Raw genomic sequence first — 48213 nt, 5'->3', positions numbered from 1 at the left:
ATGGTGTAAAATATATTTCACTGCGATAAATAATTTCTTTATCTACAATAGATATTCTTGGTATAGTAAAGTTTGAAGCAGTATTTTCTACTATTAGCTTTGAAAATACTAATTGGGTGGTACTTGTTCCAATATCAATCCCAACACTTAATAGCTCTTCTCTCATACACTCACCTCCTACCATAAAAATTAATATTTTATTGAGCTATACCCCTATGTAATTTATCAATTCATCTATTCCTGTTCCATCTAATGTATTAACTTTAAATATTTTAGATACTCCTGCATTTTTTAGCATTTCTTCAGCTCTTTCTATTTGTTTAACATTATCTATTAAATCAATTTTAGTTATAATTCCTATTACATCTTTCATAAACATACTTGCAAATCCAGGAGGTATGTATGCCTCCTCTACTGTACAGTCATAAACTAAAGCTATAATATCAGCATCTGCTGATGTTACTATAAGAGCCTTATAATAAAATCTATTTTCTATATATTCTCCAGGTGTATCTATAGATTTGTTATATACTTCAACAGATTGTGTCTTTTTGTATTTAATATCCATGTCATTAATCTTTTGACATAAAGTTGTTTTACCGCAACCTGTTTTACCCATGAATATTACTTTTTTCATTATTATCTCCTAAGTTCGTGTAATAGTAGTAAATGAGAATTGAAGTAAATTACCTAAAACAACTAGCACTTCGTTTAATGCTGCTTCTACACCACTTACATCCCCTGTAAAAACTACAGACCCACTAAATCTATCTACAAACCCAAGCTCTATTCCTGCTGATTTTGTTGCAACGTCAGCTGCTATTATAGATGCTTCACTTGGTGTTATAGTTAATATGCCAATAGCACCTTTTCGCTCTACAACTAAACCCATCTTTTTATAAATCTCTTCACTTGGATTTGCAATTATATGTGCAAGTGTAACTTGTTTACCTGGAACATATTCTTGAATTACTCTTTGTTTTTCTTCACTCATCTCATTTCCTCCCAATACATAACAATGTTTTTTCTTATTTTTAAATAAAAATCTTAATCATTATACTTAATTACTATTGTCTTATTCTTTCAACGATCCTAATAATATCGTCCTTTGATGGCTTTCTTGGATTTGTTTTCGTACATGCATCTTCTAATGCTTTTATAGCTATATCATCCCTTTGCTTTGCTAATTCATCTAAATCAACATTACAATCCTTTAAATTAGTTGGTAATTTCATAGCCTTTTGTAAGTTTTTAATTTCAAATATTAAGTTTTTAACACCCATTCTTATGTTATTTGCAGGTATCCCCAATAATTTTGCTATGTTGTAATACTTTTTAGCTGCTAATGAAAAGTTTTTACTATCATATCCAACTATGTCAGCATTATATTCAATAACATGTGGTAATAAAATAGAGTTTGTTCTACCATGAGGAACATGGAACTTTCCACCTAATACATGGGCTATACTATGATTTATTCCTAATGATGCTGAATTAAATGCTATTCCAGCAAGGCAAGAAGCATTATGCATCTTTTCTCGTGATTCCATGTTGCTTCCATCTTTATATGCTTCTAAAAGATATTTAAAAGCCAATACTAAAGCTTTTTCTGCTAATGCATCTGTAAAATCTGTTGCTGCTGTTGAAACATAGGCTTCTAAAGCATGAGTTATAACATCCATTCCAGTATCAGCCGTAATAAAATCTGGAACTGTTTTTACAAGTTCAGGATCTAATATAGCTGTATCAGGTAATAAATCTTCTGATACCAATGGGTACTTTACTCCCTTTTGATTATCTGTAATTACAGAAAATGATGTTACTTCTGACCCTGTTCCACTAGTAGTTGGAATCGCAATAAATTCAATATCTGATAGATTAACTATTTTTTTAGTAAAATCCATTATTGCCTTTGCAGCATCTATTGCTGAACCACCACCTAATGCAATTAAAACATCTGGCTCTATTTTAGAAATTTCTTCAATACCTTTAACTACTAACTCAATGGGTGGGTCTGGAACAATATCACTAAATATTGTAATTTGTGAACTAGTTAAATTTTCAGTTATTTTATTTATTGTTCCTGACTTAACCATAAAAGGATCTGTAACTATAAAAATTTTTTTATTTCCTAATGTCTTTAATCTTTTTAATGAACCCTCGCCAAAAAAAATACTAGTTTTTACATTAAAGCTTTTCATTTCTCCTCTCCTTTCTACTTATATTTTTATAAATCCCTATTTTTCTTTTTATATCTGCATTTTTATTATTCAAATTCCATGGATTAATTATTCACATTAACAGAATTATTTATTAAAACTAAAAAATATTACTAAAATACTATCTTAAAATTAAATAAAAAAAGAAGACTTCTTATTTCTAAAAAGTCTTCTTTTACATATTATTTATTAACTATTCTCTCTTACCTATTACTATTGTTTTACTTCTTTTTTCTTTTAAATAATGTTGCTCCTACACCTGCAAGTGCTAATCCTAACCCTGCAAAGCTTATTGGATTTATTGGTGATCCTGTGTTTGGAAGTTTTCCTGGTTTATTATTACCATTATTTCCGTTGTTTCCACCATTTCCGTTATTTCCGTTATTTCCGTTATTTCCGTTATTTCCGTTGTTTCCGTTGTTTCCGTTATTTCCACCATTTCCGTTGTTTCCACCATCTGGATCTACTGGACCTTCAGTTGAATTTTCAATATAATTTTTCATTGCTGATTCTAATGATTTGTTTGCTTCAAATATTTCTTCTCTTGAAGCTCCATCAATTAGCATATTTTCAACTTTAGTTAATTCAGCTTTTAATGCATCTATAACTTCTTGTGATTTTCCTTCAGTGTTTGCTAATAATTCTTTTGCAGCTACAATATTTGCTTTTGCAATTTCTTTAATAGCTTCTAAACTAAAGTTTTCAGTTACTATTTCATATATTTCTGGTCTTCCCATTCCATCTTCAAATTCAATTGTAATTGATCTTATTTCAGCTGGAGTTTCTATATTAAACGCATTGTATCCTTTTTCTAATCTTCCAAGTTCAATTCTTTCATTTTCAGCAGTTCTTGCAACTACTTTTGCATTTGATATTGTTTGTTCACTTTGGAAAATTTCAACCTTATTTACTAAAGCTCCATCAAATATATTGTAAACTACATTATCACCAGTTTTAACATCTTCTCTTGGTATATAAGAAGTTTGTATATTGCTATCCATTAAATTATTTAATCTATGTTCATCATCTGCTGGCTTAACAGTTGATTGGAATATAACTTCTGCAATTGGATTGTTTACAGATATATCAGAAGTTCTAACCCATGAATCAGTGTAGTTTGTAGCTGTTATTCTTATATATCTAGCATTAAAATCTAAATCATGCATTCTGAATTGATCTGATATTGATCCATTATAGAATTCAGTCCAGTTTTCACCATCTAGTGAGTACTCTACTTTACCTTCACGGATTCTATCTCCACCATAAGTTCTATCTCCAATATATTGGAAGTTTCTAATATTAGTTACTTCACCTAAGTCTACTTTAAAGTAATCTCCTGTTAATAATTGACCTGATGATATAAATGAACTATCTAAATCACCATCAACAACAGCGTTTAAGTCATCATATCCCGCTCTTCCTTTTCTGTTAGTTTCAACAGATTGATTTGCTTTACCTTCTAAAGTAACATCTAAAGCAAAATTCTTTACTTTCTTATCTTCATTTGATACAAATCTTACTTGTTTAACAACTTGAGCTTTATCTAATACAATCGTGTTACCATCATTATTAGTTCCAAGTTCAAACCAATCCATACCATTTATTGTGTATTCTATCTTTCCTTTAGCTTCACTATTAACTTTTACTTCTTTAATGAATCTATAGTCAACTAATTCTACACCTATGCTATCTCCTGCTTTAAATTCAACCTTTTCATTTGACACTGCTGAATTAACTTCTTTTCCATTTACAGAATTCTTAACATACTCAACATTAGCCTCAACAGTTTTATTTACTAAGCTCTTAGTATTTCTATTTACTTGGAATTCTCTAATATAAACTTGATTTTCTCTATCTTCAGTAGCAACGTATCTAATATATCTTGCTGATTCATTTAAGTCTCCAGCAAATACTTCTCTAAATGAATTATTTGAAACTAATGTTTTCCATTCAACTCCATCATTAGAAATTTCTAAATTACCACTCATAACCATGTTATCTTCTGATGTTCTTCCCATTAACATATAAATATTGTTTAGTTCTTCAACCTTACCTAAATCAACTACTATTTCATCTCCAACCTTAACTGTTCCTGATGATCTATATGCAGTATCTACTTTTCCATCGAACATATTTGATACTTCATATGGTGCTTTTCCATTGAACCACTCTTCAAACTTTAATGGTGAAAGGTTTTCTGATACTGAAGCTTCATAGTTATATGATTTTACTTCATCTTTTATTATTGAATTAAAGTACATTTCATCTGTTTTTGAATTTGCTGTTCTTATGAAGTTATCTAAAACTGCATCTGAAATTTGAGCCTTTGATGAATCTAATTCAGCAACCTTTAATGAAAGTTCTGATTTTAAATCCCACCAAGCTTGGCTATCTCCATTAAGCATAGCAACTACCATATTAGCAGCAATTGTTGCAGCATCTGCATACATTGAAAGTTTTTGAACTTGTGGTGCTATTTCTTCTAACATTTCTGGATGTAATCTTGCTAAAACATCTTCTGCTGCTGCTTTAACTACTTCAAAATCAGCTTTTAAAGTTTCTACTTCTACAGCTGGCATTTGATTTTTGTCTACTTTTTCCCAGAATGTATCCATTAAAGCTTTCATTTCTGGAGCATCAGGTCTACCAACATCAACTCTAGTTGAATGGTCTGCTACTACCTTAAAGCTTTCTTTTAGCTCATTTCCTACAATCTTTTCTATAGCATTATCCCAAGCTGTATCTGGGTTATATGCTTCAGTATTCCAAGCATAATCTGCTCCTGTATGAGTAGATATCTTTGATGCTTCTGCAAACTCCATTGGATTTACTATAAATCCTCCAATTTTAGTGTGTAACTCATTCGTTAAGTTGTATATTGGACCTAAAGCCATCTTATTTGGATTGTAGTCATTAACTGGGTAGTTCCACCATAATAACATTTTTCTATCATATATATTATTAACTTTTTCAGCATCTTCAAGTGTTACGTTATCAGTAACTACCATTTCACCTGTCCACATAACTTCGATATCTTTATCTAAGTTTCCAGCAAACTCTTGTGTATATTGCTTAACTTCATTTCCATTAAACATTGAAGCTCCCCAATATTGAGTTGGAACTGTTATTAATGGTTTAACATCACCTTTAGCTTTAACAAATTCCTCGTTAAATCTGTTCATAACTTTAGCTTGTCCTAATCCATCATCTGTGAATATATCATCCCAAAGAATAGAGAAGCTTCTAACTCCCATAGCATATAAAGATTCACATTTTGAAACTAATGCTTGATAGTCATCTTCTGAATTAACATCTATATCCTTACCTGGTGATATAGCAAATACGAAGTCTACTTTATTTTCATGTGCAACATTTATTAATTCTTGCATTCTATCCATTTCTTCTGCTGGATAAGGTTCTCTCCATTGATCTCTATGATATGGATCATCCTTTGGAGCATATATGTACATATTCATTTTATTTTCACCATAGAAATTAAATTGATCTAATCTATCTTGGTGAGTCCATGGGTTACCATAGAATCCTTCTACAACTGCTCTAACATGTTGAGTTGGATAATCTTTTATTGAAACCTCTGGAGCTTGAATAGTTTCTCCATCTATTAATAATTGTTTTAAAGTCATTACTCCATAGAATGTTCCGACTTCATCTTTACCTTCTATAGCTATAGCTGACTTTCCCTCTTCGCCTTTTTTACTTACTAAAACATATCCTTCTTTATTTTCTATTGATTGAACATCTGTGCTTGATAACATCTGATCCATTGCAGGTATATTATCTTCTTGCTCACCTATTATAATAGTTGTATCTGCTTCAGCATATGTTTCATTAACTGATATTCCTAGCTTATTAAGAGCCTCTAATAATTCTCTTTTTGCATCTTGATCTGCTACATCTCCACCAATTAAATTAACTGTTTTAGTTACTACAAATCCATCACCAATTTCTTGTGCATTTTGTGGTGTAGGTGAAACTGTTGGCATACTAACTTTTACCATAGTATTTGCAACTTCTACATTATTAGTTTCAGCAAATGCTGATATTGGCATCATTGTAAATACCATTGAAGCTAATACAAATTTAGCAATTAAACTTTTAACTTTACCTTTTATCATCTTGTTATCCTCCAAATCTTTTTCTACTTTTAAGATGTTGTTGTATATGCAATTATTTAATAGCTTAATTAATTTATGACATAAAAAATAGCTCAAAGAAAATACTAATTTTCTTTGAGCTAATGCCTAAGACTTAACTTAGTTACACGCCTAATTTTAGTTCATTAATTATCCGCTATTAATCTTTGACACCATAATATCATATAATTTTACATCTGTAAACAATATCAAGGAATTTTTTTCATTTAATTTTATAATTTATTTATATTTTTTAATATTTTGTATGTACTAATAAAAAAAATACCTAATAAAAATATTACAACTATTAGGTATTTACACTTCATTTTTAAATTATCTTTTTTGACTTAAAGAACTATTTATTATCATATTTATAAATTCAGTAAAATTTACTCCTCTAGCTTCTGCACTTTGTGGGAATAAACTTGTTGCTGTCATTCCTGGTAAAGTATTTATTTCTAATATATAAGGTATACCATCTTCTGTTATTATCATATCTATTCTTGCATATACAGCACATTTTAATGCCTTATAAGTGCTTAAAGCCATTTTTTCCACTTCTACATGAATTTCTTTAGGTAATTCTACTACAAAATGGTCTGCTCCATTAGCTGAGTATTTTTGTGAATAATCATAGAAGTCTGACTTTGCTTTTATAGCTAATACAGGAAACATTTCTCCTTCAAATACAGGACATGTTATTTCATCACCCTTTATAAATTCTTCTATCATTACTTCACTATCCCATTTTAAACCTTCTACTACAGCGGCTTCTACATCTTCCTTTTTGCTTATCTTAAATGTAGCAACACTTGATCCTCCATTAGTAGGCTTTATAAATACTGGATAACCTATTTTTTCTATTTCATTATAATCTATTTCTTCTACTGATGATACATTTACCCATCTTGCTGTTCTTATATCATGAGCCTTTAATACTCTTTTAGTTAAATCCTTATCCATGCACAATGCACTACTTAATGGACCACATCCTGAGTAAGGTATTTCTAATGTTTGAAGCACAGATTGTACTGTACCATCTTCTCCAAACTTTCCATGTAAAGCTAATAAAGCAAAGTCTAAATCCTTAACCTTATTTATTATATCATCCTTCTTATCTATTACTACTGGAACTACCTCATATTTATTTCTATCTATATGTTCCAATACCGAATTACCACTTTTTAATGAGACTTCTCTTTCTGAAGATATTCCTCCCATTATTACTCCAACTTTCATACTATCTTCCTCCAACTTACCTTTTATTAAAATATAAGCTCTAATATTTTACTTTAAGCTTCTTATAACACTTTCATTTTAATTAGCACTTATCTACTAAATAATACATCTAAGTCTAATCTATCTTATTCTATTATATTAAAAGGAACTTTTTAGTTCCACTACTTTTTTAAAAAAGGTTGCTACTATTTCTTAGTAACAACCTTTTTGATTTGCTTATAATATTTACATTGCTTTGTTAACTTGCATATATCACATTTTGGATTTCTTGCAATGCAGCATCTTCTTCCATGAAATATAATTAAATGATGGGCATCGCTCCACTCTCTTTTAGGTAGTTCCTTTTGAAGCTGCTTTTCAACCTCTAATACATTTTCTGAATCTGCTAATCCTAATCTATTTGAAACTCTAAAGACATGTGTATCAACAGCTATTGATGGAACTCCAAATGCATTTGATAAAACTACATTAGCAGTTTTTCTTCCTGCTCCAGCTAATGATGTTAATTCCTCCATAGTAGCTGGAACTTCTCCATTAAACCTTTCCTTTAATTGATTACACATAATCATTATATTTTTTGCTTTACTTCTATATAAACCTATTTGCTTTATTCTTTGCTCTAATTCTTCAATACTCATAGTTAAAAAAGCATCTACATCAGGATAGTCCTTAAATAAACTTTCTGTTACTTCATTTACTTTTTTATCTGTTGTTTGAGCTGATAAAATAGTTGCTACTAAAAGTTGAAAAGCTGACTGATGGTTTAATTCACATTTTGCATCAGGATATTCTTCCTTTAAAACATCTAATATAACCTTTGTTCTTTGTTTCATAAAATCACCTACTTATATACTCCTCTATATTCCTCTGGAAGTTGATTGGATATAGATTTCATAATGTAATTCATTGTTCTTTCTTCTAATTCTGTCTTACTTTCTCCCTCATTTTTTTGAGGTAAAGTTATAGCTTCTCCAAATCTTACAAATACATCCGCATCATTAAATTTTTCATTGGACATATTACCTGATTCATTTATTGGCAACAGTTTTTCTGTTCCCCACATTGCTATAGGTATAATTGGTGCTTTAGTAAGCCTAGCTATAAGTAAAACCCCTTTTTTTCCTTCTATCATCTTTCCAGTTCTACTTCTCGTTCCCTCAGGAAATAATATTAGATTTTCTCCTGATTTAATTATTTTAACCATATTAGTTAAAGCTTCTTTATCAGCTGTATTTGGCTTTATACAAATATGCCTAACTATTTCTGTTCCTAATCTAGTTACTGGATCATTTGATAGCTTTACACCAGCTACAAATGTTGGATCATACTTTTCTTTTAATATCTTGTCTAATACCAATCCATCAGCATTACTTAAATGATTGCATATAAATATTTTTGCCCCATCCACCTTTTCAATATTCTCCATACCTTTAATATCAAAATTAGCATGCTTGTTTAAAAATCTATTTACAATTTTTTTTGTTACACTTATTAATAATGAATCTGGTAATATATTTATTATACTTACAACAAATGGTGATAGCATAAAAATCCCCCTTAATTTATCCTAATCTATCTATGTATTTTAATTATGTAATATTATATTTTATTACTAGATAATTGTCCATTAATTACATCTTATTGTAGTTATTTAAATACTCAGAATCAAACTTTATATTAGTAGTATCATCGCCCCTACATTTCTTTCTTAATAATGTGTTTCTCTTAAGTACATTTTTTCCTCTCCATCCACATGAAGTTTTCTTTAATGTTTCCTTAAAATCCTTATTATTGATATTAAGTACAAATTCATCAATATCTTTATTCATAATATCTAATGGCTTAAACTCTTCTATATTAGAAAATTCGACTCCTTCATTATATGGACATTTATTTTGACAACTATCGCAACCAAAAACTCTTCCATTTAAAAGCTTTATATTCTTAACATCTAAATCTTTTTTTTGTGTAAAATATGATACACATATATTACTATTTCTTTTAAAAGAATTAATTGCTTTGCTAGGACACTCAGTATAGCATATACTGCAATCTTTACACTCTTTATATTTATTTATTTCATTAAAACTTCTTATATCATTACATTCAATATCTAAATCAGTAATTATTTCACCTAAAAAAACATATGAACCATATTTTTTAGTGATTACCATATTATTCTTTCCTATAAAACCTATACCTGATAAATATGCTATATATCTTTCAGGTAATGAATTGCTATCTACTAGTGAAATTGCATTTCCACCTAAACTCTCTATATATTCACATATATTATTTAAATATTTTTTTACTACTGTATGATAATCATTTCCCCTAGTATATATAGAAAATCCATTATCTATATACTCCATATTATGAAAATATGGAAAAGCTATTGAAATAATAACTTTTCCATTTTCCATATATAAATTAGGATTTATTTTTTTCTCTATATCACATTCTTCAAACTCATTTTCAATTCCTAATTCTTTTCTTTCTTTATAAAAATTCTCTAATTCAGTAAATCTCCTACACTTTATAAATCCAACTGTATCTAACCCTATTGATTTGCAATAGTCATTTATTTTTTCTCTTATATTCATCATTACCTCTATATAGTCATTTCATTATATATGGTTCTTAAATTCCCATTACTATCCACTATTTCTATTATATCACATAGTTCTTTTATTATATTTTTACCTGCACATCCTACTGCTGTTGCTCCTGCTGGTACATCTTTTAAAACAACTGTATTTGCTCCAACCTTAGAATTTTCACCTAATGTTATAGGTCCTAATATTTTAGATCCTGCTCCAATAATTGCGCCATCTTTTACAGTTGGATGTCTCTTTCCTTTATCTTTTCCTGTTCCACCTAATGTAACTCCATGATAAAGTGTTACATTATCTCCAATTTCAGCAGTTTCTCCAATTACAACTCCCATACCATGATCTATAAACAATCCTTTTCCAATTGTAGCTCCTGGATGTATTTCTATACCAGTCATAAATCTTGCTATTTGAGATATTAACCTTGCAATAAAAAATCTTTTGTGCCTATAAAAGTAATGTGATACTCTATGAGCTATCATTACATGAATAGTAGGGTATAAAAGAAATACTTCTATCTTACTTCTAGCTGCTGGATCATTTTTCATTATATTTTCAATATCATAGTTTAATCTACTAAACATAGGTTTCTTACTCCTTTTCATTAGATATAAAATCAAACTTAATCATATATCCCCATTGATATATATTTTTCTCCACCATCAGGTGCTACCGCTAAAACTTTTTTTCCTTTTCCTAGAGCCTTAGCTACATCTATAGCTGCTGCAATTGCTGCTCCTGCTGATATTCCAACTAATATCCCTTCCTTTTGTGCAAATTCCTTTGCAACTTGGAAAGCTCTTTCATCAGTTATTGATAATATTTCATCTACTGAATCAGCACTATATATTCCAGGAATAAATCCTGCTCCAATTCCTTGAATTTTATGTGGCCCTGGTTTTCCACCTGATAATACAGGTGATTTAGAAGGCTCTACAGCAATAACTCTTAATCCTTCTATTTTTTCCTTTAACTTTTTACCTACTCCAGAAATAGTTCCTCCTGTGCCTACTCCTGCAACAAAAACATCTAAATCAGGTATGTCCTTTACTATTTCTTCTGCAGTAGAGTAATAATGTTTTTCTGGATTTGCTCCATTTTCAAATTGCTGTGGAAGGAAATAACCTCTTTCAGTTACTAATTCACTAGCTTTTTCAATTGCTCCCTTCATTCCTTTAGACCCCTCTGTTAAGATTAGCTCTGCTCCATATGCCTTTATTAAATCTCTTCTTTCTTTGCTCATAGTTTCAGGCATTATTATAACAACGTTATATCCTTTTAATTTACCTATCATTGCAAGTGCAATTCCGGTATTTCCACTAGTAGGCTCTACTATAGTATCTCCAACTTTTAGCTTACCTTCTTTTTCTGCTCTTTCTATCATTCCTAACGCTGCTCTATCTTTAACGCTTCCACCTGGATTAAATTTTTCAAGTTTTACATAAACTTCTGCCATGTTTTCATTTATTAAATTATTGACTTTTAATATAGGTGTATTACCTATTAATTCTAAAACTCCATTTACTATCATAAAAATTCCTCCCTTTATCTATTAACTATACTTTATTAAACCTGAGTATTTATTTTATTATTCTATTTATTATTTGTGCACAAAATACTAAAAAAATATAAATAAAAAAACTCCATCTCTATACTATATAGAGACGAAGTTACTTCGCGGTTCCACTCTAATTGATTATAAAAATAATCCAACTCATTTCAGATACACTTATATCTTATCACTATAACGGGTGAACCCGAAAAACCTTACTACTATTTCAGGCATTAACTCCAAAGGGCACTTCATATAAATTATCGGTGAAAAGCTCTCAGCCCACTTTTCTCTCTGTAACCATCCTCTATATTACTTTCCTTTTTCACAGTTTTTAATTCTGAGTATTTTAATATGCTTTATAATTTAATTATATGCTGAGCTATCTAAAAGTCAACCACTTTTAAATAATTATTTTATTTTTTTCTTCCACATAGGATATAATATTTCATCTATTAAATCATGAGTATTTACAGCTCCTATTAGCTTTTCATGCTCATCTATAACAGGTATTGAAAGTAAGTCATACTTTGATGCTAATTCAACAGCCTCATCAATTTGAACATCATGTCTAATTACTCTAATATCATCTTCCATAATATCCTTAACTTTAACTTCTGACTTATTTAATATTAAATCCATTAGTTTTAGTGCACCTAAAACTCTATCTTCCTCATCCGTAATATATATTACATAAAGCTCTTCTTCTTCATACTCTTCCATTTCTCTTAATATTTCTATAATTTCTCCAACTGTTATATCCATATTAAAGGAAATAAAGTCTTTACTCATAATACTTCCTATAGTTTCATCTTCATATTGTAATAATTCCTTAACCTCTTCAGCATCTTCTCTTTCTAGGTTAATAAGAATTTTTTCTCTTTCTTCATCATCTAATTCATCAAGTAAATCTGCAATTTCATCAGTAGGCATATTTTCTAAAAGCTCTGCTGCCTTACTTTCACTTAATTCCTTAATTATACTTCCTTTATATTCTGGTTCAATTTCTTCTAATGTATCAGCTGCTAAATCCTCATCTAAAGATTCGAAAATTTGCTTTCTTGAGCTAGCATCTAAATCCTCTAATATATCTGCTAAGTCAGCTGGATGTAATGTTGATAGTTTTTTATATGGAACAGCTATTTGAAGATTATTATTAACCATTTCTAGTGATTCAACATCATCCCACATTAAAACTTTATCTTCAAAATCCTTGTTCATAACCTTATAAATAAGCTTTCCTATCTTTTGACAATTCAACCTTCTAAACCTTGCTGATGCACCTGTTTCAACTGCTACAACTCTATATTCACCTGCAATTTCTGCAATTCTTAAATCATCAACTCTAACAACTTGCTTTCCATTTATATCTACTATCTTCTTGTCTAATAAGTTTTCTGATAAAAGGTATGAATAAGTTCTTGGAAGTATTTCCTTACTTCCTCTTGTCATTATTTTTACTTTATTATCATTTTGATAGAAATATATACTTCTAAATTCATAGTGGAATGTATGACCATCTCTTCTTACCTTATAACCAATTATTCTAGGATAACCATCTTCTGTAGTTACATAGACATCCCTTAACTCTCCTAAAACATCATCAAACTCATCATACATTTTCTTCCCTAATATATTAGTATATAAAAATACTGATAATTTTTTCATAAAGCTTCCTCCTTAATTTTAGAGGAAACCTTATTTTATATAATATATAAAGCTCTAAAGTCAAAACATAGACTTTCAATGTCTCCTCTAAAATTCCCATTATTTAATTTTAACAACCTACTACTCTGAGGGACACCCTCCATCTAAATTCACCCCTTGTGGCTCAAATTTTTATAAAATAATATTTATTCACAATTCCTTAATATTATATTATATTAAACATCTTATAAAAGGCAATACATTTTTCCATACATAAAGCCCAAAATAAAAAGGACTTATTAAAGTAAGCCCTTTTTTACTTGAAGGTCATTAACGCTTTGAAAGTTACTAGCAATATTGCAATATCTCCTATAATAGGATATGGAAATAATTTAACCCCACCTAAGTGTAATATAAATTCTACAATACATAATATTAAGCTTAATAATATATATCTCATTCCAGCTTTATTATTATAGGGTTTATCTATAAATAATAAAGTTACTACTGCTAATGAAGCTAGTAAAATTAGATAAATTAAAATTGGTGTTATAGTGCCATCTAAAGCTACTATAAATCCAAAAATGTTATTTATATAGATACTTAATTTACATGTAAATATTAGTGCTATGTATCCTACTAGTAATAATCCTAAGAATATAAAATTCATGTCAAACTTTAATTTTTCATCCCTTAAAAATATAAATAATGATACTAATACTAATAAGGGTATACTATAATAATTTAAAAAGACAAAGGCTCTTAATAAATATATAACACTTTGCTTTTCAATTATTACTCCTAATACTAGTACTAAATATCTTAATATTAGTGGTAATAAAGCTAAACTTAAAAGTGTTTTTATCTTTTTGGGAGCTACCTTATTATTTTTTTTAATTAAATATAGTGAAAAAATAATTATAAATAATAATAAACATAAGTAGATGAAACTTATCACTTTACGTTCCTATCCTTTCATAGTGCTATTACTTATAATTATTATTCTAACTGCTTTTTTATTCTCAATTTTTACTTTAATCCAAGAATTTTCAAGCCACCCTTTATACATTTTATATTAAGTGGAAAATCTGGTCCTCTTTCACCATCAATATCTGTAACAATATCTTCTGTACATTCAACATATAAGTTATCAGTTTTAAAATATATAACATTATCTGAATCTAAATGTTCTCCCTTTAAAACCTTAACAAACAGAGGTATTAACTCTCTTATTTGGACAGCCTTAAATATTATTACATCTAGTAAGCCATCACTTGCTTCCGCTCTAGTTGCTAATTTAAAGCTTCCTGCTGTTTGCCCATTAAATACAAGCATAAAGTACATTTGCCCATCAAAATCGCATTCATTTGAATGGATCTTTATATTTAACCTTCTAAAGTTAGGTAATTCTTCTATTCCCTTTAAATAATAAGCTAACTTTCCTATTGTGTTTTTTAAGTTTACATCAGTCTTTTGTGAAACATCAGTAAATAACCCAGTACTTGCTACATTAACAAAATACTTTTCATTTATACTACCTAAATCAACAGTTGTTACATCTGATGCTAATATTCTTTTACATGCCTTAGTTACATCACTAGGCATACCTAAAAATTTCCCAAAATCATTTGCAGTTCCTACTGGAATAATTCCTATTGGCACTGAAACCCCTGATTTAGCCATAGCATTAACCACAGTATCAATTGTTCCATCACCACCTGCTATTAACACATAATGATAATTTCCATCTTTAAAATCTTCAAATGCTTCAATAACACTTTTTTCTCTTTCTATTCTATAAGGAACTATAGTATAGCCTGCTTCTTGATGTATCTTTATTACTTTATCTAGTTGTTCTAATATAGTATTTTCTCCCGAATATGGGTTATAAATAAATTTTACCTTTTTCACAGTACCCCTCCTTATGTAATTGATTGAATTATAGCACTTATACCAATTACTGTCGAGTTTGCTTATATTTATATTTATAAAATTAACCTTAATGTAACAAACTAACCTTGTATAATATACTACTATTTATAAGTTAATAATATCAATAAATCTTACTTTAAATTCTTAAATTTCTTTTAATAAGCATATATATATTATTAAATCCCTTAAATAAATAATATTTTTATGCTATAATGACTACTTGAAAATAAAAAATTACTTAAACTTTAATGGTTTAATCCAGGAGTGATTATATGAAAAAAAGTTTTATTCCGAATTTATTTACATTTATTAATTTATCGTGCGGTATTATCTCTATTTTATGTACATTTGAAAAGAATTATTTATTAGCTTCATTATTTATAATTATAGCAGGTCTTGTAGATAGATATGATGGACGAATTGCTCGTTTCCTAAATGTCTCAAGCGATTTAGGAAAAGAATTAGACTCTCTTGCGGATTTAGTGTCCTTTGGAGTTGCTCCAGCAATATTATCATTTTTAGTTTATAATCTTAAAGAAATTGGACCAGGTAGTATTATAGGATTATCTGTATTGTTACTATTCCCTATATGCGGTTCATACAGACTTGCTAGATATAATGCTACAAACTTTGATGGAAGCTTTAGAGGCGTTCCTATTACAATTACAGGAAGCTTTATTGCACTATTTGTGTTGCTAACGTTAAACTTTTCTGTAAATCCTTGGATTCCTATAGCATTATTGCTTATAGGGGCTTATCTAATGGTTAGTACATTTGAATTGAAAAAATTCTAAAAAAATCCATTTGCTTACGCAAATGGATTTTTTTATTCTTCATCTTCATCTTCTCTTTGTTGAGAATTATTGAAATCTAACTCGTAATCTATTTCTGTTAAAATAACATCTTTGTGTGTTTGTGCTTGAACATACTTATTCATTATTTCACAATATCTTATATAACAGCCATTACAATCATCTATACTTTTTATTAAATCATCTATTATATCCCCCAGTTTTTCTGCCCTTTCTATTGCTTCTTTTACATCACTTTTCTTTGCTAAGGATATATTAAACAATTCACTTGCTCCCCCAATTAAAAGCCTATATGAATTTACCATGCTTGCTAAAAGAGAGCTTTGATTTGTTAGATCCTTGTAATGCTTATCTATTAACTCTCTATACGCCATAAAAATCTCTCTTTACAAATTATTTTGATATATCATTTATATATTCATCATCAATACTACCTAACTGATTCCCCATATATTCAAAGTTATTTTCTACAGCTTTTATACCTATTTCTATTTCTTTTTTATTTGCTAAATTACAATTTACTTCCTTTATATGCTTCATAACAAGCTCTTTAAAGTGTTTAATATGCCAATCTAATATTTTTTGTATCTCATCCTCTGATATTCCTAAGCATGCTATTTTATCTCTATGTTTATTAAATATCTTTATAAATTTGTTTTCATGCATATCTATTAAACCTTGTATTTCTACTGGTGTTAATACATGTTTAAATTCATCAAATATCTTACTATGCATATTATAATTTTTTTTGAATTTACTTAAGTGAAGTTCCCTCAATGTATTTTTTTGTGTTTCTGATAGCTTTAAACAATCTAATTTTTTAAAATGCATATTTATTATTCCAGTGGCTTTTTCTATATGATAATTTAACTTTTCCTCAGAAGACATTTCACTTATATCTTTCTTTTTTATTATCATTTTATTTTCGGGAGCTTTATTCCCCATATTATTTGCTTTATCACCCATATCCATTAATTTCTTTCTTGAATCACTAGGTTCTAAATCTATAACTCTCTTTTGTGTATCATACTCCATATTATTATTTTCTAAATTTAACTCAAATTTATCAGTAAATAATACTGGTACAAAAAAATCCTTTGGTATTGATATAAACATAAATTCATCCTCCTAGTTATTTGTAATATCACACTCTGGCTTAAAATATGCTCTTGGATATTTGCATAGAGGACAAATTAAAGGTGCCTCTTCTCCTTCGTGAATGTATCCACAATTCATACAAACCCATTTAGATTCCTTTGGTCCCTTAAACATAGTTCCATCTTCAATCTTATCATATAATTTTTTATATCTTTCTGCATGACTTTCTTCTACCTCAATTACTTCCTTAAAGAAATCTGCTATTTCTATAAATCCCTCTTCTCTTGCTTCTTTTTCAAACTTCTTGTATATGTTTGTATATTCTTCTGTTTCGCCTAATATACAATCCATTAAATTGTCCTTAGTGGAATTATTAAGCTTTAAATACTTTGAAAAAGCTTCTCTTGCATGAGCTAATTCATTATGTGCAGTTAAATCAAATATTTCTCCAACCCATCTATAGCCTTCTTCTCTAGCCCTTTCTGCAAATATAGTATATTTTGTATTTGCTCTAGACTCTCCTGCAAACGTTCTATAAAGATTTTTTTCAGTTTTACTTCCTTTTAACTCCATCTTATTCTCCTTATTAAAAAGTTCTCATAAGATTAGCTTATTCTTACATTCTTTTAAGTGTTACACTTATAAATTAAACTTAATATTCTTTATAAAAAAGTAGTAGGAATTTTTTCCTACTACTTAAATAATTAATATTTAGAATTTAATTCACAAAGATTTTTCTATCTTCATCACAAATTATCTCAATATCTCTTCCATCCTTAGTTTTTGTTTGAAGTATTACTTTATGTCCCCATAAATCTTGAACATATTTTAATGTTTCCTTTGCATAGGAAACCTCTAGCTCTCTTCCATCAAAGAAATGTTCTAAAGTTAACGAATAGTCTCTTTTATTTAAATTAACTACTCTTATATATGGTATAGATCCTACACCACATCCTGATGCTAAGCTATCTCTTATAGTCTCCCATCCTATTTCATCGGATACCTCATCTACTACAAATTCAAAACTACGTTTTGCATATTGGAATAAATTCAATTCTTCACAAAGCTCTCTAGTTAAATACTTTCTTAAGAATGAATTATCCCTTTCTAATAATCTTACTTCAAACATCTTTTCTCTTCCATATCTTCTTTCTATATCTTCAAATACTTTAAAGCCTACATAATATGGATTAAGACCTCCTATCATAGGGGCTATTACATCGTTATGCCTTTTAATAAATTCAAAATGAAGTCCTTCTGGTAAATTTAATTCTTTTAATATTGTATAATGCCAATAACTTGCCCAACCTTCATTCATTATCTTTGTTTCTATTTGCGGTATAAAATATTGGCTTTCCCTTTTAACAATTTTTAAGACTGTTTTTTCCCACTCTTCTAAATTGCTGTATTTCATAATAAACCCTATCACATCATCACAAGGCTCTAAAGGTATTTTATTTATTTCTGGCATTTCAATTTCATCATTTGATTCTAAAATTCCCCTATTTTCCTTTTTGCTATAATAATCCTTTAATACACTTTCTCTCATTTCTTCTTGACTTAATTCCTTTACTCCAACTACTCTTGGAATTTGGAATCTTATCGCATGAGCAGCATCGATTATCTTTTCTACTCTTTCATAACCTATACTTGGATCATTTATATATCCTCGTACTATTTCAGCATCAAGCTTAAACATTTCTAAAGTAGTTTTTGCGTTAGTTCCCTCTGTAAATAACCTATTATTTGCAAAGAAATCATTATGACCGTATACATGAGCCATAGTTAATATTTGAAGTAATAGAGTATTTTCTCTCATTAAATATGCTAAACAAGGATTAGAGTTTATTACCATTTCATATGGCAAACCAGTCATATTTAAAGAATATAATGTTTTATTTTTATCATATGCCTTACCATAACTCCAATGTGGATATTTTGATGGCATACCCACATAAGCTTCATATCCTAACATTTCATTAAATCCAATGATTTCAAACTCTTGAGGGTAAAAGTTTAAGCCTACTTCTTTAGCCTTATTTTCAATAATCTCATTCCAACCTTCTAAATCATTAAGATTATATTTCATACTTTACTCCTCCTTTAATTCCTTGCTAAGCATTATCTTTAATGCATCCCATAAATCTTTCTTTTCTTTAACAATTACTGAAGCAAAGTTCTTACATGCAATTTCTTTATTAAATCTGTAATACATAGTTGTTGAATACGTTGAAGGTAATAACTCTGCATATCCAAACATATTGCTTATTTCACAAAGCTCTTTAACTGCAGCCATTGCTTTTTCATTATCCTCACTCCAGTTATCTCCATCACTAGCGTAAATCGGATATATATTCCACATTTCTGGTGAATACTGTTCCTTTATTAAATCTAAGGCAACATTTAATCCACTTGAAATATAAGTTCCACCTGACTCTGCTTTATGGAAAAACTCATATTCATTTACCCTTTTAGCAACTGTAGTATGAGATATAAACTCAAAGGCTATATTATTATATTTTCTTCTAATGAACCTTGATAAAACAAAGAAAAATGAACGAGCTAAATATTTTTTAGTTGTATCCATGGAACCTGATACGTCCATAATAAATATCATAACTGCATTACTATCCTTTTTAGGTTTCTTTTTAACTCTATAATATCTAAGATCATCTTCTCTAAAAGGAAATCTTTCTAATTCAGTATCAATGCCAGCTTCTCTTAATGCTCTCTTTTTACCTTGTTTTCTAGCCATCTTTGATACAACAGTTTTCTTTTTAGCTAGCCTTGGATTTATACCATGTCTTTGATATCCTCTTTTCCTACCTGCACTTTCTGTAATAATTTCAGAGTATTTTTTCTTATCTAAATTTGGCAAGTCAAGATCCTCTATAATATAATCCATTAGCTCTTCTAAAGTTATTTCTGTATCATATACATCATCACCTTGAGAATTTCCAGCGCCTTTTCCACCCTTTTTTCCATTAGCACTTCCATCCCCAATTTTATCTCCTCTTTTTTCTTCACCAGTTCCAGTGGCTACTCCTTTGTTATTTTTCCCATAAATAAACTGATATTCTTTAATTCCTCTAATAGGAATCTTAAACTTCTTATTTTTACTTTCACCTATAATACTTTCTTCTGATAGAATATCTCCTAGGTTTTCTTTTATTGATTTTTCAACTAACTGCCTATGCCTTCTTCTATCTTCAATTGATCTATCATGCTCGATTGGATTGTCTGCATTATCTCTAAAGATTGCCATACCTCATCAATCCTTCCATAAATTGTTGGCTGCATACTTAAGAGTTACATCACAACAATGTAGACAGTATCCATTCTTTTGCATTTCTTCAACCATAGTATTATATTTTTCAGTTTGTTCTTCGTTTCTAACTCTAGACTTAGTTATAATTCTAGATAAATCTTTAACTGAAGCCATAAGTTTCTTTTCTATAGCTTCTTTTAATGGCTCATAAGAAGTGTAATCTATTTGACTACCATTTCTAACTAAGTAGAACATATATGATGTTACATCAGCTCTAAATCCTTTAGATGATGCTTCTGAAACTCCTATTTGTTCTTCTATACTTCTCATGAATTCTTCATCTGGATTTAACTCTTCCCCAGTTGAACCATCTTTAATCTTACTCTTATTAACAAATGCTTCTGCATTATCAATATAATTATTAAATAAACTTTCAGCTTGCTCTCTAAATGAATGGATAAATGCCTTTGTAATTTCTTTTTCAAGAATCTTATTATATTCTTTTCTTATTGTATCTTGGATAAATCCTAAATACTTCTTCTTATCCTCTGCTGCAGTATCCATTTCCTTTATTGATTTAATTATACTTTCCATTATGCTTAATGGATTTATACAATCATGCTCTGAGTTTGAAAGAGCATTATCTATTGCTTTAACAATAAATCTTGTACTAATTCCCTTCATTCCTTCATATGGACCTGCTTCTTCTCTTAGTTCCATAATGTCCATTCTCTTAGTTGTTCCCTTTTCTACGATTTCTTCACCATTATAGATCTTAAGCTTTGTAATAGGATCTATTTTTGCTGATGGAGTTAATCTTGAAAGTATTGCAAACATAGCTGCTATTTCAATTGTATGAGGAGCTATATGTGCTTTAAAGTTACTCTTATTTAATATTTTTTCATATATCTTTACTTCTTCATCAAGCTCTAAGCAATAAGGAACTTCTACCTTTACAATTCTATCTAAGATAGCTTCATTAGTATGATCTGATTTAAACTTATTCCACTCAGCTTCATTTGAGTGAGCTATAATTAAACCATCAAAATAAATCATTGATCCCTTACCTGGAGATGGAACAGACTTTTCTTGAGTTGCAGTTATTATAGTATGAAGATATTCAACATCATTTTTAAATACTTCTATAAACTCAACCATTCCTCTGTTACCTACGTTAAATGCACCATTTAATGAGAATATTCTTGGATCATCCTCTGGGTACATATCCATTTTGGAAATATCAATAGAACCTGTTAATATTGAAGTATCTTGATTATTAGGATCTACTGGTGGTACTACCCCAATACCTTTTCTTGATCTTATTGAGAATCCTTTTCTTACTACTGGGAAGTTTTCATATTCACCATTAAATTCATTTAATAATCTATATTTACAAACTGGGCATAAATCCCCTTCTATTTGTACTCCTAGTAATTTTTCAAATTCTGGTCTTAAGTGTCTTGGTATTAAATGAAGTGGCTCTTCATGCATAGGACATCCTTCTAATGCATAAATTGGCTCACATTCAACTAATGCTTTCTTAACAGCTTCTACTAATGAAGATTTACCTGCTCCAACTGGCCCAACTAAATATAGTACTTGTCTTGCTTCTTCCCCCTTCATTGATGCAGAATGTAAGTAATTCACTAATTTCATAACAACCTTGTCAATTCCAAAGAAGTCATCCTTAAAAAAACCGTATTTTCTTATTACATCATTTCCATATATTTTTTTAACTCTAGGGTTTTCTTCACCCTTTATAACTTCTAAACCCTTACTAACTACCATATCATAGATACGCTTGTGAGAAAGCTTGGCTATATCTGGGTTTTCCTTTAAAATCTCTAAATAATCAATAAATGTTCCTTTAAACTTTTCGTTGTTACTGCTTTCCCTATCATTTTGTATAAATTCTTTGAAGTTCATATAGCACTCCCCCCTTTTTACTTAAATATATTCACTTATATTAGATATATATGACAAAATAATTTAATTTTAAAATTACTTTTTGTTGTTACTTTTTTATATTAACGTAATATTAAAAATTTTCTTATTTAACTATTTAGTAATATACTGTAAAATAAGGTTATATAAAGCATAATTTAAATAACCTGGAGGATTACATATGATAAATCTAAAAAATAAAAAAGCACTAAGTATTGTATTTATAGCTATTGTTATTATAATAGGATTCACTACATTTAATTTCTATAAAAACAATTCTAAAGATAAACCTATGGATACAACGTCCTTAAAATTTGAAAATGAAAATAGAAGCTTTAAATCTATTGAACCTAAAACACCTGCTGAAGAAGTAGTTGTTGAAGCATTAAAATTAGAAATATCTGATGAATATGAAAAATATATAACATTATTCACTGAAAGCGATAAGCATAACTCCTATGCTAGCTTATTTGCAAATAATAAGTTAAATGGCTGCTTTACTGAAAGCATATCTATAGACAAGCTTTCTACATTAGAAGAAGAGGATTATACTAATTCTGAAAATAAAGAAACATATTATGCTAAGCTTGATTTATTACATGAATATGGAGCTTATTCTACTGAAGTTGTTAAAGTTACTTATACAAATAAATTAAGTGAAAGAGCAGAAAGCCTTGATCAATTTGGTAGTGGAAAATGGACTAGATACTATGTATTAGTTAAGGAAACTAAAGATTCTGATTTTAAAATATTTGATGTATATGGATTTTAAATAGAAAAATAGCTCTTTGAAATACTCAAAGAGCTATTTTTTTATTTATTATAGAAAGTATTTCTACTCCATATTTATCTACCTTCTTTTCTCCAACACCTCTTATACTTAAAAGCTCTTCAATGCTTTTAGGCTTTTTATTTGATAATTCTATAAGTGTTGAATCTGAGAAAATTATATAAGGCTTTATATTTTCCCTAAAGGCCCTTTCCTTTCTCCATGTCTTTAAAATAGTAAATAAATTCTTGTCTTCAATTTTTTCTTCATTATCTTGAATTAATTTACACATTACTTTTTCTTTAGACTTTAAAATATTTATTGATTTTTGGTTTATTTTAAGCATAGAGTATGTACCTTCTTTTAAATTTACATATCCTAAATCTATTAATGTTTTTATTAAATCTCTAATAAACTTGCTATTGTAATCTTTCATTATTCCATAAGTAGATAAAGAATCTAATTTATATTGAATAATCTTAGGACCCTTTATTCCCCTTAATACATCTACTAATACTGAAATTCCAAATTGCTCTCTAGTTCTATATACACAAGATAAAATCATTTGAGCCTCTATAGTAAAATCTCTAAGCTCATCATTATTTAAACAATTGCTACAATTACTACAATAGTCTCTAACATTTTTATCTCCGAAGTAGTTTAGAATAAAGCTTCTATAGCATTCACTGGTTTCACAAAAATCAACCATAAATTGTAGCTTTCTAATATCTAACTCTTTTCTATCTATACCCGATGTAGTATATATTAAATATTCTAAGGTTCGTATATCCCCTCTATTATAAAGCAAATCACATTCTGTTTTCTCTCCATCTCTACCGCCTCTACCTATTTCTTGATAGTAATTTTCTATATTTTTAGGTAGTGTAAAGTGAATTATATATCTTACATTTGATTTATCTATTCCCATACCAAATGCATTAGTTGCTATCATTACAGGAATGCTGTCATTTAAAAATTCTTCTTGATAATACTTCTTTTCTTCATCCCTTAATCCACCATGATATTTAGCAACATTAAAATCTCTTTCCTTTAAATAATAAAATAATGCATCAACTTCTTTTCGTGTTGCACAATAAACTATACCTGATTTATCTTCTCTATCTCTAATAAAATCTTTTACAAATTCAGCCTTATCCTCTTCCTTATGTATTGATATAGCTAAATTTTCTCTATCAAAGCTACCTAAGTAAATATAAGGGTTTTCTAAATTTAATAGCTTTAAAACATCTTTTCGTACTTCTTCTGTTGCTGTAGCTGTAAAAGCAGTAACTACAGGTCTATACTCTAAGCTTTCTATAAATGGAGATATATTTCTATAGCTTTTTCTAAAGTCATGTCCCCACATAGAAACACAATGAGCCTCATCAACTGCAACTTGGCTTATATGTAATTTTCTTAGCATCTTATTAAAATATTCACTTTCTAGCCTTTCAGGAGCTATATATAAAAGCTTTACTTCTTTTTTGTAGCATCGTCTTAATATTTCTTTTATTTCATCCATGGATTGTGTACTATTTATATATTCTGCTTTAATTCCAACATCATTAACACTATCTACTTGATCCTTCATTAAAGATATAAGTGGAGATATTACTAATGTTAATCCATTAAATATTAATGATGGAATTTGATAACAAATTGACTTTCCTCCTCCTGTTGGCATTATACAAAATGAATCTCTTCCTCTTGTTATGTTTGATATAATATCGTATTGGCCTTGTCTAAATGAACTATAACCAAAATATTTCTTTAATATTTCTAATGGATTTATCATAACTCATCCCCTCCCTTTTTTATACTAAATAAAACAATATACCTTTGAATTCTATCCTATTTTTAGTAAATTATATCATAAAAAGAAAGCTAGAAAATAAATTCTAGCTTTCTTTTTATGATATAATTTGAATTCTTAATATATGATGTATAATTTTTTTATTCTCTAACAAAGTCATATATAACATAGCTTATTTGTTTTATTTTTTCTTCATTTATCAAACATATTTCATCTAAAAGATATTTTTTTAATGTAGCTAACCCTTCTCCACTTGCCTTTCTTTTTAAAGCTAATTCCTCAGCTACTCCAAAAGTCATAACAGCTACTAAAATAGCTTTAAATCTCTCACTTCTATCTTTAGTTGATGAAATACCTACACTAATTAATCCAGTTAGTATGCAATTAATACTATATATTTTTGAAAATATTTCTTCTCCATTTAATACAAAAAACTCACTAAATCCATCCGTTATATAACTTTCTTCACCTGTTACTACTAAAATACTTTTGTAATTTTTAGATATACTCCTAAGTTCTTTCCTAACAGTAGTATCTTGCTTTAAAATTACTCTTTTAAATTTATCATCTTCATTGATTATTCTACTATTTCCTAACCTCTTTATCTCTGATAGCTCGCCTTTTAAAACATCTATCTTATATCTGGTTAAAAATTTTATAGCAACATTTCGCCTAAAAATAGACCTATCAATTCCAACTACATCTAATATAACTGGAATCCTATATCTTTCTGCTATCTTTAATGATTTTTCCATAGCCTCTACTCTATTGCCATCTAAACTTCCTAAGTCTAATAGTAATCCATTACTTTTAGAAGTAATTTCTGAAACTTCTTCGCTGCTATGAGTAATTAATGCTTTTCCGTTATAACACATAATAGATTGTGCTAAATCATCCATAGTAACCAAATTAGAAATACAATGTATAAGAGGTTCTTTTTGCTTTTGTAAGTTTAAAATATTGGCTAAATCCTCTATACTTATTTGCATATTTTTTCCTCTCTTAACTAAGAGTAAATATTTAGTTTATTCCATTGTATTCTAATATGTCTATTTTTGTTAAAACTTTATATATTTTATCTTATATTTAATTATCGCCAAAAACTTTTTTCTTTAATTCTAATCCTGCTTTTGTAACAGCTACTCCACCAAGTGCTGTTTCTCTTAAAGCTGCTGGTAAACTTCTACCAACCTTGTACATTGCTGATACAGTATCATCAAATGGTATTTTAGATTCAACTCCAGCCATTACTAAATCTACTGTGCATAATGCACTCATAACTCCTGCTGCGTTTCTTTTAGCACATGGTATTTCCACTAATCCTGCAACAGGATCACAAACTAATCCAAGTATATTTTTAAATACTATTGCTGCAGCATCTAGTGACATTTTAGGAGTTCCACCCATCATTTCAACTATCGCCGCTGATGCCATTGCTGATGCTGAGCCACATTCAGCTTGACAACCACCTTCTGCACCTGCAAAAGTTGCATTTCTTCCTATTATCATTCCAACAGCTGCTGATGCAAATAATGCATCCATTAATGCTTTGTCATCTTTTTTAAGTTTATGTCCAGCTGCAAGCAATGCTGCTGGTAAAATCCCACATGATCCTGCTGTAGGACATGCAACTATTTTTCCCATTGATGCATTAACTTCTGAAGATGAAAGTGCCATTGCCATTGCCATAACTAAAGTATCTCCAGTTAATGTATCTCCTTTTTCTAAATATTGTTGAACCTTATATGCATCTCCACCTATAAGACCACTTACTGAATATACTTCTTTTTCACGACCTTCTGAAGATCCACTTTTCATAACATCAAGAGTTTTTTGCATTTTTTCATAAACCTCTTCTCTTGACATTTCCTTATCTTCCATTTCTCTTCTTATAGCATATTCGCTTAATGATATTGAATTTTTTTCACATATATGTAATAACTCTTCACCTGATTTTGCTATGTCTAACATTTTATTCACCATCCTCAATAGGATTTATAATTGTAACTTTATTAATCCCATCTACTTCCTCTATCTTTTTAATCATTTCTTCTGGAATTTTACTATCTACTTCAAATGTCATAGTAGCATCTTTTCCTTTTTGACTTCTCACTAAGTTCATAAATGCTATATTTATATGGTAATCATATAAAATTCCTGTTACCTTTGCTACAGTTCCTGGTATATCTTGATGACAAGTAACTATAGTTGCATAAGCTCCAGTAAATTGAACCTTATTACCGTTTATTTCAACTACTTCAATATTCCCTCCACCTATAGATGATCCTATAAGTTCACATTCTTTTCCATTAACACATTTAATTAAAAACTTAACTGTATTTGGATGATAATCTCCTAAATCTGTTTCTTTAAATATTATATCTAATCCTTTATCCTTAGCTATTTGCAGTGAATCTCTTAATCTTCCATCTGAAGGATCCATTCCTAATATTCCTGCTACTAAAGCTCTGTCTGTTCCATGACCTTTATATGTTTTTGCAAAAGAACCATGTAATAAAAATTCTACTTTTTTTATCTCATCCCCAGCTATTGCCTTTGCAATCTTACCTAACCTTGCTGCACCAGCAGTATGAGATGATGATGGTCCTACCATAATAGGTCCAAGGATATCAAATACACCAATATTACTCATATAAGCTTTCTCCTTTTTGTCTTTTTGTTATTATATTATCACATTCATTTAGACTAACATATACTTTTATATCATTTATAAAACAATAATATAAAGAGATAGGAACATCCTATCTCTTTATTATTTGCAATATATTTAATTTTAATATTTGTAAAATATGCTTCCTCCAATAAATTCTCTTAAAATGCTATTACTTGGAACTAACTCCTTATCTATATCCTTAAAGAATCCTAAGAAAGCCTTAAGTCTGTTTGCTTCAATATAAACTGGACTTTCAGGAGTTATTTTATTAAGTTCAGCTAAAGCATATTTTTTTAATACACATAACTCATAAACTAAGGTTGAGTTAAACATAACATCTGCTTCTTCTTGGAAAACAAAAATATTTTTTTGTTCTCCTCTCTTTATAGATGGCCACATCTTTAATGTAGATTCTGCACCATATCCTCTAGATAAATAATCCCTTACTATTCTTCTTATTCTTCTTATATCAGTAGTAGCAATTCTATTATGATTATCTAAGTTTAATTGTGTTAATGCTGAAATATATATTTTAAATTTATTTTTATCATTTATCGATGTAGTTAACATTGGATTTAATCCATGAATTCCTTCAATTATTAACAATCCATTTTCAGGTAATTTAAGCTTATTACCTACCCATTCACGTCCACCTATTCTGAAATTAAACGTAGGTATTTCAACCTCCTCACCCTTTAATAGTCTAGTAAGATGATCATTAAACAATTCTAAATCTAATGCATATATACTTTCAAAGTCATACTCTCCGTCTTCATCTTTTGGAGTATTATCTCTATCAACAAAATAATCATCTAAAGAAATAGGAATAGGGATATAACCATTTACTCTTAGCTGTACTCCTAATCTATTAGCAAATGTTGTTTTACCAGAAGAACTTGGACCCGCTATTAATACTACCTTTGTTTCCTTTCTATTAGAAATCATATCAGCAATATGAGCAATTTTCTTTTCATGTAAAGCTTCTGAAACCATTATAATATCTTTAAGTTCTCCATTTTCTATCTTATCATTTAAAGCTCCAACTTCTCCAATGCCTAAAATATCTAGCCATCGTTCAGTTTCTAAAAATATTTGAGCTAATTTTTTATTTTCTTTATATGGTGGTAATTTATTTAGATCATTTTCTGTCGGACTTCTTAGTAAAAATCCTGGTTCATAATATTCCAAATCAAATGCTTTTATACAACCTGTTGAGCATGCCATTTGCCCATAGAAATAATCATATCTTGAATCAAGTTCATATAGATTTACAGTTTCGAAATCTACATGATTTAATAATCTAATTTTATCTAGCATTCCGTATTTTTTAAATATATCAATAGCATCTTCTTTTTTAACTTTTATTTTTTTTATATGGATATCCTTATCTATTAATTCTTTCATCCTAATTTTTATTTTTAAGATATCATCCTCACATAATACATCTTCTTTGTGAATTTCACCAAAAAGACCTTTACTAATACTATGCTCAATAGTTATCTTAGAGTTTTCAAATAAATCTAATGTAGCTTTAATAAATATATATTGCAATGTCCTTGTGTAAATCTTTATTCCTACTCTATTTTTAAAATCTATAACTTCTAATTCTCCGTCTAATTCTATATTTTTAAATAGCTCATAATACTTGCCATTTAATCTACATAAAGCTATATCATGATAATCTTTGTTTAATTCATTTTGAACAAAGTCTTTAAATGTTGTTCCTTCTTTAACTGTAAAGGTTTTGTCATTATAAATTATGCTAAAGTTTTTCATCTACACCCCTCCAGAATTTAAATGTTATTTTCAGAAAATTTAGTCTTATATATATTATATACAGTTGATAAAAAAAATCTATCAATAAATAAACTATATTTTTAAATTGCTCATATTTAGAATATTTTATTATATTTTTGAAAAACTATTTTTGTGAGGTGTTTATGAATGTTTATAGTACTTATAAGAACAATATTTCTTTATGCATTAGTAGTTATAGTAATGCGTCTTATGGGAAAGCGTCAAATAGGAGAATTGCAGCCTTATGAATTTGTTATTACCATAATGATATCAGATTTAGCAGCACTTCCTATGCAAGATACTCGTTTACCATTAATATTAGGCGTAATACCTATAATTACTTTACTTTTTGTAAAAACGCTCTTAAGTCAAATACAACTTAAAAGTCAATTCGCAAGAAAATTTATTGATGGAGAGCCTTGTATCTTAATTTGTAAGGGAAAAGTAAATTATGATGGTTTAAAAAAGCAACAAATTAATATAGATGAACTTATGGAGGAAATAAGACTTGCAGGATATTTTGATTTAAATGATATTGAATACGGAATTTTAGAAAATAATGGACAATTATCATTTTTAACTTCTACTAGTTCTTCAAATAATCCATCATCTAATAAATCTTCAAATCAAAAACCTCAACTACCAGTTATTTTTGTATTAGATGGAAAGATAAATAAAAACTCTCTAACTACTTGTGGGAAAGATAAATCTTGGGTTGAGGATAAACTAAAAAATCATAATGTAGAATCTATAAGTGACGTTTTACTTGCAATGACAGATACTACTGGAAAGTTTATAATCCAAGGCTATAATGACTATGATGAGAGGTGTAAATAATGAAAAATGCTATAATATCTATTATTTTATTTATAGTTTTACTCGGTGGATTATTTTTTTTAGACAGTAAAATAACATCTCTATGTGATGAATTTATAGTTTCTTGTAATGAAATTGAAGAACATTTAAATAGTAAAAACTATGATCTTGCGTATGAAAAATCTGTTGAGCTTTTAAATCTAATCAAAGATGAGGGAGATATCCCTGCAATCTATTTAAATCATGTTGATTATGATTTAGTAATGAATGAAGCTTTAAAATTAGCACTTTATATAAGAGGTGGAGATGAAGCTGAATCCTTAGCTACTCTTCATGCTCTAAGAAATAACTCTGAACATCTAAAAGAATTACAAACTCCAAATTTAATGAATATTTTATAAATTAAATCTCCTATTATTAATATAAATCTATTATAATTAATTTATCATTACAAAATATGTTATTCTATAATTAGATAAAACATATTAATTAAAAGGAGATTTACTATGAATCATAAAAAAATTCTTTCTTTACTTTTAACATCAGCACTACTATTTACTTTTGTTGGATGTAGTAACTCTAATGACAATAAAGAAGATAATAAAACTCCAATACAAGAAGAACAACCTTCTGTAGAAGAAGTTCCTGAAATTACAACATTTGAAGCATTAGGCCGCACTTATTCTTCTACAAAAGATATAAAATCATTTGAAGCTTCTACTGAAGTTTATAATGATCATACTGGTAACTCTCATGTCTTTGGTGAATATAAAGAAATTGATTTTGCCAGTGATTTATTAGTCCTTTATGTAAATGGAAATGAAGATGTTTATAATTATTTAGTATCCTATGACCCTTCATCTGAAGATGGATTATCTCCTATTACTGAAGATGATAAAGCAAAACTAAAAAAAGATTTAGCCTCTTTAAGAGAACAAATGGGACTAGCTGAAAGCGATGAAATGATACTTAAGGTAGATATGCTTACTTATGAAGGAGCTAGCAAAGAAACAAATACAGGTGTATCTTTAAAAATACGAGTAGCTATTTCTGCAGTTGGTGATTCTGTTGTTCCTTGGAATTACTTCAATGTTACTGTTTTTGAACAAGGAAATAAGTTAGTTGCCTACTTATTTTAAATAATATAATTTTATTAAATTAAAAAAGTTATAGAGTCTAACAACTAAAAGTTAGCTCTATAACTTTTTTATATTTTTTCTATACTTTTTCTTTCACCTTTAAAGTTATTTATTTTTTCTTTTCTTTTTCCTAGTTCACTATTAATATCCTCTACTGAAATATTTAATTCAGCCATCATAACTAGTAAATGATATGTTAAATCACAAATTTCATTTATTTGCTCTTCCTTATCTATTCCCTTTGCACTAATTATTACTTCTGTGCTCTCTTCTCCAACCTTTTTTAATATTTTATCTATTCCTTTTTGAAATAAGTATGAAGTGTAAGATCCTTCTTCACTTGAATTTTTTCTACTTAAAATTATATTATATAAATCCTCTAAAGTGTTTCCCATAGCACCACATCCTTTTATAAATTTCTATAAAAACAACTCTTTTTGCCTGTATGACATGCAACACCAACTTGATCCACTAAAATTAACAAAGTATCTCCATCACAATCAAATTTTATTTTAATAACCTTTTGAATGTTTCCTGATGTCTTTCCCTTATTCCAAAGTTCATTTCTACTTCTGCTATAAAACCAAGTTTCATTAGTTTCTATAGTTTTTAATAAACTTTCCTCAGACATATATGCTAGCATCAATACTTCTTTACTCTTGTAATCTTGAATTATAGTCGGTACTAAACCATTTCCCTTTTTAAAATCTATTTCATTTAAAAGCTCTAAATTTATTTTAAACACCACCTTCAATAAACTCTAAACTATATTAACTAATATCTAACCGAAACATCTTTTTCCTTTAAAAACTTCTTTACTTCATTAATAGATAATTCTCCATAATGAAAAAGTGAAGCTGCCAAGGCTGCATCTGCATCACCTTTATCAAACACTTCATAAAAGTGATTTAGACTTCCACATCCTCCTGAAGCAATTACAGGAACATTAGTTAAATTACTTATTTTTTTAGTTAAGTTTAAATCAAATCCATTTTTCGTTCCATCACTATCCATAGATGTTAATAATATTTCTCCAGCCCCTAGCTTAGTTGCCTCTTCAATCCATGATAATACATCTAATCCTGTGTCAATACGACCTCCATTAACAACTACATTCCAGCCTGAAGAATCATTTCTCATTTTTGCATCTACAGCTAATACTATGCATTGACTTCCAAAGTAAAAGGCTCCTTCTCTAATTAAATCCTTATTTTTAACAGCAGCAGAATTTAAACTTATCTTATCTGCACCTGCTCTTAAAGTCTTCTTCATATCTTCTATAGTTCTAATTCCTCCCCCTACTGTGAAAGGTATAAATACATTTTCTGAAATTTTTTCTACTATAGAAATCATAGTATTTCTTTCTTCATGTGTAGCTGTTATATCTAAAAAAACTAATTCATCTGCTCCTTCATCGTTATAAAATTTAGCTAATTCTACTGGATCACCAACATCGGTTAGACCTTTAAAATTAATTCCTTTTACAACTCTACCATTCTTAACATCTAAACAAGGTATTATTCTTTTTGTATGCATAATATCACCCCAAACTTATTTACATACTTCTATTGCATCTTTTAATGACAATGTCTTTGCATAAATAGCCTTACCTGTTATAGCTCCATAGATTCCTAATTTATTTAAGTCCTTTATATTTTCAATATCTCTTATTCCACCTGAAGCTGTAATATCTATATTTACATATTCCTTTAGAGATTCTAGCATTTCAACATTTGGTCCTTCTAAGGTACCATCCTTGCTTATATCTGTTAAAATAATATTTTTAACACCTAAAAGCTCCATTTCCTTTGCTAAGTCTAAATATTTAACCTTAGATTTTTCTAGCCATCCATTTCCACAAGCATAACCATTTTTGCAATCTATGCCTACAGCTATCTTATCCCCATATTCATTAGTCGCCTTTTTTACTAATTCCTTATCTTCAATTGCACTAGTTCCTAATATTACTCTTGAAACCCCATTATCAATAAGATATTCTATAGTTTCCAAAGTTCTTATTCCACCACCAACTTCTACTGGTATGTCTAAAGTTTTCGCTACCTTAACAATTATTTCTTTATTTACTAATTGTCCAGCCTTTGCCCCATCCAAATCTACAAGATGTAAATATTCTGCTCCACAGCTTTGAAATCTTAAGGCTGTTGCTAATATATCTTCAGATACTATTTCTTTTTTATTATAATCGCCCTTATACAATCTAACAGGCCTTCCATCAATAATATCAATTGCTGGTATTATAATCATAAAACCATCTCCCCAAAATTTTTTAATATTTTTAAGCCTACATAGCCACTTTTTTCAGGATGAAATTGAGTTCCAATTATATTGTTTTTTCTAACAATGCCTACTATATCTATTCCTCCATAATAAGATGTTGCTATAATATCACTATCATCTACATTTGTAGCTGAAAAACTATGCACATAGTAAAGAAACTTATCCACCGATATTCCTTCTAACAGCTTGTCTTCCTTGTGTATATCTAAGTCATTCCAGCCAATATGAGGTACCTTAATATTTTCTAGTACCTTTAGCTTAGTTATCTCTCCCTTTAATAAGCACAGTCCTTCTCTTTCTTCAACTTCATATCCCTTATAAAAAAGCATCTGCATACCTAAGCATATTCCTAATAGTGGCTTTCCTTGACTGCATTCATCCTTAATAACTTTATCTAATCCTAACCTAGTAAGATTGTCCATTCCATCCTTAAAAGCTCCAACTCCAGGTAAAATTAAAGCTTTAGCCTTTTTTATTTCATCTATATTATTAGATATCTTACTTTCTATATTTAAAGATTTTAATGCATTATAAACACTCTTTAAATTACCCATTCCATAATCAATTATAACTATCATATAAAGCCCCCTTATTAATAGTTATTAAATCCAAATATTTTTAATAAGTATTATATAATTTATAGGACTCCCTTAGTTGATGGAATCTTATCTAAATTATCGCCCATACTTATAGCCTCATTTAAAGCTCTTCCTAATGCCTTAAATAATCCTTCTATCTTATGATGATCATTTTCTCCATAAATAACTCTTGCATGTAATGTAGTTCCTGAATTAATAGCTAAGGCTCTAAAAAACTCCTTTACCATTTCAGTGGAAAAACTTCCTATAACCTCTCTTTTAAACTCTCCTTCAAAATACAAAAATCCCCTTCCACTAATATCTAATGATACTGTACACAAAGCCTCATCCATAGGAACAAAAAATGTTCCATATCTTTTAATTCCTTTTTTATCTCCTAAGGCTTCTAATATTAATTTTCCTAAAGAAATTCCAACATCCTCAACTAAGTGATGATCACATACTTCAATATCTCCAATAGCCTTTAAATTTATATCTATTCCACTATGAAATGAAAATAATGTAAGCATATGGTCAAAGAAGCCTACCCCTGTATTTATATTAGACTTCCCTTCACCATTTAAATCTATTTCTATATCTATTGATGTTTCCTTTGTCTTTCTACTTAATTTACCTTTTCTCTCCTCCATAAATCCCCCAATTTAATATACAAATGACTTTTTAATTCCTTCTAAAACTCTTTCGTTTTCTAATGATGAACCTACCGTTATTCTAAAACTATCATCTTCAAAGCTTCTTATAGATATTCCCTTATTATACATAGCTTTTAATAAGGCTTCCTTATATGGCGTTCTTCCAAATATATAGTTTCCCTTTGATTCATAAAATTTTATTTCTAAAGAACTTTCATTTTCTAATTCCTTAAGTTCTTTATAAAACTTATCTCTTTGAACAATTATTTTTTGCGAACTATCTATAACTTTTTGTGGCTTAGATAACATTTTTAAAGCAATAGCTTGTGAAAGTGAATTTACATTATAAGGAACCTTATACTTAGATAAATTACTTATTAAAGTTTTATTTCCAATTAAAAAACCTACTCTTAAAGCAGCTAATCCCCATGCCTTTGATAATGTTCTAGTAACTAGTAAGTTATCAAATTCCCTAATTAAATCTACTGCTGTTTCTCCATAAAACTCATAATAAGCTTCATCTATTAACACCTTTTTATCTCTAAATGAAGTTAATATCTTTTTTATATCATTGTTATTTATAGCATATCCTGTTGGATTATTTGGATTTGAAATCATAATTAAGTCAACATCATTACTTAATCCTGAGTTTATAAATTCATCTAAATTAAAGCTTCCATCCTTGTTTGTATTATATTTAATTAATTCTCCTTCACTTAAGGAGACATAAAAATCATACATAGAGAAGTCCGGATTTAAAGTTAATACCTTTTTTCCCTTAGATATCAATGATGATATAACAAGTGATAACATTTCATCTGAGCCATTCCCCATTATTATATTTCTAGCATCTACATCTGCATATTTTGCATACATTTTTCTTAATTCTAGTCCTTCTGAATCAGGATATCTATTTAGTTCTACATTCCTTAACTCTGAAAGCGCCTTAAAAAAAATATTCTCATCTACTGATAAATAACTTTCATTTCCGTTTAACTTTATTGTTTTAGTTTCGTTTATCACTCCATACATATTAACTTCCTTCATTATTTCATCCTCACTTTCACTGAATTAGCATGTGCTGTTAACCCTTCTTTTTCTGCTAGCGTAATTATTTTTTCTCCATTTTTCATTAGTGCACTTTTTGAATAATATAAATAAGATGATTTTTTTATAAAACTATCTACTGATAAAGGTGAGAAAAATTTTGCAGTTCCATTAGTAGGTAATACATGGTTTGTCCCTCCAAAATAGTCACCAATTGGCTCTGGAGAATAACTTCCTATAAATACAGAACCAGCATTTATAACCTTTCCTAAGTACTCCATCGGATTGTTTATCATTAACTCTAAATGCTCTGGCGCAATTAAGTTAGATATATTTATACATTCATCTATATCATTACAAATAATAGCTTTTCCATATTTTTTTAATGATTCTTTTATAATTTCTTTTCTACTTAATCCCTCGATTTGAATTGATATTTCATTTTGTACTTTTTCATATAAATCTTTTGATGTAGTTACTAAAATAGATGATGCTAATTTATCATGCTCTGCTTGTGACATTAAGTCAGCTGCAATATACTTAGGATTAGCATCCTTATCTGCAACAATTAATATTTCACTTGGTCCAGCAATCATATCTATATCAACCTGTCCAAAAACTAATTTTTTAGCTGTTGCAACAAAGATATTTCCTGGTCCTACTATTTTATCTACTTTTTCTATAGATTTTGTTCCGTACGCTAAAGCCGCTATTGCTTGTGCCCCACCAACCTTGTATATTTTATCTACTCCTGCAATTTTAGCTGCTACAGCAATATATGGATTTATTCCACCTAAATTATTGGGTGGTGTTACCATTATTACCTTATTAACACCAGCAACCTTTGCTGGAATTACATTCATTAATACTGACGATGGATATGCTGCTGTTCCTCCTGGAACATATACACCAACCTTATCTAATGGAATTACTCTTTGTCCCATATACACACCATTATTATCATTTATCATATATCCTGAATTTTTTTGTTTTTCATGATATATCCTTATATTTTCTTTTGCTTCCTCTAATGCGTCTATAAAGTTTTTCTCTACAACAACAAAAGCTTCATTAATCTCATCTAAAGTAACTTCAAAACTATTAATATCAACAGCATCAAATAGTTTTGTATAATTTTTAAGAGCAGAATCACCATTAAATCGTACATCTTTAATTACATTAATTACCTTAGATACTATCTCTTCCTGTTCTTCTCCGTCTCTTTCCTTTAACTCTCTTATTAATGAAGCTTTATTTTCTTCAGTTATCTCTATTAAATTTAACATAGCCCCATCCCCTTTATTTATTGCTCACTTAAGTGGAATTTAATCACTTATTTTATTACCATCTTAACCTTTTCTAAAAAATCGCTTACTTCTCTTTGTTTTAATTTAAAGCTTGCTTTATTTACTATTATTCTTGCGCTAACTTCACAAATTTCATCTAAAACAACTAAACCATTTTCCTTTAAAGTAGTTCCTGTTTCCATTATGTCTACTATCCCATCACATAAGCCTAAAATTGGAGCTAACTCTACTGAACCTTCAATCTTTATTATTTCAACATCCATTCCCCTGCTTTTAAAAAATTCTTTTGTAACCAATGGATATTTACTTCCTATTTTTATATGTCCATTTGAATTAAATAACTCCTTATTTGGCATTGCTGCAACTATAAATTTGCACTGTCCTAATCCTAAATCCATTACTTCATAACAGCTATGATGTGATTCAAGTAAAGTATCCTTGCCAACTACCCCAATATCAGCTACCCCATGTTCAACGTAAGTTATTGAATCAGCTGATTTTACTAAAAAATACTTTATATCTTCCTTTGTATCATTAAAAACTAACTTTCTCCCCTTATTCTCAAGCTCATCTATACCAAAGCCTGCCTTTTTTAGTATCTTAACTGTTTCAACTTCTAGTCTCCCCTTTGTTAATGCAATACTAATTCCCATGTGAAGCCTCCTTTAATTTTATTTCTACAGAATCTATATGATCTTTTGGCATCATATGAACCCTATATCCATAATCTCTAAGCTTCTTTCCTTCTTTCATTGCTTCAAGCTCATTTCTCTTATCAAAGCAAATTATATATTCATTTCCTAGTTCTACCTTTTCCTTTATTAATGTAATTAAACAATCGATATTTATAGAAAACCCTATAGCCTTTAAATCTACCCCAAAGCTTGAAATTAAATTATCATATCGCCCTCCACTTAAAGCTGTGTTTCCTACACCTTCTACATATCCTCTAAATATTAAACCAGTATAATAATTTAATCTTGGTGCCATTCCTAAATCAAAGGTTATTTTATTTTCATATCCTAAATCTTGAAGCTTCTCATAAATATCTCTTAAATACTCTAAGCTTTTTTTCATTCCTGAATTAAAAACTAAATTTTCACATTGATCTAAAGCTTCTTTTCCACCAAATATCCAAGGTAATCTTCTAAAAAACATCTTAGTTTTAGAATCTATATTAAGACTATCTAAAAAATCACTTAATTCCTTTAAGCTTTTTTGCTCTATTAGCTGCGATAATGCTTCTTTTTTATCTTCATCTATTTTTAAACTTTCTATAGCAGCTTTAAAGAAATGTACATCCCCAATTTCTAATTTATATTCTTTTATACCTGTAGTCTCTAATACCTCCAGTGCAGTAACTAATATTTCTAAATCAGAATCTTTGCTATCTAAACCAATAAGCTCTACACCACAGTCTGTGTATTCATTTTTTTTACCACCTAGACTTTCATGAACCCTATAAACATTTGATTCATATCTAAGTCTAATTGGCAAATCATAGTCTTTAAACTTAGTACCAACAACCCTTGCAATAGGAACTGTCATATCGGGCTTTAAAACTAATATTTTTCCTTTGTTATCAAAAAACTTGTACATGTCTTCTTCTCTTAAACCATTATTTTCATAACAAAATAAATCATAAAACTCAACTGTTGGAGTAATAACCTCATTATAGCCCCATTTATGAAAAATAGAATTTACATCTGTTATAATTTTCTTTCGTACTACACATTCATTTTCAATTAAATCTCGTGTTCCTTCTGGAATAATATATTTTTTCAATAAATCGCCCCCCCTATCTATTAGAATATAAATATATTATTCTAATAATATATTAGGGACTTTTCCTTGTCAATAATTTACAATTAAAAAATATTTTTATATTTATTTTTATATTTCATTGTAAAGCATTTATTTTAATATTTTTTTATTAATTATTTGTGTTTTTTTTTAACAATTACATATTTTAAATTATATAAACTTTTTTTAATATTTCCCCGTAAAAAATAACCATTTTTATACAATTTTCATATTTAGCAAGAAAACACCAATCTAAACGATTAGTGTCTTCCCATATCTGTTTATTAGTTTTTATTTAATTTAAAGCTTATCCATCGATTCATGATTTCAGCTCCTAATGATTCATAAAATTTTATTATAAATCCTTTTCTTTAATAATATACCTCAAAATACTATCCCTATATAAAGCCTATAGTTATTTTATATGCTTCTTCTAATCATTAGTACTAAAAATATTACATCTTGCTTAATTTATCTATATACTCTTCCGTTAATCTATAAACAGTCCATTCATCCATTGGAATTGCTCCTAATGACTTATAAAACTTTATAGATGGTTCATTCCAATTTAAGCATGTCCACTCCATTCTTTTACATCCTTGCTCTTTTGCAATTCGTCCTAAGAACTTAAAGATTTCCTTGCCTATTCCCATCCCTCTAACATGTGGCTGAATAAATATATCTTCTAAATATAATCCACTTCTTCCTACAAATGTTGAGAAATTATAAAAATATAATGCATATCCTATTGCTTCCCCATTTAATTCTGCAATTACTACTTCTGCCCTATTATCTTCAAAAACTGATTTTCTTAATGTTTCTTCTGTTGCTATAACTTCATTAGACATTTTTTCATATTCTGCTATGTCCTTTATAAGAGATAATATTAAAGGTACATCATCGATTGTTGTTTCCCTTAATTTAAAGTTTTTTATAGATGTGTCATAATATTTCATAAAAATCGCTCCTGCCCCTATAATTTTTACCAAATTAACCTTTATTGGCTAATTTCATTTTAATCCTATCTCTTAATATTTTCTAGTATTTTCATATTATTATTTACAATTTTTTTCTAAAGCACTTGCTAATCCATCAATTAATGTATTAATTTGTTCCTTATTACTAGCTTCACTTCCAATTTCAATCATTATAGCTTTACTAGATAATTCTTGATTAAATGATTTACTCATATCCTTTGGATAAGTATAAATTCCTACATTTTTTATTCCTATATCTTTTATTTCCTTTTTTAATGTATCTGCAAATACCTTATTTTCTTCATAAAGTGGATTATTTTCTGAAAGTATAATTGCTATACCATCATTATTAGAATCACCTGCGGCTCTATGAATATCTAATAATATTTTTTCATTGTATCCTTCAATATTTTCTATAATAAGCTCATTTGCTCTTTCAAAGGATTTATTATATGATGACTCTAAAGATTTATTATTCTTTAGGAACATTGAATTAAGGCCTTTCTTATTTAATTCCGCACTTAATATTGATCCAACATTCTCTACATCTTCACCATAACTATAATATTCTTCTGTATGTGCACTATAAATAACTATATCATTTCTAGATTTATCTAAATTTGAATCCCTAGATTTAATATTATCTTCTGATAAATCATTAGTTATCTTATTATTTATATTTTCTTCTTCACTTACTAATTCAGCTGTAGGCTTTTGACTTGTTAAGCCAATTATAGAAACTCCTAATACTACAACTCCTCCTAATACTATTGATTTTAATCCAAACTTTTTATTTTTGCCTATCATACTAATTCTCTCCTTTATCATCTTCTTATTAAATGCCATTCCAATAGTCCCTAATGACGTTGCTTTACTATTGCTATAACTTAAAATATTAATTATAGTTTTTCCATAACTTAAATTTTCTTTTTTATCGATAAAGTTTAGTACTTTAGCATCACAAGCTACTTCACAATCTGATTGCATTGTATTTAATGCAATTATTATAATTGGGTTAAACCAATAAATTACTTTCATTAAATTAATAAGTTTAGAAACTAAAATATCATTTCTTTTTAAATGACATAATTCATGTAATAATATATATCTTAGCTCATTATCACTTACATTTTTAATAAGATCCTTATTAAGAAATAATTTAGTATTTACTATTCCATAAATAGCCGGACTATTAATTTCTTTAGTAAACACTATTTGAACATTATTTTTTATCTTTAATCTTTTCTTTAAATTAACTAATAAATCTTCAATCTTTTCATCCCTTATTTTATTTCCTAAATATATTAATTTCTTTATTTTCAAGGCTGAAATTATAATCTTAATAGTAAAAAAAATCACACCACATATCCAAATACTAAATAATAATTTATCTAATACTGTAGCTTTAAGTATTGATTTTTCCACATAGTCTTTTTCATTAGTTTCCTTTCCACTTATATTGTGGGTACTTTCTAAATATCTACTGTCTTTAATATTTTCTATCTCTCCTAATTTATCTTCCTTTAAAAATTCAGAACTAATAATTTCATTTCCTTTAAAATCCATTAAATTATATAAGCTAATATTACTTTCTGGCCCATATGGAATTATAAGCTTAAACATCATTACTATCCACAATAAGTAGATAAAAATTGGACTTAATCTTCCTTTTATAAGTATTCTAACTCCAAATATGGCTACTGCTAATATACTCGCTACTATAGAACCATCCACAATAAACTTAAATATATCTAAATAGCACATGCTAACTCTTTCCCTCTTCTGAGGAATTATTTAATATTTCTTGTAGCTCATTTATTTCTTCATTAGAAAGCTTTTCTGATTTAACAAAATTTAAAAGCATTGAATTAATTGATCCATTGAAAAATCTATTTATAAATGTTTCACTTTCCTCTTTAATACATTCCTCTTTTTCTATTGTTGCAAAGTAAAAATATTCTTTTCCATTTTTATCAAAGCTTATTGCTTCCTTTTTTAATAATCTATTTATTAATGTTTTTACTGTAGTTCCCTTCCACTCCTTTCTTGCCTTTAATTTTTCTATTATTTCATTAGATGTTATTCTTTTGTTTTTCCAAATCAAATTCATTATTTCCCACTCTGCTTCAGATATTTTAGGTAAACTCCCCATTTTTATCTCCCCCTTTTAAATTACATTTGTAATCCTATATTAATGTTTACGTCTGTAATCAATAAAAAATTACTCTTTTTTATAAAAAAAGTGGTTTATTATAAATTTCTTATAATAAACCACTTTCAAGACTATTTTATTAACTAACAGATTTCTTTTTGAAGATTTTAACAGCAAATATCAATACTGCTATTGCTTCTATTGCTATTATTCCCTCTATCATATAAATATTTTGTATTACTCCAGCTTGATAAAGTGCAGGAGCAAAATTAACAACTGCATGAATTAATATAGCTAACACATAGTATATGTTTTTTCTTTCCCTTACTGCATATAAAACAATAATAGATAACGCTATATGAATACACATTGCAATTGCTCTTTCTATACCAATTACTGCCCAATATGATGGTGCAGAGCTTACATAAGTGTTTAATGTCTTATCTATTACATCTTGTGCTATACCTGATTGCTGTAATTTACTAACAAATTCGCCTGAATTAATTAATATAGAATTTGATATTGCACTAATTATAGTAATACCTCCAATTAATATAGCTTCCATACCACCATGAGCTAATCCAAATGTAACTCCATCTGTAAGTTCCCTCTTATCCTTTAAAGCATATTTAAAAACTACAAACCTAGCAGTTTCTTCAAATATACCTGCCATTAATCCACCATAAAGCATATATGCCCATGGAGTATTTAATAAAAATTCTGAAGTAGTTTTATTAATACTTAAAAAGAATACATGAATTGGCGCTTCTAAAATCTGAGTTGATATAAAAAATGCTGCCATACCTATAAGAAATACTTTTAAAGATGCCTTATACTTTTTCTTTAGATAAATAATTCCTATAAGAGGAATTCCCACACTTAGCACTAAGCTAAAAATCATTGAAATAATTGATGATGTACTGACCATATAGATACATACCCCCTATTTATTCTTAACCCACTATTATACCTAATATAACCATAACTGCAATTAATACTAAAGTAGCTACAAAAATTATAATACCAGTAGGACTAGCAAAATTTATTGTCCAGCCAATTCCAACTCGTTTTTCTACCATCCAAGCTTTATCGTTTTTGTTAAAATATATACTTCCTAAAATCCATTTATCATCATCATCTTTGTAAAGAGTATCTTCTTCTGTATCAAAACCTAAGTTTTTTCCACCTTGGCCTATATTTATAAATACAAATATAAATATAGTCATAGTTAACATCAATATACTCATCATTACTATATTTATAACTGTAATATCAAAGCTATATAAAATTGCTAATTGTAGTATTGCAAATAATCCGATAATTTCTATACCTGTTATAAGCATAAAAATTGATCCAATTCTTCTAAATCTCTTTTTTCTAATAACTGCTGCTTCTATACTTCCACTATTTAAGTCTGTTTTAGAATTAACTATAACCTTATTTATAAAGTAAAATAAAGCTACCATAAATATTTGTACTAGTGGAAATTGAAATATTGTTAATGCACCTTTAATAGTATTTCTCTCAATTTCCTTAAATGTCATATCAGGAACAACTATTAAATCTGGCAAAGTATTATATTTATATATTGTTAAAGCTATCATAATTATAGGAATTATAAATAATACTAAGAAATATTTTGAATCTAAAACCTTAAGCTTTTCATTTTTTTTAGGTTTTCTTAATGTAGTATCAACAATTACCACATTATTTGATTTGTAATTCCAATTATTATCCTTTTTTAGCTTCCTCATTTTTTTATAGTAGATAATATATGGAATAGAATCTAAAATTAATACTACTACAATACTAACTATAGTTATAGTTGCTAAAATAGCTTCACTTGAATTTATAAATACAGCAAATAGTATATTAATTATAACTGTAAAAATTAAAAATACTATTACATTTAATCTTTTATATTTTTTCTCTAAAAGTTTTATCTTTTCATCATTTTGATATTTCTTTGGTATCCTAACACCAAAGATTATTCCATTATTAGATGCCTTGTTTATATAATACGCTAATACAAACATTATAATTATAAAAACATTTGTAATTCCCCATGCAACATAATTATCCATATCTTAATCCTCCAAATAAAATTCACTAAAGCATTTATCTATCTTTTCTTTTACTTTTTCCTTAGATATTCCTCTGTTAAAACATTCTGCCATATAGTATTTTAGTTTATCTTCAATATCCATTTTAAATTTATCATTTGATTGATTTAAGCTTAGAGAAATAACAGCACCTTTTCTTCTATCTATTTTTATATATCCATCATCCTTAAGAAGTGTGTACGCCTTATTTACAGTATGCATATTTACTCCTATATCTTCTGCTAATGCCCTTACTGAAGGTAATTCATCACCTTCTTCTATTTCTCTTTTTGCTATTCCCTTAATTATTTCATTTTTTATCTGCATATATATTGCTATTTCAGAATCAAAATCTATTCTTAGAACCAAACTATCACCTCTCGTTATTATATCTGTTATATATAATATATAACAGATATGGTAAATGTTCAAGTGGTTTTATAAAAACTTTTATAAGTTATAAAATACCCTATGTTAAGATTTATTTAAGATTTGATTAAGATAATCTTTATTGTACTTATAAAAATAAGTCATATAATATAAATATAAGTTTTATTAACAATATTAAATCACTAAAGAAACATAATGAGATTATTAAATATATAATATTTGTATGGAGGTTTCCCTATGGAAAAGTCATTTTTTAAAAACAGTAAAAACCAAAAATTATTTGGAGTTTGTTCTGGATTATCGGAATATTGGAATGTTGATGTTACATTAGTTAGATTAGCCTTATTGCTTTTAGCCGTATTTACTAGATCTACTTTTATTATAATAGCATATGCAGCTTTAGCTTTTATTTTACCTGATAAATATGAAGCTACTGATAATTATAACCAACAATCAAACAGTAATACTAAAGAGTATAAAGATGTAGATTTTATTAAGGTTGATAAATAAGGAGGATTAATTATGGATAAGAAGCTTTATAAAATTAGTTCTTGTAAGAAGGTATCTGGAGTTTGTGCTGGATTTGCTGAATATATAAATGCAGATGTAACTCTTGTTAGAGTACTAGCATTTTTACTAATATTATTTTCACTTCCTATAGGACTTATATTTTATATAGGTTGTGCAATAATAATGCCTGATAAAAAAGACATTATATAATAGAAATATTATGATTAAAATTAATATACCCTATGAGATAAAGCCTAATAAGATTATAACTATATCTTATTAAGCTTTATTTATTTTACTTAAACACTAAAGTAATTTTATCTTTTCATTAAATTTATTATAAACATTTACCATATATGGTTCACTTGAATACTTATGAATTTCATTTATAGGAATCCATTTTACACCACTAGTTTCCTCTTCATTTACTATAAGTTCTTCATTTTCATCTGCTTCTAGAAGATATGCTACTGATAAATGTAAATGTGATGATACATATTTTCCTCTTTTAATATGTCCGTTAACATTTAAAACATCTAGTGATAATATATCATTATGTATAGGCTTTACATTTTTTAATCCAGTTTCTTCTTGAGCCTCTTTTATAGCAACATACAATAAATCACTATCTCCATCTGCATGCCCACCTGTCCATGCCCATGATTTATATATATTATGGTATATCATTAATACCTTATCTCTAGTTTTATTTATTATATATCCAGAACTAGTAATATGTGCTACTGTATTTTCTCTCGTTAATATATTAGAACTATTGTCTATACACTCTAAGATTAATTCCTTATCTCTTTCTTCTTGCTCATTATAAGGATTATAATTCCTTATTTCATCTATCCAACTCATATAAATTCTCCTTTTCATTAGTCTTTTATATAAATTATATCTCTAAAATTCTTAATATCCAACTTATATTTATACTAATATTATTTATATTAAATCAACATATTGTTATTTTATGTATAATATGATTCTTAATGTAAAATAACTCTTTACAGTTTTTTATTATATGTTAAAATAAAAAATGTCGGTATTCTTTTGAAACTGAACTAAGCAAAAATTAATTATTTTTGCCGAATTATATCCTTAAATAGGAATAAGAACGGAGGTACAATTAAATGTTAAACACACGTAGGATGGGGAATTCTAGGGAACATGTTAGGAAGTTAGTTATAGTTGCAATGTTAGCAGGTATTTCTATTTTCCTTGGAGTATCTGGATTAGGCTTTATTACATTGCCTATATTTAGACTCACTATAATGCATGTGCCAGTAATCATCGGAGCTATTATAGAGGGGCCTGTTGTTGGTGCAGCAGTTGGCTTAATGTTTGGATTATTTTCAATGTATCAAAACTTTACAGCTCCTACAATTACATCATTTGTTTTTTATAATCCAATAGTAGCACTTCTACCAAGAATATTAATCGGTATTGTGGCTTATTATATTTATAAAATTTTAAAGAACAAATTTAAAAATAAAAATTTAGCAATAGGTATATCAGCAATACTTGCATCACTTACAAATACTGTAGGTGTTCTTGGATTAACATATGTTTTATACTTAGAGCAATATGCTGCTGCTAGAGAAATATCTACTGAAGCAGTTGCAAATACACTTTTAGTTTTGGGTGCATCTAACGGTATTCCTGAAGCCATAGTTTCAGCTCTTATTGCAATACCTGTAATTACAGGATTAATGAAATTAAATAAAAGATAATTAGATATCAAAGGTACTATTAAAAATAGTACCTTTTATTTTTTACATATATGATATAAATTTTGCCTTAATTAGTCTAATTAATAGGCTTAATCTATATCTTTTTTAATTTTAAAAAGATATATTAATCCTATATTTTCCTTTCAATATTGCTTTTTCCTATTTTGGATTACTTTCTATAGTTTATAAAAATTCCTTCTGCACAACATAATAGTGCAAAGCAAAAAAGCTTAGCAAAAACTTTCTAAATAATAAATTTTAAGGAGGAAACAATCATGGCAAAGACATTAGTACCAGAAGCAAAAAACGGATTAGCTAAATTTAAGAATGAAGTTGCAGGAGAAATGGGTGTTCCATTCTCAGATTACAATGGAAACTTATCTTCAAAGCAATGCGGTAGCGTTGGTGGAGAAATGGTTAAAAGAATGGTTCAACAATACGAATCAGGTATAAAGTAAGAGACATCACGATTAAAAAGAATAGATTCAATATTTTGATATTGAACATTTAGGAGGAATTTATCATGGCAAAGACATTAGTACCAGAAGCAAAAAACGGATTAGCTAAATTTAAGAATGAAGTTGCTGGAGAAATGGGAGTTCCTTTCTCAGATTACAACGGAAACTTATCATCAAAGCAATGCGGTAGCGTTGGTGGAGAAATGGTTAAAAGAATGGTTCAACAATACGAATCAAGCATGAAATAGTTCTCTAGAGTAAATTGAAAATATTAAAATATAAAGTGTTTCATGAATTATTGTGAAACCTTAGGAGGAATTTATTATGGCAAAAACATTAGTACCAGAAGCAAAAAACGGATTAGCAAAATTTAAAAATGAAGTTGCAAGTGAAATGGGAGTTCCATTCTCAGACTACAACGGAAACTTATCTTCAAAACAATGCGGTAGCGTTGGTGGAGAAATGGTTAAAAGAATGGTTCAACAATACGAATCAACTATAAAATAAATAAATAAAAAAAAGAAGTGTATTTATACACTTCTTTTTTTGCTATTTATTATAAATAGCCTAGCATTAAATTGGTGGCTTACCCGGGAATCGAACCCGGTACACCTTGATTAAAAGTCAAGTGCTCTACCGATTGAGCTAGTAAACCTTAATGGCTGGGATAGCAGGATTTGAACCTACGAATACCGCAGTCAAAGTGCGGTGCCTTAC

The 48213-nt window shown here is 28.3% G+C and carries 53 protein-coding genes, 1 tRNA gene and 1 other annotated feature; of the genes, 11 read left to right on the top strand and 43 right to left on the bottom strand.

What is annotated here, in order from left to right; all coding sequences use genetic code 11:
• From ACRDBA_RS12205 to ACRDBA_RS12140, 14 genes are all read right to left on the bottom strand, one after another.
• A partial coding sequence (locus tag ACRDBA_RS12205; RefSeq protein WP_438573198.1) for an ethanolamine ammonia-lyase reactivating factor EutA occupies positions 1 to 166 on the bottom strand: 166 nt, incomplete at its 3' end.
• Positions 167 to 205: 39 nt separating this feature from the next.
• On the bottom strand, positions 206 to 637 hold the full coding sequence (locus ACRDBA_RS12200; RefSeq protein WP_438573196.1) for a EutP/PduV family microcompartment system protein: 432 nt from the start codon (positions 635 to 637) through the stop codon (positions 206 to 208).
• A 9-nt stretch (positions 638 to 646) separates the two neighbouring features.
• Positions 647 to 994 (bottom strand): BMC domain-containing protein, encoded by a 348-nt coding sequence (locus tag ACRDBA_RS12195; RefSeq protein WP_438573195.1) that lies wholly within the window; start codon positions 992 to 994, stop codon positions 647 to 649.
• Positions 995 to 1067: 73 nt separating this feature from the next.
• Positions 1068 to 2201 carry a 1-propanol dehydrogenase PduQ gene (locus tag ACRDBA_RS12190; RefSeq protein WP_438573194.1) on the bottom strand — a complete coding sequence of 378 codons (1134 nt, stop codon included), beginning with the start codon at positions 2199 to 2201 and terminating at the stop codon, positions 1068 to 1070.
• A 239-nt stretch (positions 2202 to 2440) separates the two neighbouring features.
• Positions 2441 to 6355: a beta-N-acetylglucosaminidase domain-containing protein gene (locus ACRDBA_RS12185; protein WP_438573193.1), complete on the bottom strand. Its 3915-nt coding sequence runs from the start codon at positions 6353 to 6355 to the stop codon at positions 2441 to 2443.
• Positions 6356 to 6706: 351 nt separating this feature from the next.
• A complete protein-coding gene (locus tag ACRDBA_RS12180; protein ID WP_438573192.1) occupies positions 6707 to 7612 on the bottom strand; it encodes a D-alanine--D-alanine ligase in 906 nt (301 codons plus the stop codon).
• Between the two features lie 185 nt (positions 7613 to 7797).
• The gene (gene nth, locus ACRDBA_RS12175; RefSeq protein ID WP_438573191.1) at positions 7798 to 8445 is read right to left on the bottom strand and encodes an endonuclease III; all 648 of its coding nucleotides are present in this window, start codon (positions 8443 to 8445) and stop codon (positions 7798 to 7800) included.
• A gap of 8 nt (positions 8446 to 8453) precedes the next feature.
• Positions 8454 to 9158 carry a lysophospholipid acyltransferase family protein gene (locus ACRDBA_RS12170; RefSeq protein ID WP_438573190.1) on the bottom strand — a complete coding sequence of 235 codons (705 nt, stop codon included), beginning with the start codon at positions 9156 to 9158 and terminating at the stop codon, positions 8454 to 8456.
• A gap of 85 nt (positions 9159 to 9243) precedes the next feature.
• Positions 9244 to 10215, bottom strand: a complete 972-nt coding sequence (queG, locus tag ACRDBA_RS12165) for a tRNA epoxyqueuosine(34) reductase QueG (RefSeq protein WP_438573189.1) — start codon at positions 10213 to 10215, stop codon at positions 9244 to 9246.
• Positions 10216 to 10223: 8 nt separating this feature from the next.
• Positions 10224 to 10808 (bottom strand): serine O-acetyltransferase EpsC, encoded by a 585-nt coding sequence (gene epsC / locus ACRDBA_RS12160; protein ID WP_438573188.1) that lies wholly within the window; start codon positions 10806 to 10808, stop codon positions 10224 to 10226.
• Positions 10809 to 10846: 38 nt separating this feature from the next.
• The gene (gene cysK, locus ACRDBA_RS12155; RefSeq protein WP_438573187.1) at positions 10847 to 11755 is read right to left on the bottom strand and encodes a cysteine synthase A; all 909 of its coding nucleotides are present in this window, start codon (positions 11753 to 11755) and stop codon (positions 10847 to 10849) included.
• A 126-nt stretch (positions 11756 to 11881) separates the two neighbouring features.
• Positions 11882 to 12114: a binding site (T-box leader), on the bottom strand.
• 73 nt (positions 12115 to 12187) lie between these two features.
• Positions 12188 to 13444: a magnesium transporter MgtE N-terminal domain-containing protein gene (locus tag ACRDBA_RS12150; protein ID WP_438573186.1), complete on the bottom strand. Its 1257-nt coding sequence runs from the start codon at positions 13442 to 13444 to the stop codon at positions 12188 to 12190.
• A 295-nt stretch (positions 13445 to 13739) separates the two neighbouring features.
• Positions 13740 to 14381, bottom strand: coding sequence for a hypothetical protein (locus tag ACRDBA_RS12145; protein WP_438573185.1), 642 nt, complete (start codon positions 14379 to 14381; stop codon positions 13740 to 13742).
• Positions 14382 to 14452: 71 nt separating this feature from the next.
• Entirely contained in the window at positions 14453 to 15334 is an 882-nt protein-coding gene (locus ACRDBA_RS12140) for a YegS/Rv2252/BmrU family lipid kinase (RefSeq protein ID WP_438573184.1), read from the bottom strand.
• Between the two features lie 293 nt (positions 15335 to 15627).
• Here ACRDBA_RS12140 and pssA point away from each other — a divergent pair, with 293 nt between their 5' ends.
• A complete protein-coding gene (gene pssA, locus ACRDBA_RS12135) occupies positions 15628 to 16149 on the top strand; it encodes a CDP-diacylglycerol--serine O-phosphatidyltransferase (RefSeq protein WP_438573183.1) in 522 nt (173 codons plus the stop codon).
• A gap of 32 nt (positions 16150 to 16181) precedes the next feature.
• On the opposite strand, the gene ACRDBA_RS12130 is transcribed toward pssA, so the two are convergent.
• The 6 genes from ACRDBA_RS12130 to ACRDBA_RS12105 all read right to left on the bottom strand — a co-directional run bounded on the left by ACRDBA_RS12130 (position 16182) and on the right by ACRDBA_RS12105 (position 22459).
• Positions 16182 to 16541, bottom strand: coding sequence for a hypothetical protein (locus ACRDBA_RS12130; RefSeq protein WP_438573182.1), 360 nt, complete (start codon positions 16539 to 16541; stop codon positions 16182 to 16184).
• A gap of 19 nt (positions 16542 to 16560) precedes the next feature.
• The gene (locus ACRDBA_RS12125) at positions 16561 to 17283 is read right to left on the bottom strand and encodes a hypothetical protein (protein WP_438573181.1); all 723 of its coding nucleotides are present in this window, start codon (positions 17281 to 17283) and stop codon (positions 16561 to 16563) included.
• 12 nt (positions 17284 to 17295) lie between these two features.
• Positions 17296 to 17838 (bottom strand): rubrerythrin family protein, encoded by a 543-nt coding sequence (locus ACRDBA_RS12120; protein ID WP_438573180.1) that lies wholly within the window; start codon positions 17836 to 17838, stop codon positions 17296 to 17298.
• Between the two features lie 145 nt (positions 17839 to 17983).
• Positions 17984 to 19354 (bottom strand): SpoVR family protein, encoded by a 1371-nt coding sequence (locus tag ACRDBA_RS12115; protein WP_438573179.1) that lies wholly within the window; start codon positions 19352 to 19354, stop codon positions 17984 to 17986.
• Positions 19355 to 19357: 3 nt separating this feature from the next.
• Positions 19358 to 20530, bottom strand: coding sequence for a sporulation protein YhbH (yhbH, locus tag ACRDBA_RS12110; RefSeq protein WP_438573178.1), 1173 nt, complete (start codon positions 20528 to 20530; stop codon positions 19358 to 19360).
• A gap of 6 nt (positions 20531 to 20536) precedes the next feature.
• The gene (locus ACRDBA_RS12105; RefSeq protein WP_438573177.1) at positions 20537 to 22459 is read right to left on the bottom strand and encodes a PrkA family serine protein kinase; all 1923 of its coding nucleotides are present in this window, start codon (positions 22457 to 22459) and stop codon (positions 20537 to 20539) included.
• Positions 22460 to 22658: 199 nt separating this feature from the next.
• Here ACRDBA_RS12105 and ACRDBA_RS12100 point away from each other — a divergent pair, with 199 nt between their 5' ends.
• Positions 22659 to 23249, top strand: coding sequence for a hypothetical protein (locus ACRDBA_RS12100; protein ID WP_438573176.1), 591 nt, complete (start codon positions 22659 to 22661; stop codon positions 23247 to 23249).
• Positions 23250 to 23274: 25 nt separating this feature from the next.
• On the opposite strand, the gene recQ is transcribed toward ACRDBA_RS12100, so the two are convergent.
• The 5 genes from recQ to ACRDBA_RS12075 all read right to left on the bottom strand — a co-directional run bounded on the left by recQ (position 23275) and on the right by ACRDBA_RS12075 (position 29509).
• Positions 23275 to 25041, bottom strand: a complete 1767-nt coding sequence (gene recQ / locus ACRDBA_RS12095) for a DNA helicase RecQ (RefSeq protein ID WP_438573175.1) — start codon at positions 25039 to 25041, stop codon at positions 23275 to 23277.
• Positions 25042 to 25199: 158 nt separating this feature from the next.
• A complete protein-coding gene (locus ACRDBA_RS12090) occupies positions 25200 to 26048 on the bottom strand; it encodes a hydroxyethylthiazole kinase (RefSeq protein WP_438573174.1) in 849 nt (282 codons plus the stop codon).
• Between the two features lie 97 nt (positions 26049 to 26145).
• Positions 26146 to 27030, bottom strand: a complete 885-nt coding sequence (sdaAA, locus tag ACRDBA_RS12085) for an L-serine ammonia-lyase, iron-sulfur-dependent, subunit alpha (protein WP_438573173.1) — start codon at positions 27028 to 27030, stop codon at positions 26146 to 26148.
• 1 nt (position 27031) lies between these two features.
• Complete coding sequence (sdaAB, locus tag ACRDBA_RS12080) at positions 27032 to 27712, bottom strand: L-serine ammonia-lyase, iron-sulfur-dependent subunit beta (protein WP_438573172.1); 681 nt, start codon at positions 27710 to 27712, stop codon at positions 27032 to 27034.
• Between the two features lie 141 nt (positions 27713 to 27853).
• Entirely contained in the window at positions 27854 to 29509 is a 1656-nt protein-coding gene (locus ACRDBA_RS12075; RefSeq protein ID WP_438573171.1) for a nucleoside kinase, read from the bottom strand.
• Positions 29510 to 29677: 168 nt separating this feature from the next.
• Between ACRDBA_RS12075 and ACRDBA_RS12070 the strand changes: the two genes are divergently transcribed.
• The 3 genes from ACRDBA_RS12070 (at position 29678) to ACRDBA_RS12060 (ending at position 31485) form a co-directional block, all read left to right on the top strand.
• On the top strand, positions 29678 to 30367 hold the full coding sequence (locus tag ACRDBA_RS12070; protein ID WP_438573170.1) for a YetF domain-containing protein: 690 nt from the start codon (positions 29678 to 29680) through the stop codon (positions 30365 to 30367).
• Complete coding sequence (locus ACRDBA_RS12065; RefSeq protein WP_438573169.1) at positions 30367 to 30747, top strand: DUF4363 family protein; 381 nt, start codon at positions 30367 to 30369, stop codon at positions 30745 to 30747. Before ACRDBA_RS12070 ends, ACRDBA_RS12065 begins: the two co-directional genes overlap by 1 nt.
• A gap of 105 nt (positions 30748 to 30852) precedes the next feature.
• Positions 30853 to 31485 (top strand): hypothetical protein, encoded by a 633-nt coding sequence (locus tag ACRDBA_RS12060; RefSeq protein ID WP_438573168.1) that lies wholly within the window; start codon positions 30853 to 30855, stop codon positions 31483 to 31485.
• A gap of 68 nt (positions 31486 to 31553) precedes the next feature.
• Here ACRDBA_RS12060 and hisE read toward each other — a convergent pair whose 3' ends face one another.
• The 16 genes from hisE to ACRDBA_RS11980 all read right to left on the bottom strand — a co-directional run bounded on the left by hisE (position 31554) and on the right by ACRDBA_RS11980 (position 44771).
• On the bottom strand, positions 31554 to 31880 hold the full coding sequence (gene hisE / locus ACRDBA_RS12055) for a phosphoribosyl-ATP diphosphatase (protein ID WP_438573167.1): 327 nt from the start codon (positions 31878 to 31880) through the stop codon (positions 31554 to 31556).
• A gap of 14 nt (positions 31881 to 31894) precedes the next feature.
• Complete coding sequence (gene hisI / locus ACRDBA_RS12050) at positions 31895 to 32230, bottom strand: phosphoribosyl-AMP cyclohydrolase (protein WP_438573197.1); 336 nt, start codon at positions 32228 to 32230, stop codon at positions 31895 to 31897.
• Positions 32231 to 32259: 29 nt separating this feature from the next.
• A complete protein-coding gene (gene hisF, locus ACRDBA_RS12045; protein WP_438573166.1) occupies positions 32260 to 33021 on the bottom strand; it encodes an imidazole glycerol phosphate synthase subunit HisF in 762 nt (253 codons plus the stop codon).
• Positions 33022 to 33036: 15 nt separating this feature from the next.
• Positions 33037 to 33750 carry a 1-(5-phosphoribosyl)-5-[(5-phosphoribosylamino)methylideneamino]imidazole-4-carboxamide isomerase gene (hisA, locus tag ACRDBA_RS12040; RefSeq protein WP_438573165.1) on the bottom strand — a complete coding sequence of 238 codons (714 nt, stop codon included), beginning with the start codon at positions 33748 to 33750 and terminating at the stop codon, positions 33037 to 33039.
• Entirely contained in the window at positions 33747 to 34361 is a 615-nt protein-coding gene (gene hisH, locus ACRDBA_RS12035) for an imidazole glycerol phosphate synthase subunit HisH (protein WP_438573164.1), read from the bottom strand. The genes hisA and hisH overlap by 4 nt, the downstream gene beginning before the upstream one ends.
• Positions 34362 to 34420: 59 nt before the next feature.
• Positions 34421 to 35011: an imidazoleglycerol-phosphate dehydratase HisB gene (gene hisB / locus ACRDBA_RS12030; protein WP_438573163.1), complete on the bottom strand. Its 591-nt coding sequence runs from the start codon at positions 35009 to 35011 to the stop codon at positions 34421 to 34423.
• 12 nt (positions 35012 to 35023) lie between these two features.
• On the bottom strand, positions 35024 to 36061 hold the full coding sequence (gene hisC / locus ACRDBA_RS12025; RefSeq protein ID WP_438573162.1) for a histidinol-phosphate transaminase: 1038 nt from the start codon (positions 36059 to 36061) through the stop codon (positions 35024 to 35026).
• On the bottom strand, positions 36061 to 37347 hold the full coding sequence (gene hisD, locus ACRDBA_RS12020; protein WP_438573161.1) for a histidinol dehydrogenase: 1287 nt from the start codon (positions 37345 to 37347) through the stop codon (positions 36061 to 36063). The genes hisC and hisD overlap by 1 nt, the downstream gene beginning before the upstream one ends.
• Positions 37348 to 37394: 47 nt before the next feature.
• Positions 37395 to 38021 carry an ATP phosphoribosyltransferase gene (gene hisG, locus ACRDBA_RS12015; RefSeq protein ID WP_438573160.1) on the bottom strand — a complete coding sequence of 209 codons (627 nt, stop codon included), beginning with the start codon at positions 38019 to 38021 and terminating at the stop codon, positions 37395 to 37397.
• Positions 38011 to 39153: an ATP phosphoribosyltransferase regulatory subunit gene (gene hisZ, locus ACRDBA_RS12010; protein WP_438573159.1), complete on the bottom strand. Its 1143-nt coding sequence runs from the start codon at positions 39151 to 39153 to the stop codon at positions 38011 to 38013. Before hisZ ends, hisG begins: the two co-directional genes overlap by 11 nt.
• Positions 39154 to 39626: 473 nt before the next feature.
• Positions 39627 to 40127 carry a GNAT family N-acetyltransferase gene (locus ACRDBA_RS12005; protein WP_438573158.1) on the bottom strand — a complete coding sequence of 167 codons (501 nt, stop codon included), beginning with the start codon at positions 40125 to 40127 and terminating at the stop codon, positions 39627 to 39629.
• A 99-nt stretch (positions 40128 to 40226) separates the two neighbouring features.
• Positions 40227 to 41912 carry a M56 family metallopeptidase gene (locus ACRDBA_RS12000; RefSeq protein WP_438573157.1) on the bottom strand — a complete coding sequence of 562 codons (1686 nt, stop codon included), beginning with the start codon at positions 41910 to 41912 and terminating at the stop codon, positions 40227 to 40229.
• A gap of 1 nt (position 41913) precedes the next feature.
• Positions 41914 to 42300, bottom strand: a complete 387-nt coding sequence (locus tag ACRDBA_RS11995) for a BlaI/MecI/CopY family transcriptional regulator (protein WP_438573156.1) — start codon at positions 42298 to 42300, stop codon at positions 41914 to 41916.
• A 139-nt stretch (positions 42301 to 42439) separates the two neighbouring features.
• A complete protein-coding gene (locus ACRDBA_RS11990) occupies positions 42440 to 43228 on the bottom strand; it encodes a YhfC family intramembrane metalloprotease (RefSeq protein ID WP_438573155.1) in 789 nt (262 codons plus the stop codon).
• Between the two features lie 25 nt (positions 43229 to 43253).
• A complete protein-coding gene (locus ACRDBA_RS11985; protein WP_438573154.1) occupies positions 43254 to 44384 on the bottom strand; it encodes a DUF5808 domain-containing protein in 1131 nt (376 codons plus the stop codon).
• A gap of 3 nt (positions 44385 to 44387) precedes the next feature.
• Positions 44388 to 44771 (bottom strand): GntR family transcriptional regulator, encoded by a 384-nt coding sequence (locus ACRDBA_RS11980; protein ID WP_438573153.1) that lies wholly within the window; start codon positions 44769 to 44771, stop codon positions 44388 to 44390.
• Positions 44772 to 45029: 258 nt separating this feature from the next.
• Between ACRDBA_RS11980 and ACRDBA_RS11975 the strand changes: the two genes are divergently transcribed.
• Both ACRDBA_RS11975 and ACRDBA_RS11970 read left to right on the top strand, forming a co-directional pair.
• Positions 45030 to 45302 carry a PspC domain-containing protein gene (locus ACRDBA_RS11975; protein WP_438573152.1) on the top strand — a complete coding sequence of 91 codons (273 nt, stop codon included), beginning with the start codon at positions 45030 to 45032 and terminating at the stop codon, positions 45300 to 45302.
• A 12-nt stretch (positions 45303 to 45314) separates the two neighbouring features.
• Complete coding sequence (locus tag ACRDBA_RS11970; RefSeq protein ID WP_438573151.1) at positions 45315 to 45512, top strand: PspC domain-containing protein; 198 nt, start codon at positions 45315 to 45317, stop codon at positions 45510 to 45512.
• Between the two features lie 96 nt (positions 45513 to 45608).
• Here ACRDBA_RS11970 and ACRDBA_RS11965 read toward each other — a convergent pair whose 3' ends face one another.
• Entirely contained in the window at positions 45609 to 46166 is a 558-nt protein-coding gene (locus ACRDBA_RS11965; RefSeq protein WP_438573150.1) for an NUDIX hydrolase, read from the bottom strand.
• A gap of 272 nt (positions 46167 to 46438) precedes the next feature.
• Between ACRDBA_RS11965 and ACRDBA_RS11960 the strand changes: the two genes are divergently transcribed.
• The 4 genes from ACRDBA_RS11960 (at position 46439) to ACRDBA_RS11945 (ending at position 48003) form a co-directional block, all read left to right on the top strand.
• Positions 46439 to 47038, top strand: coding sequence for an ECF transporter S component (locus ACRDBA_RS11960; protein ID WP_438573149.1), 600 nt, complete (start codon positions 46439 to 46441; stop codon positions 47036 to 47038).
• A gap of 275 nt (positions 47039 to 47313) precedes the next feature.
• Positions 47314 to 47496 carry an alpha/beta-type small acid-soluble spore protein gene (locus ACRDBA_RS11955; RefSeq protein WP_438573148.1) on the top strand — a complete coding sequence of 61 codons (183 nt, stop codon included), beginning with the start codon at positions 47314 to 47316 and terminating at the stop codon, positions 47494 to 47496.
• 65 nt (positions 47497 to 47561) lie between these two features.
• Positions 47562 to 47744, top strand: coding sequence for an alpha/beta-type small acid-soluble spore protein (locus tag ACRDBA_RS11950; RefSeq protein ID WP_438573147.1), 183 nt, complete (start codon positions 47562 to 47564; stop codon positions 47742 to 47744).
• Positions 47745 to 47820: 76 nt separating this feature from the next.
• Positions 47821 to 48003 (top strand): alpha/beta-type small acid-soluble spore protein, encoded by a 183-nt coding sequence (locus tag ACRDBA_RS11945; RefSeq protein ID WP_438573146.1) that lies wholly within the window; start codon positions 47821 to 47823, stop codon positions 48001 to 48003.
• Positions 48004 to 48075: 72 nt separating this feature from the next.
• Here the strand turns inward: ACRDBA_RS11945 and ACRDBA_RS11940 are convergent.
• Positions 48076 to 48151, bottom strand: a tRNA-Lys gene (locus tag ACRDBA_RS11940).
• Between the last annotated feature and the right edge of the window lie 62 nt (positions 48152 to 48213).

Origin of the sequence: Clostridium sp., from assembly GCF_051654825.1 — a bacterium.
In the GTDB taxonomy this organism is placed as follows: Bacteria; Bacillota; Clostridia; order Clostridiales; family Clostridiaceae; genus Clostridium.
The sequence above is the reverse complement of the archived record's forward strand: the minus strand, read 5'-3'. Positions and strand labels throughout refer to the sequence as shown.

What these genes read in the sequence shown, in the direction of transcription:
- ACRDBA_RS12200 (WP_438573196.1), bottom strand. Translation starts at nt 637, where the DNA reads ATGAAAAAAGTAATATTCATGGGTAAAACAGGTTGCGGTAAAACAACT.
- ACRDBA_RS12195 (WP_438573195.1), bottom strand. Translation starts at nt 994, where the DNA reads ATGAGTGAAGAAAAACAAAGAGTAATTCAAGAATATGTTCCAGGTAAA.
- ACRDBA_RS12190 (WP_438573194.1), bottom strand. Translation starts at nt 2,201, where the DNA reads ATGAAAAGCTTTAATGTAAAAACTAGTATTTTTTTTGGCGAGGGTTCA.
- ACRDBA_RS12185 (WP_438573193.1), bottom strand. Translation starts at nt 6,355, where the DNA reads ATGATAAAAGGTAAAGTTAAAAGTTTAATTGCTAAATTTGTATTAGCT.
- ACRDBA_RS12180 (WP_438573192.1), bottom strand. Translation starts at nt 7,612, where the DNA reads ATGAAAGTTGGAGTAATAATGGGAGGAATATCTTCAGAAAGAGAAGTC.
- nth (WP_438573191.1), bottom strand. Translation starts at nt 8,445, where the DNA reads ATGAAACAAAGAACAAAGGTTATATTAGATGTTTTAAAGGAAGAATAT.
- ACRDBA_RS12170 (WP_438573190.1), bottom strand. Translation starts at nt 9,158, where the DNA reads ATGCTATCACCATTTGTTGTAAGTATAATAAATATATTACCAGATTCA.
- queG (WP_438573189.1), bottom strand. Translation starts at nt 10,215, where the DNA reads ATGAATATAAGAGAAAAAATAAATGACTATTGCAAATCAATAGGGTTA.
- epsC (WP_438573188.1), bottom strand. Translation starts at nt 10,808, where the DNA reads ATGTTTAGTAGATTAAACTATGATATTGAAAATATAATGAAAAATGAT.
- cysK (WP_438573187.1), bottom strand. Translation starts at nt 11,755, where the DNA reads ATGATAGTAAATGGAGTTTTAGAATTAATAGGTAATACACCTATATTA.
- ACRDBA_RS12150 (WP_438573186.1), bottom strand. Translation starts at nt 13,444, where the DNA reads ATGAAAAAATTATCAGTATTTTTATATACTAATATATTAGGGAAGAAA.
- pssA (WP_438573183.1), top strand. Translation starts at nt 15,628, where the DNA reads ATGAAAAAAAGTTTTATTCCGAATTTATTTACATTTATTAATTTATCG.
- ACRDBA_RS12130 (WP_438573182.1), bottom strand. Translation starts at nt 16,541, where the DNA reads ATGGCGTATAGAGAGTTAATAGATAAGCATTACAAGGATCTAACAAAT.
- ACRDBA_RS12125 (WP_438573181.1), bottom strand. Translation starts at nt 17,283, where the DNA reads ATGTTTATATCAATACCAAAGGATTTTTTTGTACCAGTATTATTTACT.
- ACRDBA_RS12120 (WP_438573180.1), bottom strand. Translation starts at nt 17,838, where the DNA reads ATGGAGTTAAAAGGAAGTAAAACTGAAAAAAATCTTTATAGAACGTTT.
- ACRDBA_RS12115 (WP_438573179.1), bottom strand. Translation starts at nt 19,354, where the DNA reads ATGAAATATAATCTTAATGATTTAGAAGGTTGGAATGAGATTATTGAA.
- yhbH (WP_438573178.1), bottom strand. Translation starts at nt 20,530, where the DNA reads ATGGCAATCTTTAGAGATAATGCAGACAATCCAATCGAGCATGATAGA.
- ACRDBA_RS12105 (WP_438573177.1), bottom strand. Translation starts at nt 22,459, where the DNA reads ATGAACTTCAAAGAATTTATACAAAATGATAGGGAAAGCAGTAACAAC.
- ACRDBA_RS12100 (WP_438573176.1), top strand. Translation starts at nt 22,659, where the DNA reads ATGATAAATCTAAAAAATAAAAAAGCACTAAGTATTGTATTTATAGCT.
- recQ (WP_438573175.1), bottom strand. Translation starts at nt 25,041, where the DNA reads ATGATAAATCCATTAGAAATATTAAAGAAATATTTTGGTTATAGTTCA.
- ACRDBA_RS12090 (WP_438573174.1), bottom strand. Translation starts at nt 26,048, where the DNA reads ATGCAAATAAGTATAGAGGATTTAGCCAATATTTTAAACTTACAAAAG.
- sdaAA (WP_438573173.1), bottom strand. Translation starts at nt 27,030, where the DNA reads ATGTTAGACATAGCAAAATCAGGTGAAGAGTTATTACATATATGTGAA.
- sdaAB (WP_438573172.1), bottom strand. Translation starts at nt 27,712, where the DNA reads ATGAGTAATATTGGTGTATTTGATATCCTTGGACCTATTATGGTAGGA.
- ACRDBA_RS12075 (WP_438573171.1), bottom strand. Translation starts at nt 29,509, where the DNA reads ATGAAAAACTTTAGCATAATTTATAATGACAAAACCTTTACAGTTAAA.
- ACRDBA_RS12070 (WP_438573170.1), top strand. Translation starts at nt 29,678, where the DNA reads ATGTTTATAGTACTTATAAGAACAATATTTCTTTATGCATTAGTAGTT.
- ACRDBA_RS12065 (WP_438573169.1), top strand. Translation starts at nt 30,367, where the DNA reads ATGAAAAATGCTATAATATCTATTATTTTATTTATAGTTTTACTCGGT.
- ACRDBA_RS12060 (WP_438573168.1), top strand. Translation starts at nt 30,853, where the DNA reads ATGAATCATAAAAAAATTCTTTCTTTACTTTTAACATCAGCACTACTA.
- hisE (WP_438573167.1), bottom strand. Translation starts at nt 31,880, where the DNA reads ATGGGAAACACTTTAGAGGATTTATATAATATAATTTTAAGTAGAAAA.
- hisF (WP_438573166.1), bottom strand. Translation starts at nt 33,021, where the DNA reads ATGCATACAAAAAGAATAATACCTTGTTTAGATGTTAAGAATGGTAGA.
- hisA (WP_438573165.1), bottom strand. Translation starts at nt 33,750, where the DNA reads ATGATTATAATACCAGCAATTGATATTATTGATGGAAGGCCTGTTAGA.
- hisH (WP_438573164.1), bottom strand. Translation starts at nt 34,361, where the DNA reads ATGATAGTTATAATTGATTATGGAATGGGTAATTTAAAGAGTGTTTAT.
- hisB (WP_438573163.1), bottom strand. Translation starts at nt 35,011, where the DNA reads ATGGAGGAGAGAAAAGGTAAATTAAGTAGAAAGACAAAGGAAACATCA.
- hisC (WP_438573162.1), bottom strand. Translation starts at nt 36,061, where the DNA reads ATGAAGGAAGTTAATATGTATGGAGTGATAAACGAAACTAAAACAATA.
- hisD (WP_438573161.1), bottom strand. Translation starts at nt 37,347, where the DNA reads ATGTTAAATTTAATAGAGATAACTGAAGAAAATAAAGCTTCATTAATA.
- hisG (WP_438573160.1), bottom strand. Translation starts at nt 38,021, where the DNA reads ATGGGAATTAGTATTGCATTAACAAAGGGGAGACTAGAAGTTGAAACA.
- ACRDBA_RS12005 (WP_438573158.1), bottom strand. Translation starts at nt 40,127, where the DNA reads ATGAAATATTATGACACATCTATAAAAAACTTTAAATTAAGGGAAACA.
- ACRDBA_RS12000 (WP_438573157.1), bottom strand. Translation starts at nt 41,912, where the DNA reads ATGTGCTATTTAGATATATTTAAGTTTATTGTGGATGGTTCTATAGTA.
- ACRDBA_RS11995 (WP_438573156.1), bottom strand. Translation starts at nt 42,300, where the DNA reads ATGGGGAGTTTACCTAAAATATCTGAAGCAGAGTGGGAAATAATGAAT.
- ACRDBA_RS11990 (WP_438573155.1), bottom strand. Translation starts at nt 43,228, where the DNA reads ATGGTCAGTACATCATCAATTATTTCAATGATTTTTAGCTTAGTGCTA.
- ACRDBA_RS11985 (WP_438573154.1), bottom strand. Translation starts at nt 44,384, where the DNA reads ATGGATAATTATGTTGCATGGGGAATTACAAATGTTTTTATAATTATA.
- ACRDBA_RS11975 (WP_438573152.1), top strand. Translation starts at nt 45,030, where the DNA reads ATGGAAAAGTCATTTTTTAAAAACAGTAAAAACCAAAAATTATTTGGA.
- ACRDBA_RS11970 (WP_438573151.1), top strand. Translation starts at nt 45,315, where the DNA reads ATGGATAAGAAGCTTTATAAAATTAGTTCTTGTAAGAAGGTATCTGGA.
- ACRDBA_RS11965 (WP_438573150.1), bottom strand. Translation starts at nt 46,166, where the DNA reads ATGAGTTGGATAGATGAAATAAGGAATTATAATCCTTATAATGAGCAA.
- ACRDBA_RS11960 (WP_438573149.1), top strand. Translation starts at nt 46,439, where the DNA reads ATGTTAAACACACGTAGGATGGGGAATTCTAGGGAACATGTTAGGAAG.
- ACRDBA_RS11955 (WP_438573148.1), top strand. Translation starts at nt 47,314, where the DNA reads ATGGCAAAGACATTAGTACCAGAAGCAAAAAACGGATTAGCTAAATTT.
- ACRDBA_RS11950 (WP_438573147.1), top strand. Translation starts at nt 47,562, where the DNA reads ATGGCAAAGACATTAGTACCAGAAGCAAAAAACGGATTAGCTAAATTT.
- ACRDBA_RS11945 (WP_438573146.1), top strand. Translation starts at nt 47,821, where the DNA reads ATGGCAAAAACATTAGTACCAGAAGCAAAAAACGGATTAGCAAAATTT.